The organism is Pseudomonas sp. FW306-02-D09B (assembly GCF_058782685.1).
Genome location: NZ_JBYSXY010000004.1, coordinates 288358 through 346028 on the forward strand (window position 1 = coordinate 288358; position 57671 = coordinate 346028).

The 57671-nt window shown below is 59.5% G+C and carries 51 protein-coding genes and 1 pseudogene (2 of these 52 only partly in view); 24 read left to right on the top strand and 28 right to left on the bottom strand.

Features of this window, described 5'->3' with window-relative positions:
- Positions 1–28 carry the 5' portion of a CoA pyrophosphatase gene (locus AC3WK5_RS09855; protein WP_103319612.1) on the bottom strand. It extends 572 nt beyond the left edge of the window, so only the first 28 of its 600 coding nucleotides appear in the window; it begins with the start codon at positions 26–28; its stop codon lies off the left edge, out of view.
- 148 nt (positions 29–176) lie between these two features.
- Between AC3WK5_RS09855 and AC3WK5_RS09860 the strand changes: the two genes are divergently transcribed.
- From AC3WK5_RS09860 to nagE, 7 genes are all read left to right on the top strand, one after another.
- Positions 177–728 carry an NUDIX hydrolase gene (locus AC3WK5_RS09860; RefSeq protein WP_054593859.1) on the top strand — a complete coding sequence of 184 codons (552 nt, stop codon included), beginning with the start codon at positions 177–179 and terminating at the stop codon, positions 726–728.
- A 39-nt stretch (positions 729–767) separates the two neighbouring features.
- The gene (locus AC3WK5_RS09865; RefSeq protein ID WP_054593860.1) at positions 768–1271 is read left to right on the top strand and encodes a L,D-transpeptidase family protein; all 504 of its coding nucleotides are present in this window, start codon (positions 768–770) and stop codon (positions 1269–1271) included.
- A gap of 469 nt (positions 1272–1740) precedes the next feature.
- Positions 1741–2472, top strand: a complete 732-nt coding sequence (locus AC3WK5_RS09870) for a GntR family transcriptional regulator (protein ID WP_071551701.1) — start codon at positions 1741–1743, stop codon at positions 2470–2472.
- A gap of 31 nt (positions 2473–2503) precedes the next feature.
- Positions 2504–3610 carry an N-acetylglucosamine-6-phosphate deacetylase gene (gene nagA / locus AC3WK5_RS09875; RefSeq protein ID WP_103315688.1) on the top strand — a complete coding sequence of 369 codons (1107 nt, stop codon included), beginning with the start codon at positions 2504–2506 and terminating at the stop codon, positions 3608–3610.
- Positions 3603–4613, top strand: coding sequence for an SIS domain-containing protein (locus tag AC3WK5_RS09880; protein ID WP_371919125.1), 1011 nt, complete (start codon positions 3603–3605; stop codon positions 4611–4613). Before nagA ends, AC3WK5_RS09880 begins: the two co-directional genes overlap by 8 nt.
- Positions 4614–4637: 24 nt before the next feature.
- Positions 4638–7154 carry a phosphoenolpyruvate--protein phosphotransferase gene (ptsP, locus tag AC3WK5_RS09885; RefSeq protein WP_103315690.1) on the top strand — a complete coding sequence of 839 codons (2517 nt, stop codon included), beginning with the start codon at positions 4638–4640 and terminating at the stop codon, positions 7152–7154.
- A gap of 28 nt (positions 7155–7182) precedes the next feature.
- Positions 7183–8898, top strand: a complete 1716-nt coding sequence (gene nagE / locus AC3WK5_RS09890) for an N-acetylglucosamine-specific PTS transporter subunit IIBC (RefSeq protein WP_103315691.1) — start codon at positions 7183–7185, stop codon at positions 8896–8898.
- 252 nt (positions 8899–9150) lie between these two features.
- Here the strand turns inward: nagE and AC3WK5_RS09895 are convergent, their stop codons facing one another.
- From AC3WK5_RS09895 to purL, 3 genes are all read right to left on the bottom strand, one after another.
- Positions 9151–9540, bottom strand: coding sequence for a DUF6124 family protein (locus AC3WK5_RS09895; RefSeq protein WP_103315693.1), 390 nt, complete (start codon positions 9538–9540; stop codon positions 9151–9153).
- A 1065-nt stretch (positions 9541–10605) separates the two neighbouring features.
- Positions 10606–10917 (bottom strand): YqfO family protein, encoded by a 312-nt coding sequence (locus AC3WK5_RS09900; protein ID WP_054593868.1) that lies wholly within the window; start codon positions 10915–10917, stop codon positions 10606–10608.
- A gap of 5 nt (positions 10918–10922) precedes the next feature.
- On the bottom strand, positions 10923–14819 hold the full coding sequence (gene purL / locus AC3WK5_RS09905) for a phosphoribosylformylglycinamidine synthase (protein ID WP_103315694.1): 3897 nt from the start codon (positions 14817–14819) through the stop codon (positions 10923–10925).
- Between the two features lie 286 nt (positions 14820–15105).
- Here purL and mltF point away from each other — a divergent pair.
- Positions 15106–16568: pseudogene (gene mltF / locus AC3WK5_RS09910) on the top strand (membrane-bound lytic murein transglycosylase MltF).
- Between the two features lie 125 nt (positions 16569–16693).
- Here the strand turns inward: mltF and pdxJ are convergent.
- From pdxJ to lptF, 8 genes are all read right to left on the bottom strand, one after another.
- Positions 16694–17437, bottom strand: coding sequence for a pyridoxine 5'-phosphate synthase (gene pdxJ / locus AC3WK5_RS09915; RefSeq protein WP_054593871.1), 744 nt, complete (start codon positions 17435–17437; stop codon positions 16694–16696).
- 49 nt (positions 17438–17486) lie between these two features.
- Positions 17487–18176, bottom strand: coding sequence for a DNA repair protein RecO (recO, locus tag AC3WK5_RS09920; RefSeq protein WP_103315695.1), 690 nt, complete (start codon positions 18174–18176; stop codon positions 17487–17489).
- Positions 18177–18273: 97 nt separating this feature from the next.
- The gene (gene era, locus AC3WK5_RS09925; protein WP_054593873.1) at positions 18274–19176 is read right to left on the bottom strand and encodes a GTPase Era; all 903 of its coding nucleotides are present in this window, start codon (positions 19174–19176) and stop codon (positions 18274–18276) included.
- Entirely contained in the window at positions 19169–19858 is a 690-nt protein-coding gene (gene rnc / locus AC3WK5_RS09930; protein WP_019691997.1) for a ribonuclease III, read from the bottom strand. The genes era and rnc overlap by 8 nt, the downstream gene beginning before the upstream one ends.
- A gap of 179 nt (positions 19859–20037) precedes the next feature.
- The gene (gene lepB / locus AC3WK5_RS09935) at positions 20038–20892 is read right to left on the bottom strand and encodes a signal peptidase I (RefSeq protein WP_103315696.1); all 855 of its coding nucleotides are present in this window, start codon (positions 20890–20892) and stop codon (positions 20038–20040) included.
- A gap of 5 nt (positions 20893–20897) precedes the next feature.
- The gene (gene lepA / locus AC3WK5_RS09940; RefSeq protein ID WP_054593875.1) at positions 20898–22697 is read right to left on the bottom strand and encodes a translation elongation factor 4; all 1800 of its coding nucleotides are present in this window, start codon (positions 22695–22697) and stop codon (positions 20898–20900) included.
- 171 nt (positions 22698–22868) lie between these two features.
- Positions 22869–23930, bottom strand: coding sequence for an LPS export ABC transporter permease LptG (lptG, locus tag AC3WK5_RS09945; protein ID WP_103315697.1), 1062 nt, complete (start codon positions 23928–23930; stop codon positions 22869–22871).
- Positions 23923–25041: an LPS export ABC transporter permease LptF gene (gene lptF, locus AC3WK5_RS09950; RefSeq protein ID WP_103315698.1), complete on the bottom strand. Its 1119-nt coding sequence runs from the start codon at positions 25039–25041 to the stop codon at positions 23923–23925. Before lptF ends, lptG begins: the two co-directional genes overlap by 8 nt.
- Before the next feature lie 307 nt (positions 25042–25348).
- Between lptF and AC3WK5_RS09955 the strand changes: the two genes are divergently transcribed.
- The 5 genes from AC3WK5_RS09955 (at position 25349) to rlmF (ending at position 32098) form a co-directional block, all read left to right on the top strand.
- Positions 25349–26839 (top strand): leucyl aminopeptidase, encoded by a 1491-nt coding sequence (locus AC3WK5_RS09955; RefSeq protein ID WP_103315699.1) that lies wholly within the window; start codon positions 25349–25351, stop codon positions 26837–26839.
- A 60-nt stretch (positions 26840–26899) separates the two neighbouring features.
- On the top strand, positions 26900–27328 hold the full coding sequence (locus AC3WK5_RS09960; protein ID WP_103315700.1) for a DNA polymerase III subunit chi: 429 nt from the start codon (positions 26900–26902) through the stop codon (positions 27326–27328).
- A 7-nt stretch (positions 27329–27335) separates the two neighbouring features.
- Positions 27336–27764 (top strand): DNA polymerase III subunit chi, encoded by a 429-nt coding sequence (locus tag AC3WK5_RS09965; protein WP_103315701.1) that lies wholly within the window; start codon positions 27336–27338, stop codon positions 27762–27764.
- Positions 27765–27983: 219 nt separating this feature from the next.
- Entirely contained in the window at positions 27984–30830 is a 2847-nt protein-coding gene (locus AC3WK5_RS09970) for a valine--tRNA ligase (RefSeq protein WP_103315702.1), read from the top strand.
- A gap of 245 nt (positions 30831–31075) precedes the next feature.
- Entirely contained in the window at positions 31076–32098 is a 1023-nt protein-coding gene (rlmF, locus tag AC3WK5_RS09975) for a 23S rRNA (adenine(1618)-N(6))-methyltransferase RlmF (protein WP_054593882.1), read from the top strand.
- Between the two features lie 147 nt (positions 32099–32245).
- On the opposite strand, the gene AC3WK5_RS09980 is transcribed toward rlmF, so the two are convergent.
- Positions 32246–32527 (bottom strand): HU family DNA-binding protein, encoded by a 282-nt coding sequence (locus AC3WK5_RS09980; protein WP_007905514.1) that lies wholly within the window; start codon positions 32525–32527, stop codon positions 32246–32248.
- Between the two features lie 396 nt (positions 32528–32923).
- Between AC3WK5_RS09980 and yejK the strand changes: the two genes are divergently transcribed.
- Positions 32924–33928 (top strand): nucleoid-associated protein YejK, encoded by a 1005-nt coding sequence (yejK, locus tag AC3WK5_RS09985; protein WP_054593883.1) that lies wholly within the window; start codon positions 32924–32926, stop codon positions 33926–33928.
- Positions 33928–34278 carry a glutaredoxin family protein gene (locus AC3WK5_RS09990; RefSeq protein ID WP_054593884.1) on the top strand — a complete coding sequence of 117 codons (351 nt, stop codon included), beginning with the start codon at positions 33928–33930 and terminating at the stop codon, positions 34276–34278. The genes yejK and AC3WK5_RS09990 overlap by 1 nt, the downstream gene beginning before the upstream one ends.
- Positions 34279–34463: 185 nt before the next feature.
- Here the strand turns inward: AC3WK5_RS09990 and AC3WK5_RS09995 are convergent, their stop codons facing one another.
- The 5 genes from AC3WK5_RS09995 to AC3WK5_RS10015 all read right to left on the bottom strand — a co-directional run bounded on the left by AC3WK5_RS09995 (position 34464) and on the right by AC3WK5_RS10015 (position 38396).
- Entirely contained in the window at positions 34464–35399 is a 936-nt protein-coding gene (locus tag AC3WK5_RS09995) for a glutathione S-transferase family protein (protein WP_103315703.1), read from the bottom strand.
- Positions 35400–35486: 87 nt separating this feature from the next.
- Complete coding sequence (locus AC3WK5_RS10000) at positions 35487–35807, bottom strand: GIY-YIG nuclease family protein (RefSeq protein WP_103315704.1); 321 nt, start codon at positions 35805–35807, stop codon at positions 35487–35489.
- 39 nt (positions 35808–35846) lie between these two features.
- On the bottom strand, positions 35847–36317 hold the full coding sequence (locus AC3WK5_RS10005) for a nuclear transport factor 2 family protein (protein ID WP_054593887.1): 471 nt from the start codon (positions 36315–36317) through the stop codon (positions 35847–35849).
- A 113-nt stretch (positions 36318–36430) separates the two neighbouring features.
- The gene (locus AC3WK5_RS10010; protein ID WP_103315705.1) at positions 36431–37747 is read right to left on the bottom strand and encodes a CynX/NimT family MFS transporter; all 1317 of its coding nucleotides are present in this window, start codon (positions 37745–37747) and stop codon (positions 36431–36433) included.
- On the bottom strand, positions 37737–38396 hold the full coding sequence (locus AC3WK5_RS10015; RefSeq protein WP_103315706.1) for a FadR/GntR family transcriptional regulator: 660 nt from the start codon (positions 38394–38396) through the stop codon (positions 37737–37739). The genes AC3WK5_RS10010 and AC3WK5_RS10015 overlap by 11 nt, the downstream gene beginning before the upstream one ends.
- Before the next feature lie 166 nt (positions 38397–38562).
- Between AC3WK5_RS10015 and AC3WK5_RS10020 the strand changes: the two genes are divergently transcribed.
- Both AC3WK5_RS10020 and AC3WK5_RS10025 read left to right on the top strand, forming a co-directional pair.
- A complete protein-coding gene (locus AC3WK5_RS10020; RefSeq protein ID WP_103315707.1) occupies positions 38563–38874 on the top strand; it encodes a type II toxin-antitoxin system MqsR family toxin in 312 nt (103 codons plus the stop codon).
- Complete coding sequence (locus tag AC3WK5_RS10025; protein ID WP_103315708.1) at positions 38871–39353, top strand: type II toxin-antitoxin system MqsA family antitoxin; 483 nt, start codon at positions 38871–38873, stop codon at positions 39351–39353. Before AC3WK5_RS10020 ends, AC3WK5_RS10025 begins: the two co-directional genes overlap by 4 nt.
- A 58-nt stretch (positions 39354–39411) precedes the next feature.
- On the opposite strand, the gene AC3WK5_RS10030 is transcribed toward AC3WK5_RS10025, so the two are convergent.
- The 4 genes from AC3WK5_RS10030 to AC3WK5_RS10045 form a co-directional block, all read right to left on the bottom strand.
- Positions 39412–40176, bottom strand: a complete 765-nt coding sequence (locus AC3WK5_RS10030) for an amino acid ABC transporter ATP-binding protein (RefSeq protein WP_008053474.1) — start codon at positions 40174–40176, stop codon at positions 39412–39414.
- A 10-nt stretch (positions 40177–40186) separates the two neighbouring features.
- Entirely contained in the window at positions 40187–41284 is a 1098-nt protein-coding gene (locus AC3WK5_RS10035) for an amino acid ABC transporter permease (RefSeq protein ID WP_054593890.1), read from the bottom strand.
- 10 nt (positions 41285–41294) lie between these two features.
- Positions 41295–42476 carry an amino acid ABC transporter permease gene (locus AC3WK5_RS10040; RefSeq protein WP_054593891.1) on the bottom strand — a complete coding sequence of 394 codons (1182 nt, stop codon included), beginning with the start codon at positions 42474–42476 and terminating at the stop codon, positions 41295–41297.
- 65 nt (positions 42477–42541) lie between these two features.
- On the bottom strand, positions 42542–43573 hold the full coding sequence (locus AC3WK5_RS10045; RefSeq protein WP_019691964.1) for an amino acid ABC transporter substrate-binding protein: 1032 nt from the start codon (positions 43571–43573) through the stop codon (positions 42542–42544).
- A 466-nt stretch (positions 43574–44039) separates the two neighbouring features.
- Here AC3WK5_RS10045 and AC3WK5_RS10050 point away from each other — a divergent pair, with 466 nt between their 5' ends.
- From AC3WK5_RS10050 to AC3WK5_RS10070, 5 genes are all read left to right on the top strand, one after another.
- The gene (locus tag AC3WK5_RS10050) at positions 44040–44696 is read left to right on the top strand and encodes an alpha/beta hydrolase (RefSeq protein WP_103315709.1); all 657 of its coding nucleotides are present in this window, start codon (positions 44040–44042) and stop codon (positions 44694–44696) included.
- 96 nt (positions 44697–44792) lie between these two features.
- The gene (gene rhlB, locus AC3WK5_RS10055) at positions 44793–46268 is read left to right on the top strand and encodes an ATP-dependent RNA helicase RhlB (protein WP_103315710.1); all 1476 of its coding nucleotides are present in this window, start codon (positions 44793–44795) and stop codon (positions 46266–46268) included.
- 128 nt (positions 46269–46396) lie between these two features.
- A complete protein-coding gene (locus tag AC3WK5_RS10060; RefSeq protein WP_103315711.1) occupies positions 46397–47344 on the top strand; it encodes an ornithine cyclodeaminase family protein in 948 nt (315 codons plus the stop codon).
- 69 nt (positions 47345–47413) lie between these two features.
- Positions 47414–48541, top strand: coding sequence for an NAD(P)/FAD-dependent oxidoreductase (locus AC3WK5_RS10065; protein WP_103315712.1), 1128 nt, complete (start codon positions 47414–47416; stop codon positions 48539–48541).
- Between the two features lie 89 nt (positions 48542–48630).
- Positions 48631–49257 carry a helix-turn-helix transcriptional regulator gene (locus tag AC3WK5_RS10070; protein ID WP_103315713.1) on the top strand — a complete coding sequence of 209 codons (627 nt, stop codon included), beginning with the start codon at positions 48631–48633 and terminating at the stop codon, positions 49255–49257.
- A 148-nt stretch (positions 49258–49405) separates the two neighbouring features.
- Here the strand turns inward: AC3WK5_RS10070 and AC3WK5_RS10075 are convergent, their stop codons facing one another.
- The 6 genes from AC3WK5_RS10075 to AC3WK5_RS10100 form a co-directional block, all read right to left on the bottom strand.
- Positions 49406–50182, bottom strand: a complete 777-nt coding sequence (locus AC3WK5_RS10075; RefSeq protein ID WP_103315714.1) for an ABC transporter substrate-binding protein — start codon at positions 50180–50182, stop codon at positions 49406–49408.
- Between the two features lie 339 nt (positions 50183–50521).
- Positions 50522–50974 carry a molybdopterin synthase catalytic subunit MoaE gene (gene moaE, locus AC3WK5_RS10080; RefSeq protein ID WP_103315715.1) on the bottom strand — a complete coding sequence of 151 codons (453 nt, stop codon included), beginning with the start codon at positions 50972–50974 and terminating at the stop codon, positions 50522–50524.
- A 3-nt stretch (positions 50975–50977) separates the two neighbouring features.
- Positions 50978–51220: a MoaD/ThiS family protein gene (locus AC3WK5_RS10085; protein WP_103315716.1), complete on the bottom strand. Its 243-nt coding sequence runs from the start codon at positions 51218–51220 to the stop codon at positions 50978–50980.
- Complete coding sequence (gene moaC / locus AC3WK5_RS10090) at positions 51217–51690, bottom strand: cyclic pyranopterin monophosphate synthase MoaC (RefSeq protein WP_054593900.1); 474 nt, start codon at positions 51688–51690, stop codon at positions 51217–51219. Before moaC ends, AC3WK5_RS10085 begins: the two co-directional genes overlap by 4 nt.
- 237 nt (positions 51691–51927) lie before the next feature.
- Positions 51928–53319: a PhoH family protein gene (locus tag AC3WK5_RS10095; RefSeq protein WP_054593901.1), complete on the bottom strand. Its 1392-nt coding sequence runs from the start codon at positions 53317–53319 to the stop codon at positions 51928–51930.
- 349 nt (positions 53320–53668) lie between these two features.
- Positions 53669–54793: a polysaccharide deacetylase family protein gene (locus AC3WK5_RS10100; RefSeq protein WP_103315797.1), complete on the bottom strand. Its 1125-nt coding sequence runs from the start codon at positions 54791–54793 to the stop codon at positions 53669–53671.
- A 305-nt stretch (positions 54794–55098) separates the two neighbouring features.
- Here AC3WK5_RS10100 and yaaA point away from each other — a divergent pair, with 305 nt between their 5' ends.
- Positions 55099–55878: a peroxide stress protein YaaA gene (yaaA, locus tag AC3WK5_RS10105; protein ID WP_103315717.1), complete on the top strand. Its 780-nt coding sequence runs from the start codon at positions 55099–55101 to the stop codon at positions 55876–55878.
- A gap of 803 nt (positions 55879–56681) precedes the next feature.
- A protein-coding gene (locus AC3WK5_RS10110) for a nucleotide sugar dehydrogenase (protein ID WP_103315718.1) crosses the window boundary here: on the top strand, positions 56682–57671 show its 5' portion. 327 nt of this gene lie beyond the right edge of the window; the window shows 990 of its 1317 coding nt (coding positions 1–990); it begins with the start codon at positions 56682–56684; the stop codon falls past the right edge of the window.

Here is a 57671-nt window from a genome sequence, read left to right on the forward strand (position 1 = left end):
TTACCCGATGCAGTAGCTCGTCCAGCATGAGTGCTCTCGATTTGTTAGCTACCTTGCATCATGCACCAAACACATCGACCGCCCAACCCCCCGAACCATGGCATGTCGCTAAACGACAACTTGCCGACAGACACCACCGCGCGCCAAGATAGGCGCAGCATTTTCGGAAGCCCAGCATGAAATTCTGCAGCCAGTGCGGTAACCCGGTCACCCAACGCATTCCTGAAGGCGACTCGCGCCTGCGGTACGTCTGCGACCAGTGCCAGACCATTCATTATCAGAACCCGAATATTGTCGCTGGCTGCCTGCCAATCTGGGGTACTCAGGTGTTGTTATGCCGGCGCGCCATCGAGCCGCGCCGCGGTTATTGGACCTTGCCGGCCGGTTTCATGGAAAACGGTGAAACCATCGAACAGGCAGCCATTCGCGAAACCGCCGAAGAAGCGTGTGCACGGGTGCGCAACCTGAACATCTATACGCTGATCGATGTGCCGCACATCAGCCAGGTGCACGTATTCTTTCGTGCTGAACTGACGGACCTGGACTTTGCCGCGGGCGAAGAAAGCCTGGAAGTGAGGCTTTTCGATGAAGCCGACATCCCGTGGTCGGAGCTGGCTTTCCGCACGGTCGGCCGTACCCTAGAATGCTTCTTCGCTGACCGCCGGGTAGAACATTTTCCTGTGCGTTCCGAATCAATTCCTCCGCTCGCTCAGCCTGCGATCATTTAAACTATAAAAATACGCCGTACTCTCAGGGATATCGTTTTAATGCGCTGGTTGCTTGCCGCTTTCTGCCTGTCGTTTGTCATGGTTTCCCACGCTGCCACCACGGAGACCCTGGACGGCAAAATCATCGAAAAAGTGTTGGTGCTCAAATCTGCCCATCAGTTGCAGCTGATCAATGATGGCAAGCCACTGCGGACCTATCGCATCTCGCTGGGCAAAAACCCCAAGGGCCCGAAACTGATGGAGGGTGATCGACGCACTCCAGAAGGTTTGTATTGGCTGGACTGGCGCAAGGTCAGCGACCGCTTCAACCTGGCCATGCACATTTCCTACCCGAACATCAGCGATTCCGTCCGCTCGCGCCGCGAAGGTGTGCAGCCCGGTGGCATGATCATGATCCATGGCACCCCGGACACTGAAGAAAACCCTGAAGAGCTGTTCCACACCCTGGACTGGACCGACGGCTGCATTGGTATGCGCAACGTCGACATGCGCGAAGTCTGGGGCCTGGTCAAAGACGGCACGATGATCGAAATCCGCCCATAGCCCTCCCCCCCCCAATACCTGTGGCGAGGGGGCTTGCCCCCGTTGCGCTGCGAAGCAGTGCTAAAACCTGCGACCCCGCTCCATCGGGCTTACCGCGCGTGCCGACTTTACGACTGCTACGCAGCCGAACGGGGCGGTGCGGCGTTCCGACAAGCCCCCTCGCCACAAAAGCCTACCGACCGCATGACTTTCAGCCGTAATCAAAAATAAATAAAAAAAATCACAGCCCTCGTACGCACCAAGGTTGAATACCACTTCACACCACAGGCACTGACGCAGACTGCTATTTCTGCTGCTGCATCCCCCTCCCCTAATACCACTTAAAACCCAATACCGCCGCGCCCTCCAGCGCAGCGCTTACTCGCTCGCCCCTAGTGGACCACTGGCGTTGACATGGTATTTAAGTGGTATTAGTTTTGCGCCATGACCGGGGCAACAACACTCCACTCTCCCCATCGGACCTACACCCATGAACCACATCCTGGCCCTGCGCCCTGACGACACCCAGCCAACGCCGTTGTACCTGCAACTGGCGCGCAACCTGGAAGCGGCGATTCATGCCGGCCAGTGGAAAGCCGAGCAGGCATTGCCGTCGGAACGCAACCTCAGCGAAATGCTGAACATCTCCCGCGTGACCGCCCGCAAGGCGCTGGAAGTGCTGTTCGAACAAGGCTTGATCCGTCGCAGCCAAGGCTCCGGCACCTTCATCACTCCGCGCCTCGAACAACCGCTGTCGCGACTGTCCGGCTTCAGCGAAATGCTCCGCCTCAAAGGTTTCGTGCCGAGTTCGCAATGGCTGGAGCGGGAAATCACCCAGCCGACCCACGAAGAACTGATCCGCCTTGCGCTCTCGCCCTACGACAAGGTCGCGCGCCTCAAGCGTTTGCGTAAAGCCGACGACACCGTGATGGCCATCGAGATGAGCACCCTGCCCGCCTCGATCATTGCCCAGCCGCAAGCGGTCGGGGATTCGCTTTACGAATATCTCGACGGCATTGGCAAACCGGTGGTGCGTGCCCTGCAACACATTCAGGCGATCAACGCCTCGGACGAATTCGCCGCGCTGGTCGGCATCGCCCCCGGCACCGCCATGCTGCTGATGACCCGGGTCGGTTACCTCGAAGACAACACCCCGATCGAAGTCACCGACACCTATTGCCGCAACGACTACTACGACTTTGTCGCAGAGCTGCGTCGCTGAGCCCTGTGTCATTGAAGCCGGAGAACCACTGATGTCCGAAGACAACATCCTCACCGCCCAAGGCTGGATCCGCGGCCGCTTGATCCATGAACACGGCAAGATCGTGCGTATCGAAGGTCAGCTCTGCGACCCGGCGGACAACGACCTGCCTTACCTGCTGCCGGGTTTCATCGACCTGCACGTTCACGGCGGTGGCGGCAAGGACATCATGGAAGGCACGCCGGCCTTCGACACCATCACCAAAACCCACGTGCGTTTCGGCACCACCTCGCTGCTGGCCACCACCATGACCGCGCCACCGGAAGAGATTTCCCGGGTGCTGGCCGAGGTCGGCGAGTTCTGCGAACAGCGCCCGAAAGGCTGCGCCCGGGTACTCGGCGTGCACCTCGAAGGACCGTACATCAACCCTGGAAAACTCGGTGCACAACCGAACTTTGCCCACACCGCGCTGATGGCCGAAGTCGAAGCCTACCTGGCACTGGCGCCGATCCGGGTGATCACCATTGCCCCGGAAATCGCCGGACACGACAAACTGATTCGCGCCCTCAGCGATCGCGGCATTCGCATGCAGATCGGCCACACCCTGGGCAGCTACGAAGAAGGTGTCGCGGCGCTGGAGGCCGGCGCCAGCAGTTTCACCCACCTTTATAACGCCATGAGCCCGCTGCATCACCGCGAACCGGGAATCGTCGGCGCGGCACTGGCCCACGCCAAGTACGCGGAACTGATTCCCGACCTGCTGCACGTGCATCCCGGCGCCATCCGCGTAGCCCTGCGATCGATCCCGTGCCTGTATTGCGTCACCGATTCCACCGCCGCCGCCGGCATGCCGGACGGCGAATACAAGCTCGGCAGCCACACCGTGACCAAATGCCTGGGCGGCGTGCGCCTGCCCGACGGCACGCTGGCTGGCAGCACCCTGACCATGGATCAGGCGCTGCGCAACCTGGTGAAGATCGGCCTGCCACTGGCCGAGGCCTCGCAACGGCTGTCGCAATTCCCTGCCGATTATCTCGGCATCCATGAGCGCGGCCGCCTGCAACCCGGCGCCTGGGCTGACTGCGTGCGTCTGGATCGCTCACTCACACTGACCGCCGTAACGGTCGAAGGAGAAGACATTGACTTCAAAAATGCTTGAAGAGGCGCTGTCCTCGTACAAGGCGGTCGACGCTCAGTTGCAGCAACTGGACCCGCAGATGATCGAGATTGCCGGACGCCTGAACCGTCAGCCGCCGCAAGTGGCGATGACGGTCGCCCGTGGCAGTTCCGATCACGCCGCCAGCTACTTTGCCTACCTGACCATGCAGCACGTCGGTATTCCGGTGGCATCGCTGCCGATGTCGGTGGTGACCATGCAGCAAGCGCCGCTGAAGGTCAGTGGTCAGGCGGTATTCGCGTTCTCGCAGTCCGGGCAAAGTCCGGACCTGGTCAACAGCCTGCGTCTGCTGCGCAAACGTGGCGCCCTGAGCATTTCGATGGTCAATGCCGAGAACTCGCCACTGGAGGCCGCCTGTGAATTCAGCCTGCCGCTGTGCGCCGGTACCGAAAGCAGCGTCGCCGCGACCAAAAGTTTCATCGCCACCCTCAGCGCCAGCGCGCGGCTGATCGCCCACTGGAAGCACGACGCCGAATTGCTGCAAGCAGGCCTCGCGCTGCCAGAAGGATTGCGCGACGCCGCCACGCAGGACTGGAGCTTGGCGGTCAACGTACTGCGTGACTGCCAACGCTTGATGGTCATCGGCCGTGGTGCCGGGTTCGCGATTGCTCAGGAAGCGGCACTGAAACTCAAGGAAACCTCGGCGATCCAGGCCGAAGCCTTCAGCAGCGCCGAAGTCAAACACGGGCCAATGGCACTCATCGACGACAACTACCCCCTGCTGGTGTTCGCCCCGCGCGGCGCCGAACAGGCTGGCTTGCTGAGCCTCGCCGCCGAGATGCGTCAGCGCGGTGCCCGCGTGTTGCTGGCCGCCCCGGATGACGTCAGCGAACGCGACCTGACGCTGAGCCGCGCCGAGCACCCGGCGCTGGACCCGATACTCGCCATCCAGAGTTTCTACGTCATGGCGGCCGGCCTCGCAGTCGCCCGCGGCATGGACCCGGACCAGCCGCGTCACTTGAGCAAAGTGACCCGGACCCATTAACACGCCAGATTCGAGTACCGAGCCATGCATAACAACAATAAAGACCTGACCCTCAGCGCCCCGCTCAGCGGCCCGGTGCTCACGCTCGCCAAGGTTCCCGACCCGGTGTTCGCCAGCGGCGCCATGGGCGACGGGATTGCCATCGACCCGCTGAACAACACCCTGCACGCACCGTGTGCCGGGGTGGTGGTGCATGTTGCCCGCACCGGCCATGCCGTGACCCTGCGCGCCGACAATGGCGCCGAACTGCTGCTGCACCTGGGCCTGGACACCGTCGAGCTGCAAGGCGAAGGGTTCTCGATGCTGGTCAAGGAAGGCACCCGCGTCAGTAATGGCCAGGCGCTGCTGCGCTTTGATCTGGACCAGGTCGCGCAAGGCTGCAAAAGCCTGGTCAGCCTGTTGATCCTGACCAACAGCGAAGACTTCCAGGTGCTGCCGATCACCCTCAAATCGGTCAAGGTCGGCGAGCCGTTGCTGCACATCGTGCCAAGAACCACCCACAGCGCACAGGTCGAGGCAGACAGCTCAGGTGCCGAGGTTCACGGGCACATTCGCATCATCCATCGCGGCGGTCTGCATGCACGACCAGCGGCGCTGATCCGCCAGACCGCGCACCTGTTCAACAGCAAATCACAGCTGCATTTCGCCGGTAAATCGGCGTCGTGCGACAGCCTGATCGGGCTAATGGGCCTGGGGATTGGCGAGCAGGACGAGGTTCAAGTCAGTTGCAAGGGCGCGGACGCCAAGGCGGCGCTGCAAGCCTTGTTGAACGCCTTGTCCACGGCGGTCAACGACGACAGCCACGCGGCCGCACCGACACCGATTGCCCTGCGTACCCGTACCGCCGAAGCCGGCGTGCTCAATGGTGTCTGTGCAGCGCCGGGCCTGGTCGGCGGCCCGCTGTTCCAACTGGCGGCCATCCCTCTACCGGAAGACACCGGCAAGCATAACGCCGAAGAACAACTGCAAGCCCTCGACCGTGCGCTGGAACAGGTTCGCTGCGAAATCCGCGAAACGCTGTCCCACGCCAAAAAGCACAAACACACCGAAGAGGAACAGATTTTCGCCGCCCACCTGGCGCTGCTCGAAGACCCGGCGCTGCTTGAAGCGGCCATCCAGTCGATCGATCAGGGCAGCGCCGCCACCCACGCCTGGAGCCAGTCGATCGAGGTGCAATGCGAGGTGTTGCAACAGCTCGGCAACCCACTGCTGGCCGAACGCGCCAACGACCTGCGCGACCTCAGGCAACGGGTACTGCGCGCCTTGCTCGGTCAGGACTGGCACTACGACGTACCGGCCGGCGCTATCGTCGCCGCACATGAACTGACCCCTTCCGATTTGCTGCAACTGAGCCAGCAAGGCGTCGCCGGGCTGTGCATGGCCGAAGGTGGCGCGACCTCCCACGTGGCGATTCTTGCCCGTGGCAAAGGCCTGCCGTGCCTGGTTGCCCTCAGCGCCTCACTGCTCCATCTACCGCAAGGCCAATCGGTGGTGCTGGACGCCGATGGTGGACGCCTGGAGCTGACGCCCGACAGCCAACGCCTGGAGCAAGTCGCCCAGGCCCAGCGTGAACATCTGCAACGCCGCGAACACCAACAAGCGCAAGCCCACACCCCGGCACACACCCGTGATGGTCTGCGGATCGAAGTCGCGGCCAACGTGGCCTCCAGCAATGAGGCGGCTGATGCGTTGAAAGGCGGCGCCGATGGCGTTGGCCTGCTGCGCACCGAGTTTCTGTTCGTCGATCGCCAGACCGCACCGGATGAACAGGAACAGCGCCAGGCCTATCAAGCGGTGCTGGATGCCATGGGCGACAAGTCGGTGATCATCCGCACCATCGACGTCGGCGGCGACAAACAACTCGACTACCTGCCGCTGCCGGCCGAAGCCAACCCGGTGCTCGGCCTGCGCGGCATCCGCATGGCGCAGGTGCGCCCGGAGCTGCTCGACCAACAATTGCGCGCACTGCTGCAAGTTAGCCCGTTGCAGCGCTGCCGGATTTTGCTGCCGATGGTCACCGAGGTCGACGAATTGCTGTACATCCGCCAACGCCTCGATGCCTTGTGCGCCGAGCTTGCGCTCACGCAGCGTCCAGAACTGGGGGTGATGATCGAAGTCCCGGCCGCGGCGCTGCTCGCCGAGCAATTGGCGGAACACGCGGACTTCCTGTCCATTGGCACCAACGACCTGTCCCAATACACCCTGGCCATGGACCGCGACCATGCCGGTCTCGCCGCACGGGTCGATGCCCTGCACCCGGCGCTGCTGCGGTTGATCGCCCAGACCTGCATCGGTGCCGCCAAGCATCAGCGTTGGGTCGGTGTTTGCGGCGCGCTGGCCTCCGATCCGCTGGCGACCCCGGTGCTGATTGGCCTGGGTATCAGCGAGCTGTCCGTCAGCCCGCCGCAAGTCGGTGAAATCAAGGAGCGCGTCCGCCAACTGGACGCCGCCGACTGCCGACGCTTCAGCGCCACCCTGCTCAACCTGAGCAGCGCCACGGCGGTGCGTCACGCCTGTCATCAACATTGGCCTCTGAGCTAAAAACAACAAGAACACAGGGAGATACGCCATGTACCAACTCTTCATCGAAGGCTTGCAGCGCCTCGGACGGGCGCTGATGCTGCCCATCGCGATCCTGCCGATTGCCGGCCTGTTGCTGCGTCTGGGCGACACCGACCTTTTGAACATCGCGATCATCCACGACGCCGGGCAAGTGATCTTCGCCAACCTGGCGCTGATCTTCGCCATCGGCATCGCAGTCGGGTTCGCCCGGGACAATAACGGCACCGCCGGGCTGGCCGGGGCGATTGGTTACCTGGTGATGGTCTCGACGCTCAAGGTGCTGGATACGAGCATCAACATGGGCATGCTCGCCGGGATCATCAGCGGCTTGATGGCCGGCGCGCTGTACAACCGCTTCAAGGACATCAAGCTACCGGAATACCTGGCGTTCTTCGGCGGCCGGCGCTTCGTGCCGATTGCCACCGGGTTCAGCGCCGTTGGCCTAGGCGTAATCTTCGGTTTGATCTGGCCGCCGATCCAGCACGGCATCAACAGCTTCGGCCAACTGCTGCTGGAAAGCGGCAGCATCGGTGCCTTCGTCTTCGGCGTGTTCAACCGCTTGCTGATCATCACCGGCCTGCACCACATCCTCAACAACATGGCGTGGTTCATCTTCGGCAGCTTCACCGACCCGACCACCGGCGCCATCGTCACCGGCGACCTGGCACGCTATTTTGCCGGCGACCCGAAGGGCGGCCAGTTCATGACCGGGATGTTCCCGATGATGATCTTCGGTCTGCCCGCCGCCTGCCTGGCGATGTACCGCAACGCCCTGCCGGAACGCCGCAAAGTCATGGGCGGGATCTTCCTGTCGATGGCCCTGACCTCGTTCCTGACCGGCGTCACCGAGCCAATCGAATTCGCCTTCATGTTCCTCGCACCGCTGCTGTATTTGCTGCACGCGCTGCTGACAGGCATGGCGATGGCCATCACCAACGCGCTGAACATCCATTTGGGCTTCACCTTCTCCGGCGGCGCCATCGACATGGCACTGGGCTGGGGCAAGTCCACTAACGGCTGGCTGGTGTTCCCGGTAGGCCTGGCGTACGCGGTGATCTACTACGTGGTGTTCGACTTCTGCATCCGTCGCTTCAACCTGAAGACACCGGGGCGTGAAGGTGTCGTCGTCGGTGAAAAGGTGGTGCTGAGCGAAAATCAACGCGCCGGAGCCTACATTCAAGCCTTGGGCGGTGCTGAAAACCTGATCACCGTCGGCGCTTGCACCACGCGCTTGCGCCTGGAAATGGTCGACCGCAACAAAGCCTCCGACAGCGAATTGAAAGCCCTCGGCGCCATGGCCGTGGTTCGCCCCGGCAAAGGCGGCAGCTTGCAGGTAGTGGTCGGGCCGCTGGCGGACAGCATCGCCGATGAAATTCGCCAGGCGATGCCGACTGCTGGTTCAGCTTTGGTAGCCGCTGTAGTGGTGACCGAAGAAGCGCCGAAAGCAGCACCCGTGGAGACACCAGAAGCGCAGAAATGGCTTATCGCCGTGGGTGGCAGCGACAACGTGCTGCAACTGGATTGCGTGGCCATGACCCGGATTCGCCTGCAACTGGCGGATGGGAAAGCGCTGTCGGAATGTCAGCTGAAGGACCTGGGTTGCCAGGGTGTCAGCGCGTTGGACGGTGGCGTGTGGCACCTATTGATTGGCGACAAGGCGTTGAGTTTGAGTGAGGCGCTGGAGGGCTTGGTGAATCGTAGTGAGGTCAGCGCCAAAGTCTGAAAATCGACACAACTCCTGTGGCGAGGGAGCTTGCTCCCGCTGGAGTGCGGAGCACTCCCAAAACCGGGCAACCCATATTTCCAGAAACAACGCTTAGCCGATTTTACGACTGCTTCGCAGCCGAGCGGGAGCAAGCTCCCTCGCCACAAAGTACATCCGAACCTCGACGTTCCCCGCCCAACAAAAAACCGCTGACCGTTTCCGGCTCAGCGGTTTTTTCGTTTTGTGGCGCATGAATGACCTGCTGCGCCGCTATTCCTTGACGTAAAACTGATCCGACTCCGACGGGTTGTAGTCATCCAGCGCCTTGTCCACCAACAGCAGAGCGCCATCGACCATCCGGCAAATCGCCAGCGCCACGCTGCGTCGCGAACCCTCGATCTCGAATGCCAGGTCGGCGGCCATGACCTTGACCGACGCCAGATCTTCCGAGGCATTGGCCAACAGGCTTTCGAGGCCCACGTCGGGCGCAACGCTGAACAGGCGGTCTGAGCGCAGATCGCTGAAGCGCAGTTTGGCGAGCGTGGGTTTCAGGTAGTGATCGAGGGCACGGTGGGCGGCGTCGTGGAGCTTTTTTGAATCGAGGGATTCGTAGGGGGAGACGTCGTCGTGTTCTGGGGGGGTGGAGTTGTCTTTGATCATTGTGGAGCTCCTGAGAAATTATTGGAGCGACCGGCATCAGTTGTAGATGCGGCGCCTGTAAGCGCCTAACAAATTATCGGCGGGCTTGCAGTCCCGGTCGCTGAATTGGCAGCGACATTCAAAGGCTAGAGGCCGTGCTTCCGAGGGGCAACCTTAAAGACTTGTCAGAGATTTCTGCGTTGTCCGTGATGCTGTCGTCGAGTTCCTGCCTCGTCCTACGGGTATTACACAAATGATCGTTCCCATGCTCCGCGTCAGCTCGTGAATCGTGACGCAGAGCGTGGGAACGATCTAATGCCGTTCGCGCACTTACCACTCAGGCCGGCCGGTAGGCCGCCGTGCTTTGCTGTTGATCTTGATCCACCCGCCCCTATCGGGAGGCCGAGTGGAGGTGTTCATCAGGGGGTGGGCGCGCAGCGCCGTACGGCGCAGCCGGACACATCGAGAGGAGGTCGTCGCGCAGCAGACCGTAGGCGATGCCCCCTGATGGACACCGGAGCGAGGGAACGCCGAGCCTAGGCGAGGTGCCGTACGCTTGGGGCGAAGCGTTTTGCTTACTTTTGGGCGTCTGCAAAAGTGAGTCGCTGTAAGAGCGAAACCGTAAGTGGCCGTTACCGCAGGAATGGATATGTACACCTGCAAGAGGTTGGTCGGCTGTCAGGCCGTCATCGCGAGCAGGCTCGCTCCCACAATGGATTGGTGTACATCTGCAGGAGATAGGCCGGCTGTCAGGCCGCCATCGCAGGCAAGCCAGCTCCCACAGGTTTGATTGGGGTACATCTGCGAGAGATTGGTCGGCTGTCAGGGCGCCTTCGCGAGCAAGCCCGCTCCCACAGTTTGGATTGGGGTACATCTGCGAGAGATAGGTCGGCTGTCAGGCCGCCTTTGCAGGCAAGCCAGCTGTCACACTTTTGATTGGTGTACATCTGCGGGAGATGGGTCGGCTATCAGGCCGTTATCGCGAGCAGGCTCGCTCCCACAGTGGAATGAGTGCATTCATTGAATCCCGGGCAATAAGAAACCCGCTGACGAATCAGCGGGTTTCTCATTTCAACGGCAGGAAGATCAGAAATCCTCCAACCGCCATACCTCGTAAGCCGGCGTCTCATAGGGATGACTCTGCTTCAGAGCCGCCACCACAACACCAATCAACTCATCGCTGACCACCAGCTCAACCTTCCATTCCTCAACCTGCTCGACCAGCCCCGCCTGACCAATAAACGGCTGACTACCGTCCAAAGGCCGAAACTGACCCAACCCAAGCACCTGCCACGAACAGTGATCATAAGCACCGATCCGCCCACCACCGGCAGCGAACACAGCCCCCTTGACCACCTCAACATGGCTCTGAGGAACAAAAAAACTGAGCTTGTACACAGCGCTTAGTTCACCCACACACGAGCGTTACGGAACATACGCATCCACGGCGCGTCTTCGTTCCACTCTTCCGAGCGCCACGAGTTCTGCACGGCGCGGAACACCCGCTCCGGGTGCGGCATCATGATGGTCACGCGACCGTCACGGCTGGTCAAACCGGTGATCCCGCGCGGCGAGCCGTTCGGGTTGGCCGGGTAGCGCTCGGTAACCTTGCCGTGGTTGTCGACGAAACGCATCGCCACGCAACCCGACAGATCGGCTTGCAGCAACGCTTCTTCGCTGGCGAATTCAGCATGACCTTCACCGTGAGCGATGGCGATCGGCATACGCGAACCGGCCATGCCCTGCAGGAAGATCGAGTTCGATTCCTGAACCTGAACCATCGCCACGCGCGCTTCGAACTGCTCGGAACGGTTACGCACGAAGTGCGGCCAGAACTCGCTGCCCGGGATCAGCTCGTGCAGGTTGGACATCATCTGGCAACCGTTGCACACGCCGAGAGTGAAGCTGTCGGTACGTTCGAAGAAGCCCTGGAACGCATCGCGAGCACGGCTGTTGAACAGCGCCGATTTCGCCCAGCCTTCACCGGCACCCAGTACGTCACCGTAGGAGAAGCCACCGCACGCCACCAGACCTTTGAACTCGTTCAGGTCGACACGGCCAGCGAGGATGTCGCTCATGTGCACGTCGATCGCGTTGAAACCGGCGCGGTCGAACGCTGCGGCCATTTCCACCTGACCGTTGACGCCCTGCTCACGCAGTACGGCAACCTGTGGGCGAATGCCTTTCTTGATGTAAGGCGCGGCAACGTCCTGGTTCACGTCGTAGCTCAGCTTGACGCTCAGGCCCGGGTTGTCTTCTTCCAGCAGCACGTCGAACTCTTGTTCGGCGCAGTCGGCGTTGTCACGCAGACGCTGGATTTGATAGCTGGTTTCAGCCCACTGACGTTGCAGCAGACGACGCTGGCCTTCGAACACGGTGTCGCCGTTGAAAGTGATGCTGATCTCGCCGTTGTTCATCGGCTGGCCGATCACCGACACGCAGTCACCCAGACCTGCGGCGCTGAATTGAGCAAGGATGTCCGGTGTCGAGTCCTGACGAACCTGGATGACAGCACCCAGTTCTTCGTTGAACAGGATCGCGGCGATGTCGGCAGAAGTTTCTGCCAGACCGTCGAGGTTCAGGCTCAGACCGCAGTGGCCGGCAAAGGCCATTTCCACCACGCTGGTCAGCAGACCACCGTCGGAACGGTCGTGGTAAGCCAGCAGGTGACTGTCGGCATTGAGGCCCTGGATCACTGCGAAGAAGGCTTTCAGGTCTTCGGCGTCATCGACGTCCGGTGCCTGCTTGCCGAGCTTGCCGTGAACCTGAGCCAGGATCGAAGCGCCCATGCGGTTCTGGCCACGACCCAGGTCGATCAGGATCAGGTCGGTGGTGCCCTTGTCCATGCGCAGTTGCGGGGTCAGGGTCTGACGGATGTCAGTCACTGGCGCGAAACCGGTCACGATCAGGGACATTGGCGAAGTCACCGTCTTGTCGACGCCTTCGTCATTCCAGCGCGTGGCCATGGACATCGAGTCCTTGCCCACCGGAATGGTAATGCCCAGCTCCGGGCACAGTTCCATGCCGACCGCTTTGACGGTGTCGTACAGACGCGCGTCTTCGCCCGGGTGACCGGCAGCCGACATCCAGTTCGCCGACAGTTTGATGTCGGAGATCTTGCCGATGCGCGAAGCAGCGATGTTGGTCAGGGTTTCGCCGATGGCCATGCGGCCCGACGCCGGAGCGTCCAGCAGTGCCAGCGGAGTGCGCTCGCCCATGGCCATGGCTTCACCGGTGTAGACGTCGAAGCTGGTAGCGGTGACGGCAACGTCAGCCACTGGAACCTGCCACGGGCCAACCATCTGATCACGGGCCACAAGGCCGGTGATGGTGCGGTCGCCGATGGTGATCAGGAAGCTTTTGCTGGCCACGGCCGGGTGATGCAGAACGCGCTCGACGCAGTCGGCAATGGCCAGGGTCGATGGATCGAAATCGTCGCCCAGTTCGGTTTCGCGAACAGCCGAACGGTGCATGCGCGGGGCTTTGCCCAGCAGCACTTCGAGCGGCATATCCACCGGGCTATTGCCGAAGTGGCTGTCGGTCACGGTCAGTTGCGGCTCGGCAGTCGCTTCGCCGACAACGGCGAACGGGCAACGCTCACGTTCGCAGATCGCCTTGAAACGTTCGAAGTCGGCCGGGCCGACCGCCAGGACGTAGCGTTCCTGGGATTCGTTACTCCAGATTTCGTGCGGGGCCATGCCCGGCTCGTCGTTTGGAATGTTGCGCAGTTCGAAGCGGCCGCCGCGGTCGCCATCGTTGACCAGTTCCGGGAAGGCGTTGGACAGACCGCCCGCGCCGACGTCGTGGATAAAGCTGATCGGGTTGCGTTCACCCAACTGCCAGCAACGGTCGATGACTTCCTGGCAACGACGCTCCATCTCAGGGTTTTCACGCTGTACGGAAGCGAAGTCCAGGTCCGCCGAGCTGGTGCCGGTGGCCATGGAGGAAGCCGCGCCGCCACCCAGACCAATCAGCATCGCCGGGCCACCGAGCACGATCAGCTTGGAGCCCACGAGGATTTCGCCTTTCTTGACGTGTTCCTCACGGATGTTGCCCATGCCGCCGGCCAACATGATTGGCTTGTGGTAACCGCGCACTTCATCGCCACGCGGGGTGGTGATCGATTGTTCGAAGGTACGGAAGTAACCGGTCAGCGCCGGACGGCCGAATTCGTTGTTGAATGCCGCGCCGCCCAATGGGCCTTCGATCATGATGTCCAGCGCGGTAACGATGCGCTCGGGTTTGCCGTACGGCACTTCCCATGGCTGTTCGAAGCCCGGGATTTGCAAGTTGGACACGGTGAAACCGGTCAGGCCAGCCTTTGGCTTGGCGCCGCGACCGGTCGCGCCTTCGTCGCGGATCTCGCCACCGGAACCGGTGGATGCGCCCGGGAACGGGGCAATCGCGGTCGGGTGGTTGTGCGTCTCGACCTTCATCAGGATGTGCACCGGTTCCTGCACCGCGCCGTACTGGCGGGTCTCAGGGTCCGGGAAGAAACGCCCGGCGACAGAGCCGACGATCACCGAAGCGTTGTCCTTGTAAGCCGACAGAACGCCTTCGCTGTGCATCACGTAGGTGTTCTTGATCATGCCGAACAGGCTTTTTTCCTGGCTCTCGCCGTCGATGTCCCAACTGGCGTTGAAGATCTTGTGACGGCAGTGCTCGGAGTTCGCCTGGGCGAACATCATCAGTTCGATGTCGTGTGGGTTGCGCTTCAAGCCAATAAAGGCGTTGACCAGGTAGTCGATCTCGTCTTCCGCCAGGGCCAGGCCCAGCTCGACGTTAGCGGTTTCCAGTGCGGCGCGACCGCCACCCAGAACGTCGATCGCCGTCAACGGCTTCGGTTCGGAGTGACTGAACAGGCCAGCAGCCTGTTCGAGGTTTTCCAGCACGATCTGGGTCATGCGGTCGTGCAGACCGTCGGCAATCAGCTGTGCTTGTGCGTCGGTGAATTCACCGGTCACGTAGAAAGCGATACCGCGCTCCAGGCGCTGGATTTTCGCAAGGCCACAGTTGCGGGCGATATCGCTGGCCTTGCTCGACCAGGGCGAGATGGTGCCGAAACGCGGCAACACCAGGAACAGACGGCCGGTCGGCTCTTGTACCGGAACACTAGGACCGTACTTCAGAAGGCGCGCTAGCACCTGCTGTTCGTCGCCGGTCAGGACGCCGGTGACTTCGGCGAAGTGAGCGAATTCAGCATATAAGCCACTGACAGCCGGGACCTTCTGGCTCAGTTGCTCAAGGAGTTTGCTGTGGCGAAAGGCAGAAAGGGCAGGAGCGCCGCGCAGGATCAACATCTTCGGGACAGCCTCGGAAGGGGGTGTGCTTTGAGGCCGTGCATTCTAGCCTAAACCGCCCGCGACAGCACCCGAAACGCTACACCCGGTATTGTCCGAACGTCGGCCCGGGGCTCAAAGCCTGTAACCCATGCGCATCAAGGGGTGCGCCGGGGGTTATTTTTGTTGTCACAATCAGGCCCGAGCGCCTGTTCTTGCGGGCTTTTGCCGATTTTTGAACGCTCTAGCAGACAAGCCCTTTACTGTCGAGATATGGCGGCCGTGGTCCTTTGCGTATACTGCGCAGATGTTTTCCCCAACGGCTTTGCGTCCGCGATTCGCCAAATGGCTCATCGCAACCGGACTCTTCCTGATGCTCAGTGGCTGTGTTGATAAACCCAACACACTGGAGCGCGTAAAGGAGGATGGCGTGCTGCGTGTGGTTACCCGCAACAGCCCCGCTACCTACTTTCAGGATCGCAACGGTGAAACCGGCTTCGAATACGAGCTGGTGAAGCGCTTCGCCGACGATCTGGGCGTGAAACTCAAGATCGAAACCGCAGACAACCTCGACGACCTGTACGGTCAGTTAGGCAAACCTGGCGGCCCGGTGCTGGCTGCCGCCGGTCTGGTCGGTAGCGACAAACGCAAACAGCAAGTGCGGTTTTCCCACTCGTATCTGGAAGTCACCCCACAGATCATCTACCGCAACGGTCAGTCTCGGCCGACCTCGGCAGCCGATCTGGTCGGCAAGACAATCATGGTGCTCAAGGGCAGCACCCACGCCGACCAACTGGCCGCGCTGAAAAAGAAATATCCCGGCATTGAATACGAAGAATCCGACGCGGTTGAGGTCGTTGACCTGCTGCGCATGGTTGATGAAGGTCAGATCGACCTGACACTGGTCGACTCCAACGAAGTCGCGATGAACCAGGTGTACTTCACTAATGCGCGAGTCGCCTTCGACCTGGGCGACGCCAGCAACCAGAGCTGGGCGGTGGCCGCCGGTGACGACAACAGCCTGCTCAACGAGATCAACGACTTCCTCGACAAGGCGCAGAAAAATGGCACCCTGCAACGGCTGAAAGACCGCTATTACGGGCATGTCGATGTACTCGGCTACATGGGCGCCTACACCTTCGCCGAGCACTTGCAACAACGACTGCCCAAGTACGAGAAGCACTTCAAGGCCTCGGCCAAGGAAGAGAAAGTCGACTGGCGACTGCTCGCCGCAATCGGTTATCAGGAATCGCTGTGGCAACCGGCGGTCACCTCGAAAACCGGCGTTCGCGGCCTGATGATGCTGACCCAGAACACCGCGCAGGCCATGGGCGTGTCCAATCGCCTGGACGCCAAGCAAAGCATCATGGGCGGCGCGAAGTACCTGGCTTACACGAAGGATCAACTCGACGATTCGATCCAGGAGCCGGATCGCACATGGTTTGCGCTGGCGGCCTACAACGTCGGCAGCGGTCACCTGGATGACGCGCGCAAACTTGCAGCCAAGGAAGGACTGAATCCGGACAAGTGGCTGGACGTGAAAAAGATCCTGCCGCGCCTGTCGCAGAAACAGTGGTACAGCAAAACCCGCTATGGCTCTACGCCCGGGGCGGTGAGCCGGTGCATTTTGTGGCGAACATCCGGCGTTACTACGACATTCTGACGTGGGTCACGCAGCCGCAGCTTGAGGGCGATCAGGTCACCCAAGGCAACCTGCATGTGCCGGGCATCGACAAAACCAAACCGCCCGAAGAAAACCCACCGCTCTAGGCACACCCCTCCCCGCCCCTGTAGGAGCAAGGCTTGCCCGCGATAGCATCGCCGCGGTCCGCCAGAATCACCGCGGCGATACTATCGCGGGCAAGCCTTGCTCCTACAGGGTATGGGGTTGAGCGTCAGGCTTTTGCTGCGGCGAGGATCAGCGCTTTCATCTCTGAAACAGCCGACTTGAACCCGACGAACAGCGCATGGGCCACCAGCGCGTGGCCGATGTTCAGTTCGTTGATGCCTTTGATCGCCGCAACTGCTTCGACGTTGTGGTAGTGCAGACCGTGGCCGGCGTTGACGATCAGGCCTTGCGTCAGGCCAAACGCCACGCCATCCGCCACACGCTTCAGCTCTTCAGCCACCGCAGTCGGCGTCTCGGCGTCCGCATAACGGCCGGTGTGCAATTCGATGGCCGGTGCGCCAACACGTTTCGAGGCTTCGATCTGGCGCTCGTCGGCATCAATGAACAGTGACACTTCGCAGCCGATTTTCGCCAGACGATCCACCGCCGCCTTGATCCGCGCTTCCTGCCCTGCCACATCCAGACCGCCTTCGGTGGTCAGTTCCTGACGGGTTTCCGGGACCAGGCAAATGTGCGCCGGACGAATGCGTTCGGCGAACGCCATCATTTCCTCGGTGACGCCCATCTCGAAGTTCATCCGGGTTTGCAGCACGTCCTTGAGCAACAACACGTCGCGCTCTTGAATGTGCCGGCGGTCTTCACGCAAGTGCACGGTGATGCCATCAGCGCCTGCCTCTTCCGCGTCCAGCGCTGCTTTCACAGGGTCAGGGTAACGCGTACCCCGGGCCTGACGCAGGGTGGCAACGTGGTCGATGTTCACGCCAAGAAGAATGCGATTGCTGGTGGTCACGGAAGCGCTCCAGAAGAAGAGAAAGTTCGGTGCACAGCATACGGGTTGATCAGGGCTTGCGAAACAATTCGCGACTGACCAGTGGGCGTCCGCCCAGGTGAACGGCCAACGCCTGACGCATCAAGCGCTTGGCGGCGGACAAGGCACCCGGTGCGCTCCAGTCGGCGTCGGCCATGGCCAACAGTTCGGTACCGTTGAACAGACCAGGCTGCAGCAGGTAAACCCGCTCCAGACCTGCATCGACCTGCAAGCGATACAGGCCGTCGGGCGCGATAGGTTCGCCGTGGATATCCGCGTTCAGCGCAAAGCCGTAGCCCAGGTCATCGAGCAGCCGCCATTCAAATGAGCGCAACAAAGGCTCCAACGGACGCCCTTCGGCCAGCGCCAGCAAGGTCGCGGCGTAATGATCGAATACCGCAGGATGAGGATCTTCGGACGGCAGCAGGCGGATCAGCAGTTCGTTGAGGTAGAGACCACTGAACAGCGCCTCACCATTGAGCCAGGTCGAGACACCGGCGCTTTCCATGCGACCGACGTTCTTCAGCTCGCCCCGACCACGGAACTCGACTTCCAGCGGCACGAATGGCCGCGCCAGCGTTCCGGCCTTGCCCCGCGCACTGCGCAACACCGCCCGCAGCCGACCTTGCGGCGTGAGGAAATCCACCAACGCGCTATTTTCGCGGTAGGCACGACTATGGAGCACGTAGGCGGATTGGCCGGTTGGCGCGGTGGTCGACATCAGAGTCCAAATCTCAGAGGAGATCAACTGTGGCGAGGGAGCTTGCTCCCTCGCCACAAAGGCCAGCACAAGGCCTTGAACCTTGTGCCGATCCTGATTACAGGTCGCCGTAACCCAGCGAACGCAGGGCGCGTTCGTCGTCGGACCAGCCGCCTTTCACTTTCACCCAAAGGTTGAGCATGATCTTGGAGTCGAACAGCAGCTCCATGTCCTTGCGTGCTTCGGTGCCGATGCGTTTGATCCGCTCGCCCTTGTCGCCAATGATGATTTTCTTCTGACCGTCACGTTCGACGAGGATCAACGCATGGATGTGCAGGGTTTTCCCCTGCTGCTTGAACTCTTCGATTTCCACGGTGATCTGGTATGGCAGCTCGGCGCCCATCTGGCGCATGATTTTCTCGCGCACCAGTTCGGCGGCGAGGAAACGGCTGCTGCGGTCGGTGATCTGGTCTTCCGGGAAGAAGTGATCGTTTTCCGGCAAGTGACCGGCGATCACCCGCTCCAGCGCATCGAGGTTGTGCCCGTGCTGCGCCGAAATCGGAATGATCTGCGCGTTCGGCAGCTGTTCCTGCAACCAGCTCAGGTGCGGCATCAGCTCGGCTTTGTCTTCGATGCGGTCGGTCTTGTTCAGCGCCACGATCAACGGGCCCGTCACGTACTGAACGCGCTCGAGCACCATCTGGTCTTCTTCGGTCCACTTGGTGCGATCAACCACGAAGATCACCACGTCGACGTCTTTCAACGCGGCCGAAGCGGTCTTGTTCATGTAGCGGTTGAGGGCTTTCTCGCCACCTTTGTGCATGCCGGGGGTGTCGACGTAGATCGCCTGCACATCGCCTTCGGTCTTGATACCGAGCATGTTGTGACGGGTGGTTTGCGGTTTGCGCGAGGTGATCGCCAGCTTCTGACCCAGGATGTGGTTCAGCAGCGTGGATTTGCCCACGTTCGGACGGCCGACGATGGCGACATAGCCACAGCGAGTTGCAGTTGAATCAGTCATGGCCATTCTCCACGCCCAGGGCAATCAGTGCTGCGGCGGCCGCTACCTGTTCGGCAATACGACGACTCACACCCTGACCTCGGCTTTTTTCGTTCAGTAAGGTGATTTCGCATTCGACGAAGAACGTCCGGCAATGCGGCTCACCCTGGATATCCACCACTTCGTAACGCGGCAGTTCACAGGCACGCGACTGCAAGAACTCCTGCAGGCGGGTCTTTGGATCTTTGTTGGTGTCGACCAGCGTCAGGCTGTCGAACTCGGACGTCAGCCAGGCCAGCACGCGTTCGCGCGCCATGTCCATGCCGGCATCCAGGTAGATCGCACCGATCAGCGCTTCGAGGGCATCGGCGAGGATCGATTCACGGCGGAACCCACCGCTCTTCAACTCACCGGACCCCAGGCGCAGGTACTCGCCAAGATCGAAACCACGCGCCAATACGGCCAGCGTCTCACCTTTGACCAGGCGTGCGCGCAAACGCGACAGCTGGCCTTCGCGAGCCAGCGGAAAGCGGTCGAACAGCGCTTCACCGGCAACGAAGTTGAGAATGGCATCACCGAGGAATTCCAGGCGCTCGTTGTTGCGCCCGGCAAAGCTGCGATGTGTCAGGGCCAGGACCATCAGTTCCTGGTCCTTGAAGGTATAACCGAGCTGACGCTCGAGACGGCTTAAAGAGACGCTCACGGTTTACCCACGCTGAGTTCGTGGTCGACGTCCATCACAGCAACGCTGCTAGGCTCTTGGACAATTAACGCTGTGTTCAAAAATTACATCCTGAATATCGTTGGCTTCATGCATCTGCGGTGACCTTCTGCAGGCTCCAGAAATGCATTCGGCGCTGTGTTCAACAGCGCCGTGGGTGATTACTTGATCAGGCCAACCCGCGAGAAATTCGGCAGGTGACTGAGTTTGGGTTCCGGCCAGCTCATCCAGACGGCGAAGGCCTTGCCGACGATATTCTTGTCGGGAACCATGCCCAGCAGATCCTTGGGAATAGTTGGATCATCCCAGTAGCGACTGTCGTTGGAGTTGTCGCGGTTGTCGCCCATCATGAAGTAGTGCCCGGCAGGCACGGTCCATTGATGGTCCGGGGTTGCGCGGTAGCGGCTCATTTCCTTGCGGATCAGGTGCTCGGCGGCGCCGAGTTTTTCCTTGTAGAGCTCGGCACTGCCCAGCGTACCCGGCTCGGAGCCGACCAGCTGCTCTGCGATCGACTCACCGTTGACGAACAGACGCTTGTCGGCGGTGTAACGAATCTGATCACCCGGCAAGCCCACTACACGCTTGATGTAGTTGACGTTCGGGTCGCTTGGGTAGCGGAACACCATCACATCGCCACGCTGCGGATCACCCACCTGGATGACTTTCGTATCGAGCACCGGCAAGCGGATCCCGTAAGAAAACTTGTTCACCAGAATGAAGTCGCCAACGTCCAGGGTCGGCTTCATCGAACCAGACGGAATCTGGAACGGTTCCACCAGGAACGAACGCAAGACCAGCACGATGAACAGCACTGGAAAGAACGATTTGCCGTATTCAACCAGCATCGGTTCTTTGTTCAGTTTCTCGACCACCATCATGTCTGGCTCAGTGACGCTACCCTGATAAGAGCTAATGGCGGCACGCCGACGCGGCGCCAGAAAGATCAGGTCGAGCAACCCCAACAGACCGCAAACGAAAACGGCGATGACCAGCAACAGCGGGAAATTTAGTGACATAGGACCTAACTATCCAACCTGAGCACAGCGAGGAAGGCTTCTTGTGGAATTTCCACGTTGCCGACCTGCTTCATGCGTTTTTTACCGGCCTTCTGCTTTTCCAACAGCTTGCGCTTACGGCTAACGTCACCACCGTAGCATTTGGCCAATACGTTCTTTCTGAGTGCCTTGACGGTTGTCCGCGCCACAATCTGTCCGCCAATGGCGGCCTGGATTGCCACGTCGAACATCTGCCGCGGAATCAGTTCTTTCATCTTCTCGGTCAACGCACGACCTTTGTAGTGCGCGTTGTCACGGTGCACGATCAACGCCAGGGCGTCGACTTTTTCACCGTTGATCAATACATCCAGCTTCACCAGATTAGCTGATTGATAACGATCGAAATGGTAATCCAGCGAAGCATAGCCGCGACTGGTGGATTTCAGACGATCGAAGAAGTCCAGGACCACTTCGTTCATCGGCAAATCGTAGGTCACCTGGACCTGGCTACCGAGGAACAGCATATCGTGTTGAATGCCACGCTTCTCGATGCACAGGGTAATGACGTTGCCCAGGTGCTCCTGCGGCACAAGAATATTTGCCCGAACGATTGGCTCGCGCATGTCTTCAATAGACGACAGGTCCGGTAGCTTGGACGGGTTGTCGACGTAAATCGTTTCACCGGTTTTCAGCAACAGCTCGAAAATAACCGTCGGCGCCGTGGTGATCAGGTCCAGGTCGTACTCGCGCTCCAGGCGCTCCTGGATGATCTCCATGTGCAGCATGCCGAGGAACCCGCAACGGAAGCCGAAGCCCAGGGCGTCGGAGCTTTCCGGGGTGTATTGCAGCGACGAGTCGTTCAGCGTGAGCTTTTGCAGCGCTTCGCGGAAGTCTTCGAAGTCGTCGGAGCTGACCGGGAACAGACCGGCATACACCTGCGGCTGAATGCGTTTGAAACCTGGCAGCACGTCAACGTCCGGCGTCGAGCTCAAGGTCAGGGTGTCACCTACCGGCGCACCGTGAATGTCCTTGATGCCGGCGATGATGAAGCCTACTTCACCGGCTTTCAGATCAACGGTGGCGGTGTGCTTCGGATTGAACACACCGACGCTGTCGACCAGGTGGATCTTGCCGGTGGACTTCACCAGAATCTTGTCGCCCTTTTTCACGCGGCCGTGGCGCACGCGAACCAGGGAAACAACGCCCAGGTAGTTGTCGAACCAGGAGTCGATGATCAACGCTTGCAGCGGATCTTCGATGTTGCCGGTCGGCGCAGGAATGGTGTGTACCAGACGCTCGAGCACTTCATCGACGCCCAGGCCGGTCTTGGCACTGCACTCGACCGCATCGGTGGCATCGATGCCGATGATTTTTTCGATTTCTTCTTTTACGCGGTCCGGATCAGCCTGTGGCAGGTCGATCTTGTTCAGGACCGGCATCACTTCCAGGCCCTGCTCGATTGCCGTGTAGCAGTTGGCAACCGATTGCGCCTCGACACCCTGACCGGCATCGACCACCAACAAGGCACCTTCACAGGCCGCCAGCGACCGGCTGACTTCGTAGGTGAAGTCAACGTGGCCGGGGGTGTCAATGAAGTTCAGTTGGTACTTGATACCATCACGGGCGGTGTAATACAGGGTAACGCTGTGAGCCTTGATGGTGATCCCGCGTTCACGCTCAAGGTCCATGGAGTCCAGTACCTGGGCTTCCATTTCACGCTCGGCCAGGCCGCCGCACATCTGGATGAAGCGATCGGCCAGAGTCGACTTGCCATGGTCAATGTGGGCGATGATGGAGAAATTGCGGATATGACTCAAATCACTCACGGATCAACACTCAAAAAGGCTGCAGGCATAGCCCGCCGAAAAATAGCCGGGAATTGTACCTGATACACGACGCAAGCGTCACGTTCACAGGTCAACGGTATTGGATACAAAAACGCCCCGCTCTTGCGAACGGGGCGTTTGACTGTCAACCGGGGCAGGAAATACCCGCGATCAACCGGCTCGGCGCAGCATCCAGAGACCGGCCACCCCACAGATACCAGCTGGAACCAGCACCGCGAACAATGGCGAGAAGCCGAAGACCAGGCTTGAAGGCCCGAGCAAATCCTGAGCGATACGGAAGGTAAAGCCGACCAGTACCCCTGTAAACACACGCTGGCCCAGGGTCACCGAGCGCAGCGGGCCGAAGATAAAGGAAATCGCCATCAACACCAGGGCAACAGTGACCAGTGGCTGCAACACCTTGACCCAAAACGCCAGCCAGTAACGGCCATTGTTCAGACCCTGATCCGCCAGATAGTGGATGTAACCCCACAAACCGCTGATCGACAACGATTCCGGCGCCATGATCACGGTGTTCAGCAGTTGCGGGCTCAACGGAACGTCCCAGCGTTCTAGCGGGGTCGTGACCACTTCGGTACTGCCGTCATGGAACACCGTGGTGGTGACGTCATTGAGCTGCCAATGATCCGTTTCGAACTGCGCACGCTTGGAGAAGCTCGAGGTCAGCATGTGACGCTCGCGGTCAAAACGATAGCGAGTCACACCGTACAGAATGCCATCCGGCTGCACCGAGTTGATGTGAATGAACTCATCACCCTGGCGGTGCCACATACCGTGCTTGGCGCTCTGCGCATCACCGATGCCCTGAGCCAGGGAGCGATTGGCCTGGGCCACGTTTTCCGCAACGGGCGCAACGTACTCGCCGACCAGTACACCTGCCAGCATCAACACCAGCATCGGCTTCATCACCGCCCAGACGATACGGCCGATGGACACACCCGCGGCGCGCATGATGGTCAATTCACTGCTGCTGGCCAGGCTGCCCAGGCCGATCAGGCAACCGATCAGTGCCGCCATCGGCAGCATGTCATAGACCCGACGCGGCGCTGTCAGCGCCACGTAGCTCAATACGTCGGTGAGGGTGTAGGTATCCGTGACATCACTCATCTCGTCGATGAAGGCAAACAAGGTCGCAAGGCCCAGAATGATCCCCAGTACCGCCAGGATCGCCATGAAAACACTGCCACCAATGTAGCGATCGAGCTTAACCACGGGTCACCTCCAGCGCACTGCGGCGACTCGCCATTTTCAAGCGCAACGGCTCCCAATAGAGCAGTCCCAGGCCAATGGCCAGGAATATTGCGTGAACCCACCACAGCCCCAGTGCCGGGGGGATCTTGCCTTTCTCCAAAGCACCGCGTGCGGCGATCAGGATCGTCAGATAAGCCATATAAAGAAGAATCGCCGGCAACAACTTGAGGAAACGTCCCTGGCGCGGATTGACCCGCGACAACGGCACCGCCATCAACGTCACGATAAACACCAGCAACGGCAGCGACAGACGCCATTCGAGCTCAGCGCGTGCACGAATATCCGGACTATCCAGCAGGGTACGGGTCGGCATCGCATCGCGATCGGTCACCTCGTCGCTGACATCCGGTTTGGGCAGCAGTACACCGTAGGTGTCGTACTTGATGGCCCGGTAGTCGGCCAGCCCCGGGTTACCGTCGTAACGGTAGCCATTGTCGAGAATCAGGTAACGGTTGCCGTCTTCCTTGATTTCCTGACGACCCTTTTCGGCCACCAGTACGGAAATACCGCGATCCTTCTGATCGGCGGAAAGACGCTTTTCCGAGATGAAGACGCCGCCCAGATTGATCCGGTCATCGGACAGCTGCTCGGTGTAGGTCACCCGCGAACCATCGCGCAACGCCTGAAAACGGCCCGGCACCAGCGTGTCGAACTCGGTCATGGCATCCTGCTTGTTCAGCAGCAACTGGAACTGATTGGCGCCTTGCGGTGCCAGGCTCAGGCTCAGCCAGGCCACGATCACGGCAACCAGCGCAGCCGGAAACAGGGTCATGCCCAGCAGACGCTGCTGGCTCATGCCGGTCGCGGAGAGCACGGTCATTTCACTTTCAAGGTACAGGCGACCGTAGGCCAGCAGGATCCCGAGAAACAGCCCCAAAGGCAGAATCAGTTGCAGGAAACCCGGCAGACGAAAGCCCATGATCAGGAACAGCGAGCCTGGGTCCAGGGCGCCCGAGGCGGCCTGGGCCAGGAACTTGATGAAGCGCCCACTCATGATGATGACCAGCAGCACAGCGCTGACGGCGCTCAAGGTCAACAGGACTTCGCGGGACAGATAACGGAAGACAATCAAACCAGACACTCCAGGGTTGTCAGGCTAAGGCGGCCAAACAAGCAAACATATCGGGCGGCCCACAGGGCTGAGCCGCCGAAAAAGATGGCGCATTATCCTGTGATTGAACGCGCCTGTCACTGCGCACGCTCAAGCAGCCGCGCAATGGTGTAAAGATCACCTGCGCGAGGGTTGTCAGGCGCACGGAGCGAGGTTCAAACTGCGGCCTTTGTCGCTGGCCTGCACCAGCGTCTTTCTATAGATAGGCAAACGTGTGCGCGCATCGCGTAACACGCTGCACTTTGACCATTTATTCAGGGACCCGGACATGGAACTGGTTGTAAAAAGCGTTAGCCCAGAAACGTTGAAAACCGCCACTCTGGTGGTCGCCGTCGGCGAAGACCGCAAACTCGGCACGGTCGCCAAGCAGCTCGACGAGCTCTGCGGCGGCGCGATCAGCGCAGTCCTCAAACGCGGCGATCTGGCCGGTAAAGTGGGTCAGAGCCTGTTGCTGCACAGCCTGCCAAACCTCAAGGCCGAACGCGTGTTGCTGGTCGGCGTGGGTAAAGACGCCGAACTGGGCGACCGTCCATTCCGCAAAATCATCGCCGGCGTACTGAACACCCTCAAAGGCCTGGGTGGCAGCGAAGCCGCTCTGGCGCTGGACGAAGTCGCGGTCAAAGGGCGTGACAGCTACGGCAAGACCCGCCTGCTGGCCGAGACCCTGGTCGACGGCGAATACACCTTCGAGCAGTTCAAGAGCCAGAAGGCTGATCCGCGCGCCCTGAAGAAAATCACCCTGCTGACCATCAAGGCCGCACAGGCTGAAGTCGAGCGCGCCGTGACTCACGCCACTGCAATCGCCAACGGCATGTCCTTCACCCGTGACCTGGGCAACCTGCCGCCGAACATCTGCCATCCAAGCTTCCTCGCCGAACAGGCCAAGAGCCTGGGCAAGGCCAACAAGGGCCTGAAGGTCGAGATCCTCGATGAGAAGAAGATCAAGGAACTGGGCATGGGCGCGTTCTACGCCGTGGGCCAGGGTAGCGATCAACCGCCACGCCTGATCGTCATGCAATACCACGGCGCCAAGAAATCCGAGAAGCCTTACGTGCTGGTCGGCAAGGGCATCACCTTCGACACCGGCGGCATCAGCCTCAAGCCGGGTGCCGGCATGGATGAAATGAAGTACGACATGGGCGGCTCGGCCAGCGTCTTCGGCACCCTGCACGCTGTGCTCGAATTGAAACTGCCAATCAACCTGGTGTGCATCCTGGCCTGCGCCGAGAACATGCCAAGCGGCGGCGCGACCCGTCCTGGCGACATCGTCACCACCATGAGCGGCCAGACCGTGGAAATCCTCAACACCGACGCCGAAGGCCGCCTGGTGCTGTGCGACGCCCTGACCTACGCCGAACGCTTCAAGCCACAGGCAGTGATCGACATCGCGACCCTGACCGGTGCCTGCGTCGTCGCCCTCGGCGCCCACACCTCGGGCCTGCTGGGCAACAACGACGAACTGATCGGCCAACTGCTGAGCGCAGGCCAACAGGCTGACGACCGCGCCTGGCAACTGCCGCTGTTCGATGAGTACCAGGAACAGCTGGACAGCCCGTTCGCCGACATCGCCAACATCGGCGGCCCGAAAGCCGGCACCATCACGGCGGCCTGCTTCCTGTCGCGCTTCACCAAGAACCTGAAGTGGGCGCACCTGGACATCGCCGGCACGGCCTGGACCAGCGGCGGCAAGGACAAGGGCGCCACTGGCCGTCCGGTTCCATTGCTGACCCAATACCTGCTGGACCGCGCCAAAGCCTGAAACTGAAGATCCTGAACGGCGTCATCCGCGGATGACGCCGCGCAGGCATCAGGAACCGCAATGACCAAAGTCGACTTCTATATCCTGCCCAGCGCCGATCCTTCAGCGCGGCTGGATTTTGCCTGCAAGCTCACCGAAAAAGCCTGGCGCATGGGCCACCGCATCTACCTGAATTGCAGCGATGCCGCCCAACGCGACGATCTCGATGCACGCCTGTGGGCGTTCAAAGGCGAAAGCTTCGTGCCTCACGGCCCCGCCGAAAACGAACCGGACGGTTTAGTGGTGCTTGGTCTGGGAGACGATCCAGGACAACACCAGGACTTGCTGGTCAATCTTGACCTCAAAGTCCCGTCTTTTGCCCAGCGCTTTGCCCGTGTGGCCGAAGTGGTGGTTGAAGACCCGGCTATTCGTCAGGCCGCGCGGGAGAGTTTCCGTTTCTACCGCGAACAGGGCTATCCTCTGCAAGATCACCGTTTACAGCGACTCTGAGCACATGATGGACACGTCAAACCAGCTGCAAAAGTCCGCACACCTGCTGGACGACCTCGAGTCGATCCGCCAGTTGCTCGGCGATGACAACCTGCAACCACCGCTGCTGACCGACACCGTCGAGCAAGTCAGTGATGAAGGCCAGATTCCGATGTTGTTCGATCAGGTCGGCGGCAAACCGCAGGCTGAAATCATCGAACCACCTGCCCCACCACCGACACCCGCGCCTGCGCCTGTCGCGGCTCCAGCTCCGGCTCCGACCTCATCTGTCCAGCAAGGCGCCGATGTCATGCTGCACCTGAACGACGAACTGCGCGCCGCCGCGCAATTGATCATGCAAGACGTGATCGACGACTTCGCCCCGCACATCGAAACCGAGATCAAGCGTCGGCTGGATGCACGGATGGAGCGGTTGCTCAGCCAGTACGAATCCTGAAACTGCGGCGCGACCATCGCGGGCAAGCCTTACTCCTACAGGTTCCTACTGCCCGTAGGAGCAAGGCTTGCCCGCGATGGCGTCATCATTGCCGATAAAAATCTCACCTCATTGCACAATTTTCAGGCACCCGCCATCACCTCGCTCTACGCGCACGGGAACATCCCCGCTATACTTCCCGGCTTTTCCTGAATAAATGCCAATAGGGTCCCGCCGCGCATGGATAAGACCTACCAGCCGCACGCCATTGAAACTTCCTGGTACAACACCTGGGAGTCAGAGAATTACTTCGCCCCGCAAGGCGCGGGCGAGTCCTACACCATCATGATCCCGCCGCCGAACGTCACCGGCAGCCTGCACATGGGTCACGGATTCAACAACGCGATCATGGACGCCCTGATCCGTTTCCGCCGCATGCAGGGTCGCAACACCCTGTGGCAGCCGGGCACCGACCACGCCGGTATCGCCACGCAAATGCTGGTGGAGCGTCAACTCGAAGCCAAGGGTCAGAATCGCCACGATCTGGGCCGTGAAAAATTCCTCGAGAAAGTCTGGGAGTGGAAGGATGAGTCCGGCGGCAACATCAGCCGTCAAATCCGCCGCCTCGGCTCGTCTGTCGACTGGAGCCGCGAGCGCTTCACCATGGACGACGGCCTCTCGGAAGCGGTCAAGGAAGCCTTCGTGCGCCTGCACGAAGACGGTCTGATCTACCGCGGCAAGCGTCTGGTCAACTGGGACACCAAGCTGCACACGGCGATTTCCGACCTCGAAGTGGAAAACCACGACGAAAAAGGTTTCCTGTGGAACCTGAAGTACCCGCTGGCCGACGGCGCCAAGACCGCTGAAGGCAACGATTACCTGATCGTCGCGACCACTCGCCCGGAAACCATGCTCGGCGATGCTGCCGTGGCGGTTAACCCGAACGATGAACGCTACAAAGCCCTGATCGGCAAATTTGTCGTGTTGCCACTGGTTGGCCGCCGCATCCCGATCATCGCGGACGATTACTGCGACCCTGAATTCGGCACCGGCTGCGTGAAAATCACCCCGGCCCACGATTTCAATGACTACGAAGTCGGCAAGCGCCACAACCTGCCGCTGCTGAACATCTTCGACAAGAACGCCGAGGTGCTGCCAGCAGCCCAGGTCTTCAACCTCGATGGCAGCGTCAACGAAGAGATCGACGGCACGCTGCCCGCCGAATACGCCGGCCTCAACCGTTTCCAGGCCCGCAAGGAAATCGTTGCCGCGTTCGAAGCCGCCGGCCTGCTGGTCAGCGTCGACGATCACGCGCTGAAAGTACCGAAAGGCGACCGCTCCGGCACCATCATCGAGCCGTGGCTGACCGACCAATGGTACGTTTCCACCAAACCGCTGGCCGAGCCTGCGATTGCTGCCGTTGAAGACGGCCGCATCCAGTTCGTGCCCAAGCAGTACGAAAACATGTACTTCTCGTGGATGCGCGACATCCAGGACTGGTGCATCAGCCGTCAGCTGTGGTGGGGCCACCGGATTCCGGCCTGGTATGACGAGTCGGGCAAAGTCTACGTCGGTCGCGACGAAGCCGAAGTGCGTGCCAAGCACAACCTCGGCCCGGACGTTGCGCTGCAACAGGACAACGACGTGCTCGACACCTGGTTCAGCTCGGGCCTGTGGACGTTCTCCACCCTCGGCTGGCCGCAGCAAACTGAATTCCTGAAGAAGTTCCACTCCACCGACGTGCTGGTGACCGGCTTCGACATCATTTTCTTCTGGGTTGCCCGGATGATCATGCTCACCATGCATTTGGTGAAAAACGAAGATGGCACGCCTCAGGTTCCGTTCAAGACTGTGTATGTGCATGGTCTGGTGCGTGATGGCCAGGGCCAGAAGATGTCCAAGTCCAAGGGCAACGTCCTGGACCCGCTGGACATCATCGACGGCATCGAGCTGGAAGAATTGGTGCAGAAACGCACCTCGGGCCTGATGCAGCCGAAACTGGCGAAGAAGATCGAGAAGCAGACCCGCGACGAGTTCGCCGACGGCATCGCCAGTTATGGCACTGACGCCCTGCGCTTCACCTTCTGCTCGCTGGCCTCGACCGGTCGCGACATCAAGTTCGACATGGGCCGCGTCGAAGGCTATCGCAACTTCTGCAACAAGATCTGGAACGCTGCGCGCTACGTGCTGGACAAGGGCGAAGACTGCGGCCAGAACGGCGAGGCCTACGAGCTGTCGCTGGCGGATCGCTGGATCATTTCGCAGCTGCAACGCACCGAAGCCGAAGTGACCCGCCAACTCGACCAGTTCCGTTTCGACCTGGCGGCACAAGCCTTGTACGAGTTTATCTGGAACCAGTATTGCGACTGGTACCTGGAACTCTCCAAGCCGGTGCTGTGGGACGAAAACGCAGCCGTAGAGCGTCAACGCGGCACCCGCCGCACGCTGGTCCGCGTGCTGGAAGTCGCCTTGCGTCTGGCTCACCCGTTCATGCCGTTCATCACCGAAGAAATCTGGCAGCGCATTACGCCGCTGGCCGGTGTTCAAGGCAAGACGATCATGCTGCAACCTTGGCCAGTGGCCGTTGAGGCACGCATCGATCAGGCCGCCGAAGACGATATCGAATGGCTCAAGGGCCTGATGCTCGGCACGCGTAACATTCGTGGCGAGATGAACATCGGCCCGGGCAAGCCACTGCCGTTGTTCCTGAAGAACGTCAATGCCGAAGACCAGCGTCGCCTCACCGAGAACGAAGTCCTGCTGAAGAAGCTGGCCAAGCTCGAGTCGATCACCGTGTTGGCAGCAGGCGAAGAAGCACCACTGTCTGCCACCGCGCTGGTGGGAGAAATGGAAGTGCTGGTGCCGATGGCCGGCCTGATCGACAAAAACGCCGAACTGGCGCGTCTGGACAAGGAAATCCAGCGCCTGCAAGGTGAAGTACAGCGTGTCGGCGGCAAGCTGTCCAACGCCGGTTTCGTTGACAAGGCCCCGGCCGACGTTATCGAGAAAGAACGCGCCAAACTGGCCGAAGCCGAACAGGCTCTGGGCAGACTGGCCGAGCAGCATGCGCGGATTGCCAGTTTGTAACGGTAAATCGTACTGAAAGAGGGAGACCCGAGTGGTCTCCCTTTTTTATTTTCATTGTCCCAAAACACCGAAACTCCGCTTTCTTGTAGGAGCAAGGCTTGCCCGCGATGAACGATAACGCGGTGCATCTGTTACACCGCATCGCGATTCTCGCGGGCAAGCCTTGCTCCTACGGGATCCCCGCGCGACCATCGTCTGTGGGACAATGCCCGTCACTTTTAGCCATACCCGAATCGACCTCGCCCATGAACGCCCCCCGCACACCAAGACCTGCGCGCCAAAAGCCAAAACCCGCGACCCCGGCCAAAGCCGTCGAGCCGCGCGAGAAGGCCAGCCTGCATCCACGCAACCGCCACCAGGGTCGCTACGACTTCCCGGCGCTGATCAAGACCACACCTGAGCTGGCGAAGTTCGTGATCATCAATCCCTACGGCAAAGAGAGCATCGACTTCGCCAGCCCGGATGCGGTGCGGGTGTTCAACCGGGCACTGCTCAAGTCGTTCTACGGCATTGCCCATTGGGATATTCCAGCCGATTACCTGTGCCCGCCAGTGCCGGGGCGTGCCGACTATGTGCACTTCCTGGCTGACTTGCTGGCCAGCGTCAACGACGGCGAAATCCCGCGCGGCGCACCGGTCAAGGTGCTCGATATCGGCATGGGCGCCAACTGCGTCTATCCGTTGATCGGCTACAGCGACTATCGCTGGCACTTCCTCGGCTCGGAAATCGACCCGACCGCCGTGGCCGCCGCCAAAGCCATCGTGCAGTCCAATGGGTTGAACAAAGCCATTCAGTTGCGCCAGCAAAGCAATCCCAAGCACATTTTGCTGGGCCTGCTCGAACCCGGTGAACGCTTTGACCTGACCATGTGCAACCCGCCGTTCCACGCCTCGATGGACGAGGCTACCAAGGGCAGCGAGCGTAAATGGCGCGCACTGGGCCGCGCCGACCCGAAGCGCAAGCTGCCGGTGCTGAACTTTGGTGGCCAATCGGCCGAACTGTGGTGTGAAGGTGGCGAAGCACGGTTTGTGACGCAACTGATTGCCGAGAGCGCGCACTTCCAGCACAAAGTGCTGTGGTTCAGCACTCTGGTCTCGAAAGCCTCAAACCTGCCTGCCATCCAGACCGCACTGAAAAAGGCCGGCGTACTGGAGAGCCAGGTCGTGGAAATGTCTCAGGGGCAGAAGCAAAGCCGTTTTGTCGCCTGGACCTTCCAGACTAAATCCGAACAGCAGGTCTGGCGCGAACGCTGGGTTCGCAAGAGCTGAGTAACTGACCAACGCAGATCAACTGTGGGGAGGGCCGGGCGACGTTCGCTTGCTCGCTCCCACATTGGCTTGCAGCATTTGCTGAATAGCGGATACAAAAAAACCGTGCCCGGGTTGTCCCGGCGCACGGTTTTTTTTACTGCGGTCTTACTTGTTAACAGCGTCAGTCAGGCCTTTAGCCACGACCAGCTTGATAACTTTCTTGGCAGCGATTTCGATGGCAGCGCCAGTCGAAGGGTTGCGGCCGGTACGGGCAGGACGCTCGGTCACTTTCAGCTTGCCGATACCTGGCAGAGTGATTTCGCCGCCGTTTTCCAGTTGATCAGCAACGATTTGGCCCAGTTGGTCCAGAGCGTTACGCGCGGTGGTTTTTGGCGCGTCGATAGCTTCAGCGATATCGGCGATCAGTTGGTCTTTAGTAAGAGCCATGTGGTGTTCCTTCCCTATCAAATTCATATGGATTGCAGAGTGCAGTGTCAGCCATCGAGCCCGATCTTCTGGATCTGGCACCCTCGGCTACAACACCGACGGGTCGGGGTTATAGATGCCGAAATCAGGGTTTGGTTCGACCTGACAAATGCTGAATGCACGCTTAACGCAGTGACTTCGCGTAAGACCGGGCAAAACTAGCACAGAGACGGGGAAATATCCGCCTCTACCTACCCATTTGGTCAGCTTTATTGCTCTAAATCCGGAAAAAAGCGCATAAGCCCGGTCAGACACGCCTCGAACACCCTTCAAGCACCGCCAAAACCAGCAGGTGCGGTACACTGGGCACTTTTTTAGGGGAGCACGCCCTCCTCTCTTCAATCAGCCGAGAAGCCCATGCCGATCCGTCATTGCATCGTCCACCTGATCGACAAAAAACCCGACGGCACTCCTGCAGTTCTCCACGCCCGCGACTCCGAACTTGCTGAGTCCACGGCCATCGAGAATATGCTCGCCGACCTCAACGAAAGCTATAACGCCAAACAAGGCAAGGCCTGGGGTTTGTTCCATGCCGAGTCCGGCGCGCACCCGTTCAGCGGCTGGCTGAAGGAATACCTCGACGGCGGCAAGGACTTCACGGCGTTCAGTCGCGTTGCCGTGGAACACCTGCAAAAGTTGATGGAAGAATCCAACCTGTCGACCGGCGGCCACGTGCTGTTTGCGCACTATCAGCAAGGCATGACCGACTACCTGGCTATCGCACTGCTGCACCACAGCGAAGGCGTGGCGGTGACTGACCAGCTCGACGTGACGCCGTCCCGCCACCTGGATCTTGGCCAGTTGCACTTGGCAGCGCGAATCAACGTGTCCGAGTGGCAGAACAACAAGCAGTCCAAGCAGTACATTTCGTTCATCAAGGGCAAGAACGGCAAGAAGGTTTCGGAGTATTTCCGCGACTTCATCGGCTGCCAGGAAGGCGTCGACGGTCCGGGCGAAACCCGCACCCTGCTCAAGGCGTTCAGTGACTTCGTCGAAAGCGAAGACCTGCCGGAAGAGTCCGCCCGCGAGAAGACCAAGACCCTGGTCGACTACGCCAGCAGCCAGGCAAAACTCGGCGAACCGATGGGCCTCGAAGAGTTGTCCGAGCTGATCGACGAAGAACGCCCGAAAGCTTTCTACGATCACATCCGCAACAAGGATTACGGCCTGTCGCCAGAGATCCCGGCAGACAAACGCACCCTGAATCAGTTCCGCCGCTTCACCGGTCGCGCCGAAGGCCTGTCCATCAGCTTCGAAGCGCACCTGCTGGGCTCGAAGATCGAATACGACGAAGAAGCCGGCACGCTGATCATCAAGGGGCTGCCGACCCAGCTGACCGATCAGCTGAAGCGCCGCAACTGATGCTGAACGGCGTACTGAAGAAATTCCTGCTGATCCTGCTGGTGGTTGTGGCCTACCAGAACTGGGGCAAGATCGAGCGGGTGTTCAATCCTTCGCAAGTGGTGTCCGAGCAGACCCAGGCCAATGCCAGGGTCGTGCTCTACGCCACCGACTGGTGCGGTTACTGCAAACTGACCCGGCGCTTTCTCGACCAGAAAGGCATTCCTTACCGCGAATTCGACATCGAGAAAGATGCCGAAGCACGCAAGACTTATGAAGCGCTGGGTGGACGCGGGATTCCGATGCTGGACGTGAACGGCACATTGATTCGCGGTTATGAGCCTGAGGCGATCCTCACTGCCCTGAAATAACCCACCCGAGCTAGCACAATCCCTGTGGCGAGGGGGCTTGCCCCCGTTGGGTCGCGAAGCGCCCCCAGCATTTCAATGGGTAAACCGCGCTCGCAGGATTTACGACTGCGGTGCAGCCGAACGTGGCGGTGCGGCGTTCCGACAAGCCCCCTCGCCACAAATGCCCATTCGCAATTCATGTCTCGTCAGCGTGCCTCGATGCGAAAGCCAAACCGCGGGAAGTGCACATGCACCAGCCCGCCCCGCTCATCTTCGCGGCGCAGGATCAGTTCTTCGCGCCCTGCAAACAGCAACTCACCTACGACCGGATCAACGCCATAGTCAGTCGCCGCAATGACTACTTGCTGGCCGGCCTTGAAGCCGTTGGGTTCATCGAACTGCTCATCCGGCAAAGCCGCTGGTGTTGAATGACGCGAAACCTCCAGCGCCTCTTCAGAGGTCATTTCGCTGAATGCACCATGCCCGAAGCCCATGACCCGAACCAGCCATGCCGACACCGCCGGATAAACATCGACCAACGGTGCCGTCACCGGTGTGTCCTTGAGGAACCACAACGGGTGAGCCATGGCGAAGTCGGCAATCGAAGGTTCACCAAACAGGTAATCACCGTCCTCGCGCTGCAATTGCTGCTCAAGCCGCGCCATGATCGTCGGCCATTGATGCCTGGCCTGCTCGGCCGACAACCGCGTAGCGCTGCCACCGCTGAACAACCCGGCACGGTCAGCGACAAATGCCTTGATCGCTTCTGGAGACAACTTGGCAAAACGCACCGCCACCGATTCTGGCTGGAACACCAGGCTCACCGCATGCTGAAACACCACCGAATCAGCCCAGGCGGCAAAGCTCGCAGTGATCATCTCCCGACCTTCCGGGAACAATGCAGGCGAAGCCTTTTCCTGTTCCAGACGGCGGGCAATCAACGCTGTGTCGCAGTAGATATCGGCGCCAATCTGCAACACTGGGGTCTTGCGGTAACCACCGGTCAGTGCGGTCAAATCGGGTTTTGGCATCATTCGCGGGATCATCACGGAACGCCAGGACAAGCCTTTGAAACCGAGCAACAGTCGGGTTTTCTCCGCAAAGGGGGAAGTTGGGTAATGGTGAAGAATCAACTCTGGCATGCTGGGCCCGCCGCTGGTGTTAGATGTCAGCAGCTTAGCGCGCAATCGAATAGCGGCCTACCCATCTGCCTGATGGGCACTTATCAGTCAGATTGATAAGCCCGCGGCAGCGCTCGCCACCAGGCACTCCTTGGCGCTTTTCTTGAGTTTTTTGATCAGGCGTTCCTGACGTAGTGCTTCGCTTTTATCGCGGCAGACTTCGGTGTACACCAAGGCAACAGCCGGGCTTGAGAGGAAGAAACGCGCCCCCTTGCCACTTTGATGAGTGGCAAAACGCCGGACAGGGTCGTCACTGATCCCGCAGTACAGCGAACCGTTGGCCGCACGAACCAGATAGACGAACCAGGGTTTGCTCTGCGCGGGTGGGGTTGCAAGGTCGCTGACGGAGACTTCGCTCAAGGTGTTCACGTGACGATCAAGGCTTGTAGGAAACAAGCCGCGATCTTATCAGCGACTGGCCTGGAACGCCTTCAAGCCTTTCAAGGCCTGCGCGCGCACAGCGTTGCCCACCAATGGTGTCCAGCCCAGCAACAGACCTTTGAAACCCAATGCCTGACGCGACCAGCGCCACAGATCGAAATGGTCGTGGTGCTCGCAGATCTTGCCGTCACGGAAAACAAATCGCGCCTGAATGTCGTTGACCACCGTGTTGCCGGTCTGGCTGAACAGGTAGGTCGCCACCCAATGCGCACCGCCCGTACGCTCATCGGCGCGGACGTTATCGAAGGTCAGGGAAAAGTCTTTGGCGCGAGTCGTGAGCATGCGCCACATGTCGCCGGCATCGCGCCCACGCAGTTCGCCGAACGCCGGATCACTGAACACCACGTCGTCGGTGTAGCAGGCGCTCATGGCCTCGGCATCCAGCCGCTGGAAGGCTTGATAGAACTGGGTGATCAAGGCGCGGTTGGCATCACTCATGGGCAGGCTCCCTGCATTGGCAAAAACGGCTTCGAAAGATCCCTGCACGATAATCTGCCAATGCTGGGAAAACTACCGACATTCGCATCAGGAATATCGGCACTGCGCAGGCTTCAAACGCGTTCGCTTTCGACCTGTACGTACAGCGAACGCCCGGCACCGAGACCGGCGATGATCGCGCCGAGGCCAATAACCCCGAAGATCCAGCCCAGCGCGGTCCAGCCGCCGGTCCAGTCATGTACCAAACCGACCGCAAAAGGTCCCATTGAGGCCAACGTATAGCCGAACCCCTGGGCCATGCTCGACAGGTTGGCCGCCACATGGGCATCGCGCGAACGCAGCACGATCAGGGTCAGCGCCAGGCTGAACGTACCGCCCTGCCCCAGTCCGAGCAGAATCGCCCAGCCCCACAGGCCTTCGATCGGCGCATAGAGGCAGCCGAACAGACCGCCGAGGGTCAGGAGCATGACGACGACGATCGCCAGTCGCTGATCTTTACCGCGAGTCGCCAGCCATGGCGCGGCCAATGAGCTGGCCAACTGGATGATCACCGAACCGGACAGCACCAGCCCGGCTTGGGTCGGGGTCAGGCCGCGGCCGATCAGGATCGAAGGCAACCAACCGAAGACAATGTAGGCCAGCGAGGATTGCAGGCCCATGTAAAGGGTCACTTGCCAGGCCAGCGGATCACGCAGCAAACCGCGCACCCGATACGCCACATTGTGCGCGCCGTGTTTCTGGCCAACTTGCGGCAACCAGAACATCGCCGCGACCAGCGCCGGGATCACCCAGAAGCCCAGGCCCAGCGCCCAGCTTTCGTCGAAATGCTGGCTCAAAGGCACCGTCGCACCGGCCGCCATGGCCGCGCCAAGGCACAGGGCCATGGTGTAAACGCCGGTCATGGTGCCCGCGTGTTTGGCAAAATCACGCTTGACGATGCCCGGCAGCAGCACACCGATTACGCCAATGCTCGCGCCGGCCAGAATGCTGCCGGCAAACAGCCCGACTTCACCGAACGAACTGCGCAGAATGATCCCGCCAGCCAGCGCCAGCAAAATCCCCAGCACCACTCGCTCGGCGCCAAAGCGCCGCGCCAGCAGCGGTGCCAGCGGCGCGAACAGCCCAAGGCAAAGCACCGGCAAGGTGGTCAGCAAACCGGCCTGGGCCGCCGACAGCCCGAGGCTTTTCGACACCTCGCTGAGCAGCGGCGCCATGCTCGACAGCGCCGGGCGCAGGTTCAGCGCCACCAGAATCAGCCCCAGCAACAACAACCACGGGCGACGTAAAACCGAATGGCTTTGCTGGACCTGTTCGTCATCGGCCTCGGCATCGATCAATAGCTCTTCGAGCTCAGCCGTGCGTTTGAGTTGGGTCGTGCTGCTGGTATTCGCCTGCTGGCTGGACATGAGGTTCTCGGTTTCAAGGTTCATTGATCAACTGCCTGGAAATGGCTTTGGCCCGTTCCGGATCGCGCTGCTCGACGGCATCGAGCAGTTCGATATGCAGATCGAACACCTCCTGACGTCTGGGAGTGATGTTGAGGGTCTGACGCAATTGCGCGCCGATGATGCTGGAGAAATAGCGATACAACTCGCTGAGCGTCGGGTTATGCGCGGCGTCCACCAAACGCCGGTGGAACACCAGGTCGCAGGCAATGTAGCTATCGAGATCGCCGTGGTAGTGACTGCCGCTGACCCCCAGGGCTTCACGCAGTGCGATGAGGTCTTCATCGGTACGACGCAACGCCGCCAGACCGATGGCCTCGACCTCGAGGATGTGTCGGGTTTCCCGGGCCTGCTCGTGGGAGCAACGGGACAAGGCTTTCATCGTGTCGAGCGGGTCGACGACCGCCCGCAGGTAACTGCCGTCGCCCTGCCGGATCTCGATCAACCCGGAAAACGCCAACACCCGCATGGCTTCGCGCACGGTGTTGCGGCTGATACCCAGCTCGGTCGCCAGTTCAGGTTCAGTGGGCAGGCGCTGACCGACTGACCAGGTGCCGTTGTTGATGCGCAGGCGCAACTGCTCAAGGGCCTGATCGACCAGAGAACGCTTCACCAGTGGGGATGTGTCTGTCATTGAATTCGCCCTTTCATCCAATCATAGGATGAATTTTCTGACATGTTAGTCAGCTTCGTCCGAGAGGACAAGCTCCTAGGGTTAGGGGGCAGGAAAGGGAGTGGAATTTTCGATTGTCAAAATTACCCTTAAAGGGTAATTTATATCTCAAGGTGCTAGGTGTCTTATGGAAAAGAACACACCTCATTACGACCTGTCCGCGGTCAAGGCGGAGGTTGTCAGGCTAGGTTCCAAAGCGTTTACCGGTAGTGCACGGGAAGGAGGCCGAAGGCTCGATTTGAGTCTTGCCCAGATGCAGCAGATCGTCTGCGCCCTGGAGCAGAGGATGTTCTACAAATCCATGACAACTTACGCGGACTATCAGATCTGGCAGGACGTGTACCACGCAAAAATTCGTGATAGGGAGATTTACCTCAAGGTGACCTACCGCCCAGGCGGTGGTCCGCCGGTAATCTCCTTCAAGGAGAGAGACACATGAAAACACGGCAATGCTTCAGCTGCGGTACCCAGGACGGGATGCAGCATTTCGACGGGCGAAGCTTCACCATCGACTTCAGACAGTTGACGCGTCAGGTGCACGACATTTCCGGATGGGAATGCCAGGCCTGTAGTGAAATCGAATTCGACGACGGCAGTGCAGAACGTTACTCCGATGCGAGTGATCAATTGCTCGAGGACTCCCGGCAGCTCATGGCAGCCGAGATGAAACGCATCCGCCGCAAACTGCACCTTACGCAAAAAGAGGCAGTGAAATTGCTGTCGGGCGGTGGGCACAATGCATTTTCCCGCTACGAGCGTGGCGAAATCGCTCCTCCTCAACCGCTGTTCATGCTGATGCGTCTGCTTGATCGTCACCCTCACCTGATGGCTGAAGTGCAATCGCTGAACGAAGGCCTGGATCTGCGCCAACGTCTGGAAATAAAGGATCAAGAACACGAAGGTGTTACCACGCCTTAAACCCCGGACAAAAATAAACCCGGAACAGGTCCGGGTTTATTTCACTGCCTGGCTTCGATCAATGCAGGATCTGGCTCAGGAACAGCTTGGTGCGTTCGTTCTGCGGATTGTCGAAGAAGTCGTTCGGCGCAGCCTGTTCGACGATTTCGCCCTTGTCCATGAAGATCACGCGGTTGGCCACGGTCCGGGCGAAGCCCATTTCGTGGGTCACGCAGAGCATGGTCATGCCGTCTTCGGCCAAACCGATCATGGTGTCCAGAACCTCTTTCACCATCTCTGGATCGAGTGCCGAAGTCGGTTCGTCGAACAGCATGATTTTCGGCTTCATGCACAGCGCGCGGGCAATCGCCACACGCTGTTGCTGACCACCGGACAATTGCCCCGGATACTTGTGCGCCTGCTCTGGAATGCGTACGCGTTCCAGGTAATGCATGGCAATTTCTTCCGCCTTGCGCTTGGGCATCTTGCGCACCCACATCGGTGCCAGCGTGCAGTTCTGCAGGATGGTCAGGTGCGGGAACAGGTTGAAGTGCTGGAACACCATGCCGACTTCGCGACGAATCGCTTCGATCTGTTTCAGGTCGTTGGTCAGTTCCACGCCATCGACCACGATGCGGCCCTGCTGGTGCTCTTCCAGACGGTTGAGACAGCGAATGGTGGTCGACTTGCCCGAACCGGACGGCCCGCACAGAACGATACGCTCGCCTTGCTTGACGTTCAGGTTGATGTCTTTCAATACGTGGAACTGGCCGTACCACTTGTTCACGCCCTGCATCTGAATAATGCCTTCAGGGCTCACAGGCTGTTTGATCGCTTCACTCATCACAAAACTCCTAACGCTTGTGGCCAGTGTCCAGCTTGCGTTCCAAATGCATGGAATAGCGGGACATACCAAAACAGAAAATCCAGAACACCAGGGCCGCGAATACATAACCTTCAGTGGCCATGCCCAGCCATTTCGGGTCGGCGGCGGCTTGTTTGACGCTGTTGAGCAAGTCGAACAGGCCGATGATGATCACCAGGCTCGTGTCCTTGAACAGCGCAATGAAGGTGTTGACGATGCCCGGAATCACCAGCTTCAGGGCTTGCGGCAGAATCACCAGGCCCATGCTGCGCCAGTAACCGAGCCCCATCGCGGCTGCGGCTTCGTACTGACCTTTGGGTATCGCTTGCAGACCACCGCGCACCACTTCGGCCACGTAGGCCGACTGGAACAGGATCACCCCGATCAAGGCCCGCAGCAACTTGTCGAAGTTCATGCCTTCTGGCAGGAACAACGGCAGCATCACCGAGGACATGAACAGCACCGTGATCAACGGCACGCCGCGCCAGAACTCGATGAAGGTCACGCAGACCACGCGAATCGCCGGCAAGTTCGAGCGACGCCCCAGCGCCAGCATGATCCCCAGCGGCAACGCACCGACAATACCGACCGTGGCGATCACCAGGGTCAGCATCAGGCCGCCCCATTGGCTGGTCGCAACGTTGGTCAGGCCAAGAATGTCACCGTGCAGCAGGATGTAGGCAACGATCGGATAGAGCACCAGAAAGCTCAGCCCGTACACCGCTTTACGCGGGAAGCGCGAGATGAACAACGGTGCCACGCCAATGACCGCCAACCACACGGTCAGGTCGACACGCCAGCGCAGTTCGGGCGGGTAATACCCGTACATGAACTGGCCAAAACGCTGCTGAATGAACACCCAGCAAGCGCCTTCCTTGGTGCAGTCGGCGCGCGTGGTGCCCACCCAGTTGGCATCCAGTATCGCCCAGTGCAGGATCGGCGGCACTACCAGATAAATCAGGTAGAACGCGAACAGCGTGAGCAGCGTGTTGATCCAACTGGAAAACATGTGCTCGCGCATCCACGCCAGGATACCGATTCTGGTGCCTGGCGGTGGCATGTCAGGTTTGAAAATATGAGTCGTCATGCGCTTTTCCTCACCGCTCGATCAGCGCAATGCGCTTGTTGTACCAGTTCATCAGCAGGGAAATGCTGATACTGATCGCCAGGTACACGCTCATGGTGATGGCGATGACTTCGATCGCTTGCCCGGTCTGGTTCAGCACCGTGCCGGCAAACAGCGAAACCATTTCCGGGTAACCGATACCGGCGGCCAGCGAGGAGTTCTTCGCCAGGTTCAGGTATTGGCTGGTCAGCGGCGGAATGATCACCCGCAGGGCTTGCGGGATGATGACCTTGCGCAGGGTTGGGCCGTTGCGCAGCCCCAGCGAACGTGCCGCTTCGGTCTGACCGTGGCTGACCGAGTTGATCCCGGAACGCACGATCTCGGCGATGAACGCCGCGGTGTACACCGTCAGGGCCAGGGTCAGGGCCAGCAGTTCCGGAATCAGCACCCAGCCGCCGACAAAGTTGAAGCCTTGCAGCTTCGGCATTTCCCAATGCAGTGGCACACCGAAGATCAGCGCGCACAAGGCTGGAATCAGCAGAAACAGTGCCAGGCCGACCCAGAACTTGTGGAACGGCACGCCGGTCGCTTCAAAACGCTTGTTGGCCCAACGGCACATCAGCACGATGGCGACGATCGCCACCACGATGCTGATCACAAACGCCCAGAACCCGTTGGCCATCTGCGCGGCCGGCATGTTCAGGCCGCGGCTGCTGACAAAGAAGGTGTCGGCGAAGTTATGGCTATTGCGTGGCCCTGGCATGGTCAGGAACACCGCAAAGTACCAGAACAGGATTTGCAGCAGCGGCGGAATGTTACGGAAAGTCTCAACGTAAACTGTTGCCAGCTTGTTGATGATCCAGTTCTTCGACAGCCGTGCCACGCCAACGATGAACCCCAGAATCGTCGCCAGGATCACGCCGATAAAGGTCACCAGCAAGGTGTTGAGCAAGCCGATGACAAACACCCGGGCATAGCTGTCCGATTCGGTGTAGTCAATCAGGTGTTGCGCGATACCGAACCCGGCGCTGCGCTCCAGAAAGCTGAAACCGGAGGTAATGCCCCGGTGTTGCAAGTTGGTTTGAGTGTTGTTGAACAGGTACCAACCCATCGAGATCACCGCGACAATCGTGATGATCTGAAACAGCCACGCACGCACTCGCGGATCGCTGAGGCTGAGCCTCTGCTTTGGTGCGCCGATTGAATTTTGCATGAAGTGCCCCAGAAATAATGGAACAGAACATCACCCGGTGGTTGGCCCACCGGGTGATAGAACCATCAGCGCACTGGTGGTGCGTATTGAATGCCGCCGTTGGTCCACAGCGCATTCAGGCCACGGTCGATTTCCAGCGGAGTGCTCTTGCCGAGGTTTTTCTCGAAGACTTCGCCGTAGTTACCGACCTGCTTGACGATTTTCACCACCCAGTCTTTCGGCAGCTTCAGATCTTTACCGTACTCACCGTCAGTGCCCAGCAGACGGGCAACGTCCGGGTTCTTGGTCGACTTGGCTTCAGCCTCGACGTTTTTCGAGGTGATACCGGCCTCTTCGGCGTTGAGCATGGCGTAGCCAACCCAACGAACGATCGCCAGCCACTCATCGTCGCCGTTACGCACGACTGGACCCAGAGGCTCTTTGGAGATGGTTTCCGGCAGAACTACGTAATCTTTAGGCGAAGCCAGTTTGCTGCGCTGTGCATACAACTGGGACTTGTCGGAGGTCAGCACGTCGCAACGACCGGATTCCAGCGACTTGGCGCTTTCATCGGAGGTGTCGAAAGTAATCGGGGTGTACTTCAGGCCGTTGGCACGGAAGTAGTCGGACACGTTCAGCTCGGTGGTGGTACCGGCTTGAATACAGATGGTCGCACCATCCAGTTCCTTGGCACTTTTCACGCCCAGCTTGCTGTTGGCCAGGAAGCCTACGCCGTCGTAATAAGTAATGAAGCCAGGAAACTTCAGGCCCATGCCCGCGTCACGGGAACTGGTCATGGTGGAGTTACGCGACAGCATGTCGATTTCGCCGGATTGAAGCGCGGTGAAACGCTCCTTGGCATTCAACTGGCTGAATTTCACCTTGGTCGCGTCGCCGAATACGGCAGCGGCAACGGCGCGGCAGTAATCAGCATCGATACCGACGATCTTGCCGGTGGAGTCCGGAACCGAAAAACCTGGCAAACCGTCGCTCACGCCACATTGCACAAAGCCTTTCTTCTGCACCGCATCCAGGGTTGCACCCGCCTGAGCGAACCCACTGACACCGAGTACTGCGGCCGCAGTCACGACTGCCAGGGTGGATTTCAACATCTTCATTCAAACCTCCAGTTTTGCTCTTGTTGTGTCGGAGCTTGAGTCCTGCCGCACCCTTATGAGGCGCTGTTAACCCGTGTTGGCATTTCTTTGGGTCAAGCGGCGTAAGACCTTAGCTATGAGTCTAGTAGGAGAAAATCCACATAATGGAAAACTCACTTCTCACCAATCGGCCGAACGGGCTGTAGCCCTTTTACGTTCGCGAAGCCCGTAGCGGCCACTGGCGAACATCCATCACCGGATTCTTGCTATCCCACAGCCGACAGTGACTGATAGTGTTACCGCCGTGGCTGAGAGCAATCACTTCGTCTTCCCCATAGCAAGGCCCGTACCATAGTTGTGGCTTAAGCGTTTCAGCCATGGATCAATAGAAAAACTTATAGAATCACGACATTTTATTAACCAACAAACCAGTCGCGCCCTATCTTCTCGCACTGCCCGGGAGTACGCGCACCACAATGGAGCAACCATGACCGAGCCCTTGATTCTTCAGCCCAGCAAGCCTGTCGATGCCTGCGTTATATGGCTGCACGGCCTGGGCGCCGACCGCTATGACTTCCTGCCGGTGGCCGAAGCCCTGCAGGAAAGCCTGTTGACTACCCGCTTCGTCCTGCCCCAGGCGCCGACCCGCGCGGTGACCATCAACGGTGGTTACGAGATGCCGAGCTGGTACGACATCAAGGCCATGAGCCCCGCCCGGAGCATCAATCACGAAGAGCTGGAGGTGTCGGCCCAAACTGTCATAACGCTGATTGAAGAGCAGCGAGCCAGCGGAATAGACGCCTCGCGGATATTTCTTGCAGGGTTTTCCCAAGGCGGCGCCGTCGTGCTGCACAGCGCTTTCCTGAAATGGCAGGGACCGCTGGGTGGCGTACTGGCCCTCTCGACCTATGCGCCGACATTCAGCGATGAACTGGAGCTTTCAGCCAGCCAACAGCGGATCCCGGTGCTGTGCCTGCATGGCCAATACGACGATGTCGTGCAGAACTCCATGGGACGCAGTGCGTACGAGCATTTGAAGACCCGTGGTGTCACCGCGACATGGCAGGAATACCCAATGGGTCACGAAGTGTTACCCGAAGAAATTCGTGATGTTGGCGTCTGGCTCGCGGATCGCTTGCGCTAATACAGAAACTTCCTGTAGCTGTATGAGCAACACACTACGCCGCGCCGGTTTCTTGCATTACACTGGCCGGCGTACATTCCTTAACCAATTGATGAGATGACCGTGCTCAAAGCACTCAAGAAAATGTTCGGTAAAAGCGAGGCTGAGCAGCTCGCGCCCAGCTCCAGCGCACCTTCCCACACACCCAGCAGCCGCACCGACGGTCATCAGCCTGGCCGGACCGTAGCTGTCGCGGCACCGAAACATACGCCCGCGAACACACCGGCCACCGAGCCTGTTGCGGAAAAACCGCGTAGCGAGACGCCAAAACCTGCGCAACCGCGCCGCGAACGTGCGCCGAAACCGCCCGTAGTCGCCTGGAAACTCGAAGATTTCGTCGTTGAACCCCAGGAAGGCAAAACCCGTTTCCATGATTTCAAGTTGGCCCCGGAACTGATGCACGCCATCCAGGACCTGGGTTTCCCGTACTGCACACCGATCCAGGCGCAAGTATTGGGTTTTACCCTGGCCGGCAAAGACGCCATCGGTCGCGCTCAGACCGGCACCGGCAAAACCGCCGCATTCCTGATCTCGATCATCACCCAACTGCTGCAAACCCCGCCGCCAAAAGAGCGCTACATGGGCGAGCCACGGGCGCTGATCATTGCACCGACCCGTGAACTGGTGGTGCAGATCGCCAAGGATGCGGCCGACCTGACCAAGTACACCGGTCTCAACGTCATGACCTTCGTTGGCGGCATGGACTTCGACAAGCAACTCAAGCACCTCGAGGCCCGCCACTGCGACATCCTCGTCGCGACCCCGGGCCGCCTGCTGGACTTCAACCAGCGCGGCGACGTGCACCTGGACATGATTGAAGTGATGGTGCTCGACGAAGCCGACCGGATGCTCGACATGGGTTTCATCCCTCAAGTGCGTCAGATCATTCGCCAGACCCCACCGAAAAGCGAACGTCAGACCCTGCTGTTCTCCGCCACCTTCACCGAAGACGTGATGAACCTGGCCAAGCAATGGACCACCGACCCGTCCATCGTTGAGATCGAATCCGAGAACGTTGCCAGCGAAAACGTCGAACAGCACATCTACGCCGTTGCCGGCGCCGATAAATACAAGCTGCTCTACAACCTGATCACCGACAACGGCTGGGAACGGGTGATGGTCTTCGCCAACCGCAAGGATGAAGTGCGGCGCATCGAAGAACGCCTGGTGCGAGACGGCGTCAACGCGGCCCAACTGTCGGGTGACGTTCCGCAGCACAAGCGCATCAAGACCCTGGAAGGATTCCGCGAAGGCAAGATCCGCGTGCTGGTGGCCACCGATGTTGCCGGTCGCGGGATTCACATCGACGGTATCAGCCACGTGATCAACTTCACCCTGCCGGAAGTGCCAGACGATTACGTACACCGCATCGGTCGTACCGGTCGTGCTGGCGCCGAGGGCGTGTCCATCAGCTTTGCCGGTGAAGACGACTCCTACCAGCTACCGTCCATCGAGGCGTTGCTGGGTCGCAAGATCAGTTGTGAAACCCCGCCGACTCATCTGTTGCGAGCGGTTGAACGCAAACGCCCTTAAACTCGCGTCGCAACGACAAAGCGCAGCCGGAAACGGACTGCGCTTTTTTTGCGCCTGGATATTGCCAAACGGAACAATAAGTCCAGAATGGACAAATTAGTTTATTTGCGAATCCACGGAGCATCCGCATGCCCAGCACACCTTATGTGATCGCCAAACCCCAGGCCCGCGAACTGCTTGATCAAGTCGACGTGCCGAAGATCCTGCGCAAGCTGTTCCGCGATCTGGCCGCGGGTCAGGCCGTGCAACCGGCCCAGCAATGGGTGGAGTTTCCGCAAGGCGCCGGTGACTTCATCAACTACCTCGGGGTGTTGGCCGAAGACGGTGTATACGGCGTGAAAACCTCGCCCTACATCGTGCGCCAGGACGGTCCGCTGGTGACTGCCTGGACGCTGCTGATGTCGATGCACACCGGCCAGCCGTTGCTGCTCTGCGATGCTGGTGAACTGACCACCGCGCGCACCGCCGCGACCACTGCTGTCGCCATTGATGCACTCGCCCTGCCGAACGCCACGCGCCTGGCAATCATCGGCAGCGGACCGGTCGCCCAGGCTCACCTGCATTACGCGAGGAGCGTGCGGCAATGGCAAAGCATCAATCTTTATTCACCGAATCTGGCGAACCGGGATCCGCAATTGCTCGCACAACTGACGGCCATCGACTCGCGCCTGAAGGTGTTCGATAACCGCGAAGCCGCGATCCAGGACGCCGATGTGATCATGCTCTGCACCTCCTCTGCCGGTCCCGTCATCGACCCACGGACCCTGAGCAAACCGACACTGATTACCTCCATCAGTACCAACGCAGTGCGTGCCCACGAGGTGCCGCCTGCAACACTCAGCGAGATGCAGGTCTATTGCGACTATCGCCTGACCACTCCGGACTCCGCCGGCGAAATGCTGATTGCCAGTGAACAGCATGGCTGGGACAAAAGTGCGATTGCGGGCGACCTGGCCGAACTGCTGAGCGAACAGACGCCACGTCCGGCTTATGATCGCCATGTATTCTTCCGTTCCATCGGTCTGGGTCTGGAAGACATCGCTCTGGCCAATGCCCTTTACCATTTGCTGAAGTAACACCCCCCCTTTGGCTGCTCCTACAGGGGCATCTATACCATTGGCATTTACGCCCATCAGGAGACGTTCATGACCCAGGCAGACTTCATCATCATCGGCGGTGGTATCGCCGGTGCTTCCAGCGGTTTTTGGCTGTCGCAACACGGTCGGGTAATCGTGCTCGAACGCGAAACCCACCCGGCCTATCACTCCACCGGGCGATCGGCCGCTTTGTACTCCGCCGCTTACGGTACGCCGCAAGTGCGCGCACTGACCCAGGCCAGCCGGGACTTCTTCGATGCGCCGCCCGCTGGTTTTTGCGAACACCCGCTGCTGACCCCGCGTGGCGAGATGACGGTCGACTTCACTGGCGACCCGGACGAGTTGAACAATCAGTACCTGAGCGCCAAGGCGACCGTGCCGCAGATGCAACTGCTCAGCGCCGAAGAAGCCTGTGCCCGCATCCCGATCCTGCGTCGCGAGAAAGTTCACGGAGCGATCTACGACCCTACCGCCACGGACATCGACACCGATGCCCTGCATCAAGGCTACCTGCGCGGCATCCGCCGCAACCAGGGCGAAGTGCACACCGATAGCGAAGTGCTGAGCCTGACGCGCGATGCTGACAATCTCTGGCACGTGAAAACCGCCCAGCAGACTTTCAGCGCACCGATCATCATCAATGCGGCCGGCGCCTGGGCCGACCAACTCGGTGAGATGGCCGGCGCCAAACCTCTGGGCCTGGTCCCCAAACGTCGTGCAGCCTTCATCTTCGCCGGCCCCGAAGGTGTGGATATCCACGACTGGCCGATGCTGGTCAGCCTCGACGAATCGTTCTACATGAAGCCCGATGCCGGAATGTTCCTCGGTTCGCCGGCCAATGCCGACCCGGTCGAGCCGCATGACGTGCAGCCCGAAGAGCTGGACATCGCCATGGGCATTTACCAGATCGAAGAAGCCACCACCCTGACCATCCGTCGACCAACCCGCACCTGGGCGGGTTTACGCAGTTTTGTCGGCGACGGTGATCTGATCAGCGGCTTCGATCCGCATGTACCGGGGCTATTCTGGGTCGCTGCGCAGGGCGGTTACGGCATTCAAACCTCGCCCGCCATGGGCCAGGCCAGTGCCGCGTTGGTTCGTGGCGAAGCCTTGCCGGAAGAGCTCAGTCGCTTTGGCCTCAGCGCCGCGATGCTCTCCCCTTCCCGCCTTGGCTGAACCTGCCTGCGGGGTGACGTCTGCCCCCGATTACGGCAAACTCCCAGCGCCCTTTTTCTACAGGGCGCTGATTGCCTGGAGCAACACCCATGACCCCACCTCTTCAAGATCCCGCACTGGATAACTACCGGGCGATCGCCGACGCCATTGCCACGCTGTTTTTCCCCCACGCCGAGGTGGTGCTGCACGACCTGCGCACGCAGAAAATCGACTACATCGCCAACAACCTGTCCAAACGTGAAGTCGGTGACGATGCCGCACTGGAAGACATGCTCAGCGAAGAAGTCAGCGAGCGGAATATCGGACCGTACGAAAAGCTCAATTGGGATGGGCAAAAGATCCGCAGCCTCAGCAGCGTGCTGCGCGACAGTGAAGGGCGTCCGATTGCCGTGCTGTGCATCAACCTGAATATTTCGCTGTTTGAAAACGCCAAGGCCGCGCTGGATCTGTTTCTCTCACCGAGCAAGTTGATCCCGCAACCTGACGCACTGTTTCGCGATGACTGGCAGGAGCGCATCAACACCTTCCTGCATAACTGGCTGCGAGAGCGGCAATTGGGGCTGAATATGCTGACTCGCGAGCACAAACGCGAGCTGGTGCTGGCGTTGCATGCCGAAGGCGCCTTCAAAGGCAAAAGCGCCTCCAACTATGTAGCCAACGTGCTGAACATGGGACGGGCGACGGTGTACAAGCATTTGAAAGAGTTGAAAGGCTGAGATTAGCCATGTGGCGAGGGAGCTTGCTCCCGCTCGGCTGCGAAGCAGTCGTGAAGCCGGCAAACGCTTTGTACCTGACAAAGCGCACTGCCTGAGTTCAGGGCCGCTTCGCGCCCCAGCGGGAGCAAGCTCCCTCGCCACAGATCAATCAATCGCCGTAGATATCCGACTTGAAGTACTTGGCTTCAATCTTCTGGTATTCGCCATTGGCGCGAATCCCATCGATGGCATTGTTCAGTTGGCTAACCAATTCGGTGTTGCCCTTGCGCACCGCAATCCCGGCGCCCTCACCCACATATTTCGGGTCCTTGAGCTCCGGCCCGACAAAGGCGTAGCCCTTGCCGCGTGGCATCGACAGGAAGTCGCTCAGCGGAATGGTATCGGCGAAAATGGCATCCAGACGCCCGGCGGCCAGGTCCATGTAGATCTCCTCATTGTTGCTGTAGCGCGCCACCTTGATGCCCTTGGGTTCGAAGACTTCCGTGGCGTAACGGTCGGTGGTGGTTGCCCGTTGCACACCAATGGCCTTGCCCTTGAGGCTTGCGTACTGGTCATCAACCACCGCACCGTCTTTCATCACCAGCCGCGATGAGGTGAAGTAGTACTTGTGGGTGAAGTCCACCGACTTTTTACGGTCTTCGTTAATGGTCATGGACGACAGCGCAGCGTCGATTTTCTTCACCTTGAGCGAAGGAATCAAACCATCGAACTCGCCCTCGACCCACTCGCACTTGACCTTCATCTGGGCGCACAACGCGTTGCCGATGTCGTAGTCGAAACCGGTGATTTTTCCATCCGAAGTCTTGGAGGCAAACGGCGGATACGCCGCTTCGATACCAATGCGCAGGGTTTTCTCGGCGGCAAACAGACTGCTGCACGCCAACAGGCTCAGGGCCAGGCCACCGATCAGGGGGAGCTTCTTCATGTTCGTTTTCTCGCGGGTTGTTGTTGGTTTGGCAAGACAGAAGAAAGTGAAACGGGAAACGCCTTTTTTGTACTTATAATTCCATACTGGACTTTTATGTATTTTCCGTCAATCGGGCGTGCGCAGTTCTTTCAGCCTCTGGTCGGGCGCTGAATTTGAGATGAATCAGGGAGAGGTGCAACGAAGCTGATGGCCCTTTCGCGAGCAAGCCCGCTCCCACAGTTGATCTCCATCAGACACAAACTTTGTGGACGACGAAGATTCACTGTGGGAGCGGGCTTGCTCCGGGCGGCAATCCGACGAAGACGGACTAACCGTCAACGAAGAAACAACGGATGCTCACTTCTTCCAGCGATCAGCCGCCGCATGATCACTATCACGCCCTTCCACCCAGCGCGGGCCGTCGTTGGTGGTTTCTTTTTTCCAGAACGGTGCGCGGGTTTTCAGGTAGTCCATGACAAAGGCGCAGGCGTCGAATGCCGCCTGGCGATGGGCACTCGCCGCACCGACGAAGACGATCGGTTCGCCCGGCTCCAATGCGCCGACGCGATGCAGCACTTCCAGTTTGAGCAACGGCCAGCGTTGCTCGGCCTCGACGACAATCTTGCCGAGGGCCTTTTCGGTCATGCCCGGGTAGTGCTCAAGAAACATCCCGGCCACATCGAGCCCATCGTTGAAGTCGCGGACATAACCGACAAAACTCACCACCGCACCGACACCGACATTCGCCGCATGCATCGCATTGACTTCAGCACCAGGGTCGAACGCCGTGGACTGCACGCGAATCGCCATCGATCAGCCTCCGGTAACGGTGGGGAAAAACGCCACTTCATCGCCATCGACGAGCGGTTCGTCGAGCTGGCACAAGTCTTCATTACGCGCACACATCAGGTTCTGCTCGCTCAGCACCTCGGCGCCCTCGCGTTGCGCCAGCAGCAAACGCACATCGTCGACCGAAGAGAATTCACCTTCGACGCTCAACGAATCAACACCCAGCGCCTCGCGGTAACGGGCAAAAAACTTCACGGTCAGCTTCATTGATCGGCCACCTGATAGTGCCCGCTCTTACCGCCGAGCTTCTCCAGCAGGCGCACGGTTTCGATGACCATGCCTCGGTCCACGGCCTTGCACATATCGTAGATCGTCAATGCGGCGACACTGGCCGCGGTCAGTGCTTCCATTTCAACCCCGGTCTGTCCGGACAGTTTGCAGCGGGCGACGATGCGCACCGCATCGAGGCCTTCGGCACTCAGTTCGACCTTGACGCTGGTGAGCATCAGCGGATGGCACAGCGGGATCAAATCGGAGGTTTTCTTCGCCGCCTGAATACCGGCAATGCGCGCCACGGCAAACACGTCACCTTTGGGGTGACCACCGCTGACAATCATTTGCAGGGTTTCAGGGAGCATACGCACAAGCGCTTCGGCCGTGGCTTCACGGAACGTCACGGCTTTTTCGGTGACGTCGACCATATTGGCGCGACCTTGGGAATCGAGATGAGTCAGCACAGCCTTACTCCTGATCAGGAGCACCGATTGTAAACCCGTGGGTCAAATTTTCGCGAGCTTGATTGCAGGGCCACCACAAACCAATGTGGGAGCGGGCTTGCTCGCGAAGGCGGTGTGTCAATCAACGTAAATATTGGATGTTAAGCCGCCTTCGCGAGCAAGCCCGCTCCCACAGGGGTTAAGTTTCAGGCATAAAAAAACGGGTGCCCTGGAGGGCACCCGGTTCTGGTGGGACATTTACAAATGCGATTCGGCGTATTCGGCCAGAATCGAACGTGGCACCCCTTGCAGGGTGATGTGCACCCCGTTAGGGAAGTCTTTGAAGCGTTCAGTCAGGTAAGTCAGCCCGGAGCTGGTCGCGGACAGGTAAGGGGTGTCGATCTGCGCCAGGTTGCCCAGGCACACCACTTTGGAACCGGCGCCGGCACGGGTGATGATGGTTTTCATCTGGTGCGGCGTGAGGTTCTGGCATTCGTCGATCAGGATCAGGCTTTGCTGGAAGCTGCGGCCCCGGATGTAGTTGAGGGATTTGAACTGCAACGGCACTTTGCTGAGGATGTAGTCGACGCTGCCATGGGTGCTTTCGTCATCCATGTGCAAGGCTTCGAGGTTGTCGGTAATAGCACCCAGCCAAGGCTCCATTTTTTCCGCTTCGGTGCCTGGCAGGAAACCGATCTCCTGGTCCAGCCCCTGCACGCTACGGGTGGCGATGATGCGCCGGTAGCGTTTGCTGACCATGGTCTGCTCGATTGCCGCAGCCAGCGCCAGGATGGTTTTACCCGAACCCGCAGCACCCGACAGGTTGACCAGGTGAATGTCCGGGTCGAGCAAGGCGTACAGCGCCAGGCTCTGATAGATGTCGCGTGGTTTCAGGCCCCAGGCTTCCTGGTGCAACAGGGGTTCCTGATGCAGGTCGAGGATCAGCAGCTTATCGACCTGGATTTCCTTGATCCAGCCGACAAAGCCCTGTTCGTCGATGATGAACTCGTTGATATGCACGGCCGGCAGGTTGTCGATCAGTTGCACCTGGTGCCAGGTGCGGCCATGGTCCTGACGGGTTTCGACCTTGCTCACACGGTCCCAGAACGAGCCCGTCATGTTGTGATAACCGTTGGGCAGCAACGACACGTCGTCAACCAACTGGTCAGTGCTGTAGTCCTCGGCCGCAATCCCGCAGGCCCGGGCCTTGAGGCGCATGTTGATGTCTTTGGTCACCAGCACCACGCGCAGTTCCTTGTCCCGCGCGTGCAGGTCGATCAACTGGTTGATGATGATGTTGTCGTTCAGGTGTTCGGGCAGAACGATGTTCGGCTCGGTACGCTTGCTCATCAGAATCGACAGCAAACCCTTGGGCCCGCTTTTTCCGCGCTGGATCGGTACACCCTGTTCAACGTCTTCGGGAGAGGCGTCGCCCAGTGTGTTGTCGATCAGCCGAATGGCCTGACGACATTCGGCCGCAACGCTGTGATGGCCGCTCTTGAGCTTGTCCAGCTCTTCAAGGACGGTCATCGGGATGGCAACGTGGTGTTCTTCGAAGTTCAGGAGCGCGTTTGGATCGTGGATCAATACGTTGGTATCGAGTACATAAAGGATTGGCAGGTTGGAGGGGCTACGTCCGTGATCATCCATACTCGGTCACCTTTGTGGGAGCCAGTCGACGCAATACCATGACAGTGCTGCGCCTCGAAGTGGCCACCGAATTCACCTGCCGTACTGAAATGAACTGCACGACTCAAGTGAACTGCACACACGGGGTCTTGGAAGACGCCACCTGTGTTGCAGGTTTCGGCGGTCTGTCTTCGTAATACTCCAAAACCCATGACAGAAAAAAGCACTTTGACGCTTTTTTGAAGTTTATTTTTCAGAGTGACGAAAAGCCCTTGGCGCGCCGCGCCGGCACCGTTAAAGTCGGAAGTCCGTCTGTATCGAAATCCCTTCTGAAATTCCCCCTGCCCCACTGTTTACTGGGTTCCGCGTTTCAGCGAAAAGCCTCCTGACAATCTTCCCAGCCGATCCCGCTTTGCGCGGTGTGCATCAGCAGCCAGGGCATTGCCGTTTTCACCACATCCTGTTTGGCGTTGAAATTGATCACCCCGTGGCGCCACAGCAGCATCAATGTCAGCACCCGCTGTGCGCTCTGCTCAGCCGTGAGCTGACGACTGCCGTCCGCAGGATCGATGTCCCACAGCGCAACCTGCACCCCCTGAGCCTTGAAGAAACCCTGCGCATCGGCGCGACGCTGGCCATTCGGCGGGCGGAACAACGGCACGAAGTTTTCCGGCAGTTTGCTCTTCACCAGTTCGACGCTGCGAGTCACTGAATACTGCCAATCCTGCCAATGGCTGTGGGAGCGGAATTCCCAGCCCTGCACCCCGATGCATTGCTTTGAGTACAACGTTTGCAGCTCGGCCACCGAATGCTGTGCCAAGCGGTTTTGGATATCGCTGCCCAGTACAAAAAAGGTCCCGCTCAGGTTCGCCTTGCGCAGGTACTCGGCCAGCCACGCTGTGTTGTCCGGCGCAAGGTTGGCGGCGCTATCGAAACTCAGCACAAACAGCCGATCGTTGAGTTCATCGCCGTTACGCTCGTAGTCGCCAAACAGTTCGACTTCGCTACTGGTCTGCGGAAACAGCGCGGCCTTGCGCAATTGTTCGTCCAGATAGCGCTCGTGAAAACGCCGGCTCGGCTCGGCCCAGCGGGCGTAATAGGACTCTTCGCCGAGTTCGAACTTGGCGGCCTGCTCGCGCAGGGTGTCCATGTCTTCGACCAGAAAACAGAAGGACGCATCCTGATCGCAGCTCTGCTGGGCAAAGTTATAGTTGGCAAGCAAACGCTTCCACATACGCGCGCGCAGCGTGTTGATCGACTCGAGGTTGATCATGCGCAACCCCAGGCGCTGCTTTAAAGCAGCTTCATCCAGCGCTTCACTGGCGAGCAAGGCCCGGGCGAAGGTGAGAATTTCCGCGCGTGAGGCGACATCGAACAGGGTCGGGCTGCCCAGTTGCTCCGGCCAGGTGCTGCGGTCCAGCGTGGCAGGGTCGTTGGGCGCGGCATAGGCACTCACGCTGAACAACCAGGCACAAAACAGTAAAGCGATACGCAAAGGGATGTCTCCATAACAAAACCCGCGCGGCACTATAGCTGATCTTGCGACCCTCCCTGCTGCGCCTGCGCACCCAATGTGGCGAGGGAGCTTGCTCCCGCTCGATCGCGAAGCGGTCGCAAAGCCTGCGACCGCGATTTGCCTGAAATGATGAAGTTGCAAATTTCAGGGCCGCTTCGCAGCCCAACGGGAGCAAGCTCCCTCGCCACAAAGGACTCGACACCACCGATCAGCTATCACTTCCATAGCTGGAGTCAACCGGGACAACCCCCTAGAATCCCCGCACGATTAAAGGAGACGACTTCATGCTGATGGTGATTTCCCCCGCCAAGACCCTCGATTACGAAACACCGCCGGCCACCCAGCGTTTCACTCAACCGCAATACCTGGACCATTCCCAGGAGCTGATCCTGCAATTGCGCGAACTGAGCCCGGCACAGATCAGCGAGTTGATGCACGTTTCCGACAAGATCGGCGGCCTCAACGCTGCACGCTTCGGCAGCTGGACCCCGGCGTTTACGCCAGCCAATGCCAAGCAGGCGCTGCTGGCGTTCAAGGGTGACGTGTACACCGGCATGAATGCCCAGACCTTCAGCGAAGCCGATTTCGACTACGCCCAGCAACACTTGCGCATGCTCTCGGGCCTCTACGGCCTGCTGCGCCCGCTGGACCTGATGCAACCGTATCGGCTGGAGATGGGCACCAGACTGGCCAATGCCCGCGGCAAGGATCTGTACGCCTTCTGGGGCACGCAAATCAGCGAATGGCTGAACGAAGCCCTGGCCGAGCAAGGCGATGACGTGCTGCTCAACCTCGCCTCCAACGAGTACTTCTCGGCGGTCAAACGCAGTGCCTTGAACGCCCGGATCATCAACACCGAGTTCAAGGACCTGAAGAACGGCCAGTACAAGATCATCAGCTTCTACGCGAAGAAAGCCCGCGGGATGATGAGCCGTTTCGTGATCCAGGAACGCATCAACGACCCGGCTGCGCTCAAGCAATTTGACGTGCAGGGTTACCGTTACAGCGCCGAACAGTCGAAACCCGACAACCTGGTTTTCCTGCGCGACCACGCCCCCGAATAAAGCATCACGATGGCGCACGACATTGATCAATGTGCGTGCGCCGAAACGTGGTTTCCCCTACATCTCCCCCGCCTAATTCGTCATTTTTCTGGCGCCAAAAACACATCAATTCCATTTATGAAATTTCTTTCACTCGACAAGCGTGAATTTTTTCAGTAGTGGCACGCATTTTTTTCAAGCGTAGTGGCAAAAAACTATTCACGCTAATTAACTCCCCATTAATAAAGGTCGAAACGGCAAGTGCTATCAATATGAGAGCAGTGCCATCTTTTGCAATATTTCAGGAAATTTCAAAATTCGGGATAAGCCGCCATGAACTATCTGAAAATACACCGCTCATACCACCGGTAACGATTATCTCTGAGCGTGTACGAGATAACTTACACAGCGTGCAGGCCCTATCGCCAAGTTGTCATATTCAACTTTGCTTTCAGGCCACTTATTTGCAATAGCAGGAGATAACGCACCATTACTATCCCCTACAAGGCCAAGGCTGCCCCCCTGTAAACGTGCTCACCTGAGCACCTGAGTGCTTGATATTGCTGGCTTTATGCCAACTTTCAAGTACCACCAGCCTTTTGCACCACGGTATTCAAAAGAAATGCCGGCTGCAGTTCAGGGCACGCCTTCACTATCAGGCCAAGTTTCGCACACCTTGAGTGCACTTATTTAGACACTCGGAATTGAGTATGCCTGCACACGGTATTGTGGCGCCTGCCGTCCACACTTCCGAGTGCACTTCGACCGCTGAACACTATTAACTTCGCGCCTTTAATGGCGTGATCAATACAGAGGTAATTGCGATGCGCATCAGCATATTTGGTTTGGGTTACGTCGGCGCAGTCTGTGCCGGTTGCCTGTCTGCACGAGGCCACGACGTGGTTGGCGTGGACATTTCCAAAGACAAGATCGACCTGATCAATGCCGGTAAATCTCCGATCGTTGAACCGGGTCTCGGCGAGCTGCTGACCCAGGGCATTCAGACCGGTCGTCTGCGCGGCACCACCAACTTCGCAGAAGCCATCCGCGACACCGACCTGTCGATGATCTGCGTCGGTACACCGAGCAAGAAGAACGGCGATCTGGAACTCAACTACATCGAATCGGTGTGCCGCGAGATCGGCTTTGTCCTGCGTGACAAAACCACCCGCCACACCATCGTGGTCCGCAGCACCGTGTTGCCGGGCACCGTGAAAAACGTGGTGATTCCGATCCTCGAAGACTGCTCGGGCAAAAAGGCCGGCGTCGATTTCGGCGTTGCCGTGAACCCCGAGTTCCTGCGTGAAAGCACCGCGATCAAGGACTACGACCTGCCACCCATGACGGTCATCGGTGAGTTCGACAAAGCCAGCGGTGACGTTCTGCAATCGCTGTACGAAGAGCTCGACGCGCCGATCATCCGCAAGGACATCGAAGTCGCCGAGATGATCAAGTACACCTGCAACGTCTGGCACGCCACCAAAGTGACCTTCGCCAACGAGATCGGCAACATCGCCAAAGCGGTCGGTGTCGATGGTCGCGAAGTGATGGAAGTGGTCTGCCAGGACAAGACCCTCAACCTGTCCCAGTACTACATGCGCCCGGGCTTCGCATTTGGTGGCTCGTGCCTGCCGAAGGACGTGCGCGCCCTGACCTACCGCGCAAGCTCCCTGGACATCGAAGCGCCGCTGCTCAACTCGCTGATGCGCAGTAACGAATCCCAGGTGCAGAACGCCTTCGACATCGTTTCCAGCCACGACAAACGCAAAGTCGCCCTGCTCGGCCTGAGCTTCAAGGCCGGCACCGATGACCTG

Bases quoted from the DNA above. Each gene is read 5' to 3' on its own strand.
- AC3WK5_RS09860 (WP_054593859.1), top strand. From the start codon at position 177: ATGAAATTCTGCAGCCAGTGCGGTAACCCGGTCACCCAACGCATTCCT.
- AC3WK5_RS09865 (WP_054593860.1), top strand. From the start codon at position 768: ATGCGCTGGTTGCTTGCCGCTTTCTGCCTGTCGTTTGTCATGGTTTCC.
- AC3WK5_RS09870 (WP_071551701.1), top strand. From the start codon at position 1,741: ATGAACCACATCCTGGCCCTGCGCCCTGACGACACCCAGCCAACGCCG.
- nagA (WP_103315688.1), top strand. From the start codon at position 2,504: ATGTCCGAAGACAACATCCTCACCGCCCAAGGCTGGATCCGCGGCCGC.
- AC3WK5_RS09880 (WP_371919125.1), top strand. From the start codon at position 3,603: ATGCTTGAAGAGGCGCTGTCCTCGTACAAGGCGGTCGACGCTCAGTTG.
- ptsP (WP_103315690.1), top strand. From the start codon at position 4,638: ATGCATAACAACAATAAAGACCTGACCCTCAGCGCCCCGCTCAGCGGC.
- nagE (WP_103315691.1), top strand. From the start codon at position 7,183: ATGTACCAACTCTTCATCGAAGGCTTGCAGCGCCTCGGACGGGCGCTG.
- AC3WK5_RS09895 (WP_103315693.1), bottom strand. From the start codon at position 9,540: ATGATCAAAGACAACTCCACCCCCCCAGAACACGACGACGTCTCCCCC.
- purL (WP_103315694.1), bottom strand. From the start codon at position 14,819: ATGTTGATCCTGCGCGGCGCTCCTGCCCTTTCTGCCTTTCGCCACAGC.
- recO (WP_103315695.1), bottom strand. From the start codon at position 18,176: ATGTCGACCACCGCGCCAACCGGCCAATCCGCCTACGTGCTCCATAGT.
- era (WP_054593873.1), bottom strand. From the start codon at position 19,176: ATGACTGATTCAACTGCAACTCGCTGTGGCTATGTCGCCATCGTCGGC.
- lepB (WP_103315696.1), bottom strand. From the start codon at position 20,892: ATGTCACTAAATTTCCCGCTGTTGCTGGTCATCGCCGTTTTCGTTTGC.
- AC3WK5_RS09955 (WP_103315699.1), top strand. From the start codon at position 25,349: ATGGAACTGGTTGTAAAAAGCGTTAGCCCAGAAACGTTGAAAACCGCC.
- AC3WK5_RS09960 (WP_103315700.1), top strand. From the start codon at position 26,900: ATGACCAAAGTCGACTTCTATATCCTGCCCAGCGCCGATCCTTCAGCG.
- AC3WK5_RS09965 (WP_103315701.1), top strand. From the start codon at position 27,336: ATGGACACGTCAAACCAGCTGCAAAAGTCCGCACACCTGCTGGACGAC.
- AC3WK5_RS09970 (WP_103315702.1), top strand. From the start codon at position 27,984: ATGGATAAGACCTACCAGCCGCACGCCATTGAAACTTCCTGGTACAAC.
- rlmF (WP_054593882.1), top strand. From the start codon at position 31,076: ATGAACGCCCCCCGCACACCAAGACCTGCGCGCCAAAAGCCAAAACCC.
- AC3WK5_RS09980 (WP_007905514.1), bottom strand. From the start codon at position 32,527: ATGGCTCTTACTAAAGACCAACTGATCGCCGATATCGCTGAAGCTATC.
- yejK (WP_054593883.1), top strand. From the start codon at position 32,924: ATGCCGATCCGTCATTGCATCGTCCACCTGATCGACAAAAAACCCGAC.
- AC3WK5_RS09990 (WP_054593884.1), top strand. From the start codon at position 33,928: ATGCTGAACGGCGTACTGAAGAAATTCCTGCTGATCCTGCTGGTGGTT.
- AC3WK5_RS09995 (WP_103315703.1), bottom strand. From the start codon at position 35,399: ATGCCAGAGTTGATTCTTCACCATTACCCAACTTCCCCCTTTGCGGAG.
- AC3WK5_RS10005 (WP_054593887.1), bottom strand. From the start codon at position 36,317: ATGAGTGATGCCAACCGCGCCTTGATCACCCAGTTCTATCAAGCCTTC.
- AC3WK5_RS10010 (WP_103315705.1), bottom strand. From the start codon at position 37,747: ATGAACCTTGAAACCGAGAACCTCATGTCCAGCCAGCAGGCGAATACC.
- AC3WK5_RS10015 (WP_103315706.1), bottom strand. From the start codon at position 38,396: ATGACAGACACATCCCCACTGGTGAAGCGTTCTCTGGTCGATCAGGCC.
- AC3WK5_RS10020 (WP_103315707.1), top strand. From the start codon at position 38,563: ATGGAAAAGAACACACCTCATTACGACCTGTCCGCGGTCAAGGCGGAG.
- AC3WK5_RS10025 (WP_103315708.1), top strand. From the start codon at position 38,871: ATGAAAACACGGCAATGCTTCAGCTGCGGTACCCAGGACGGGATGCAG.
- AC3WK5_RS10030 (WP_008053474.1), bottom strand. From the start codon at position 40,176: ATGAGTGAAGCGATCAAACAGCCTGTGAGCCCTGAAGGCATTATTCAG.
- AC3WK5_RS10035 (WP_054593890.1), bottom strand. From the start codon at position 41,284: ATGACGACTCATATTTTCAAACCTGACATGCCACCGCCAGGCACCAGA.
- AC3WK5_RS10040 (WP_054593891.1), bottom strand. From the start codon at position 42,476: ATGCAAAATTCAATCGGCGCACCAAAGCAGAGGCTCAGCCTCAGCGAT.
- AC3WK5_RS10045 (WP_019691964.1), bottom strand. From the start codon at position 43,573: ATGAAGATGTTGAAATCCACCCTGGCAGTCGTGACTGCGGCCGCAGTA.
- AC3WK5_RS10050 (WP_103315709.1), top strand. From the start codon at position 44,040: ATGACCGAGCCCTTGATTCTTCAGCCCAGCAAGCCTGTCGATGCCTGC.
- rhlB (WP_103315710.1), top strand. From the start codon at position 44,793: ATGACCGTGCTCAAAGCACTCAAGAAAATGTTCGGTAAAAGCGAGGCT.
- AC3WK5_RS10060 (WP_103315711.1), top strand. From the start codon at position 46,397: ATGCCCAGCACACCTTATGTGATCGCCAAACCCCAGGCCCGCGAACTG.
- AC3WK5_RS10065 (WP_103315712.1), top strand. From the start codon at position 47,414: ATGACCCAGGCAGACTTCATCATCATCGGCGGTGGTATCGCCGGTGCT.
- AC3WK5_RS10070 (WP_103315713.1), top strand. From the start codon at position 48,631: ATGACCCCACCTCTTCAAGATCCCGCACTGGATAACTACCGGGCGATC.
- AC3WK5_RS10075 (WP_103315714.1), bottom strand. From the start codon at position 50,182: ATGAAGAAGCTCCCCCTGATCGGTGGCCTGGCCCTGAGCCTGTTGGCG.
- moaE (WP_103315715.1), bottom strand. From the start codon at position 50,974: ATGGCGATTCGCGTGCAGTCCACGGCGTTCGACCCTGGTGCTGAAGTC.
- AC3WK5_RS10085 (WP_103315716.1), bottom strand. From the start codon at position 51,220: ATGAAGCTGACCGTGAAGTTTTTTGCCCGTTACCGCGAGGCGCTGGGT.
- AC3WK5_RS10095 (WP_054593901.1), bottom strand. From the start codon at position 53,319: ATGGATGATCACGGACGTAGCCCCTCCAACCTGCCAATCCTTTATGTA.
- yaaA (WP_103315717.1), top strand. From the start codon at position 55,099: ATGCTGATGGTGATTTCCCCCGCCAAGACCCTCGATTACGAAACACCG.